Consider the following 57,671-nt stretch of genomic DNA (forward strand, 5'->3'; position numbering starts at 1 on the left):
GTAGCGCACTTGTTTTGGGTACAAGGGGTCGCAGGTTCAAATCCTGTCTCACCGACCATCTCTCTTTACTATTCAAGTAAATTTTATACAAAGAAAGCCGCAGACCCCTTGTCAGGGGGAGCAGTTCAGCACATTGTCGGGAACAATGTGCAACAGCGCTTTAGTGCTGGCCCGCAGGGCGTAGGACAGGAGTCCGCAGTCAATCCTGTCTCACCGACCATCTCTCTAAATTTTTCATTTAACCAACGTTAAAGCACTTGTAAGCGCCTTGCTTGCCTCCGCTTTGCTTCCTTTAAGTGCCCGAAAATCACCAATTATATCTGCCTATTCAGGGCGAAAACAGAAAGCGCCGATTTGTGCTCGACTCTGATGTTATCAAACTGTATACTACTGCGTCTTTTTAAGGCAGCGCGTAGATTATAGCGCGATGAAACGACCTCTTACCTGAGTTTTAATCACTGTTATCAGTGGCGGGCGAGAGGCTGGAAAATAAAGCGTATTAGGCGCAAAGTTGAGGTAATACAATGCAAGTTTCAGTCGAGACGACTCAGGGTTTAGAACGCCGTCTTACTATTACTGTTCCTGCTGAGTCAGTAGATAACGCCGTTAAATCGCGTTTACAGCAATTAGCGAAAACTCAGCGTATTAACGGTTTCCGTCCAGGTAAAGTACCAGTAAGCGTAATCAAGAAACGTTACGGACAAGCGGTTCGTCAGGAAGTGGCTGGCGACGTTATGCAACAAAACTTCTATCAGGCTATCGTGCAGGAAAAAATCAATCCTGCTGGCATGCCTTCATTTGAACTGACTAAAGATCAGGACGGTGAAGACCTGGAATTTGTTGCCAAGTTTGAAGTCTACCCAGAAGTAGAAGTAAAAGGCGTAGACGACATCGAAATCGAAAAAACAGTTGTTGAGATTGCCGATGAAGATCTGGATAACATGTTAGAAACTCTGCAAAAGCAGCACGGCGAGTGGAAAGAAGTTAAGCGTAAAGCACGTAAAGATGACCGCATGGTTATCGACTTCGTAGGTACCATCGACGGTGAAGAGTTTGACGGCGGTAAAGCAGAAGACTTTACGCTGGAACTGGGTAAAGATCGCATGATCCCAGGCTTTGAAAAGCCACTGGTTGGTGCGAAGAAAGGTGAAGAAGTTATCGTTGACGTAACTTTCCCTGAAGATTACCACGCTGAAGCGCTGAAAGGTAAAGAAGCTCAATTCACCGTTAACGTGAAGAAAGTTGAAGGCCTGACACTGCCTAAGGTAGATGAAGAGTTTGCTAAACTGTTCGGTATTGAAGACGGTGACGTTGAAGCACTTAAAGCAGAAGTACGCAAGAACATGGAGCGTGAATTAGGCCAGACGCTTAAGACACAGCTTAAAGAAGAAGTGATTGCCAAGCTGCTTGAGAAAAACGAACTCGACCTGCCAGCAGCACTGGTTGATCAGGAAGTTAACGCACTGCGTGAACAGGCTAAACAGCGTTTCAGCCAACAGGGCGGTGGTCAAAACCTGCCAGACCTGCCAGCTGATCTGTTTAAAGACAATGCACAGCGTCGCGTAAGCATCGGTCTGCTGCTGGGTGAAATCATCAAGCAAAACGACCTGAAAGCTGACCAGGAAAAAGTAGACAGCCTGATCGAAACCATGGCTTCTGCGTATGAAGATCCACAAGAAGTTGTTGATTACTACAAAAATAATCAGGAACTGATGCAACAAATGCAAAATGTTGCACTCGAAGAACAAGCGATCGAGTGGGTTGTTGGTCAGGCTAAAGTCACCGAAGTGAACAAGCCGTTTGACGAGGTTATGAACAAACAGGGGTAATTTTGCACTCCCAGATTGACTTAACCTACACGCAACTGTTTAAATGCTCGGTCTAGTCCGAGCATTTTTATTTCTGTAAGTACTTAAGGTAACCGCATAATGCAAAGCCCGTTAGATCCAATGAATGCACTGGTCCCCATGGTTGTTGAACAAACCGCGAAAGGGGAGCGTTCTTACGATATCTATTCTCGTCTGCTCAAAGAAAACGTCATTTTTCTGGTGGGTCAGGTTGAGGACCACATGGCCAACCTTATCGTGGCACAAATGTTATTCCTGGAAGCTGAAAATCCGGAAAAAGACATTTTCCTTTATATCAATTCTCCTGGTGGTTCTGTTACTGCGGGTATGGCAATTTACGACACCATGAAATTTATCAAACCTGATGTCAGCACTGTGTGCGTTGGTCAGGCTGCAAGCATGGGTGCGTTCCTGTTGTCAGGTGGTGCTAAGGGTAAACGTTACTGTCTGCCGAATGCGCGGGTAATGATTCACCAGCCTTTAGGCGGTTTCCAGGGTCAGGCATCTGATTTTGAAATCCATGCCCGTGAAATCCTCAGCATCAAAGAAAAACTCAACCGACTGATGGCTGAGCATACCGGACAAGACTACGAAACCGTGGCTCGCGACACCGATCGCGACAACTTCTTAAGTGCAAGTGAAGCCAAAGAGTATGGTTTAATAGACCAGGTTTTAACAAACCGAACTGACGCATCCGCCACTAAGTAGTATAGTTATATAAGCCCGGCACTGGTTTTTGTGTTTGCCGGGCAGTCTAGAGGCAAGAATTTATGAGCGATAAACAAGGCAGCGATAGCGATAACAAACTTCTGTATTGCTCGTTTTGTGGCAAAAGTCAGCACGAGGTCAGAAAACTGATTGCAGGTCCTTCTGTATTCATTTGTGATGAGTGTGTTGAGCTTTGTAATGACATTATTCGCGAAGAAATTAAAGATATTTCACCGAATAAGCAAAATCAAAACGCGTTACCGAAACCACAGGAAATTCACGAGCATCTGAATGACTATGTGATCGGTCAGGACCACGCCAAAAAGGTGTTATCGGTCGCGGTATACAACCACTATAAACGTCTGCGTAACGGCGATGTGCATGATGGTGTAGAACTGGGCAAGAGTAATATACTGCTGATTGGCCCTACTGGTAGCGGTAAAACGTTACTGGCAGAGACCCTGGCACGACTGCTGGATGTTCCTTTCACTATGGCAGATGCCACCACTCTGACCGAAGCCGGTTATGTGGGTGAGGATGTTGAAAACATCATTCAGAAGCTGTTACAGAAATGCGATTACGATGTAGAGAAAGCCCAGCGCGGTATTGTGTACATCGATGAAATCGACAAGATCAGTCGTAAGTCTGACAATCCGTCCATCACCCGCGACGTATCTGGTGAAGGTGTGCAGCAGGCACTGCTGAAACTGATTGAAGGTACGGTTGCCTCCGTGCCTCCTCAGGGCGGACGTAAGCACCCACAGCAAGAGTTTTTGCAGGTAGATACCTCTAAGATCCTGTTTATCTGTGGCGGCGCGTTTGCTGGTCTGGATAAGGTCATTGAACAACGTTCTGCGCAAGGCAGTGGTATGGGCTTTGGCGCAGAAGTGAAATCCAAAGAGAACAAACAGGCAGTGTCGCAACTGTTCAAGCAGGTAGAACCGGAAGATCTGGTGAAGTACGGTCTGATCCCAGAGTTTATCGGCCGTTTACCGGTTGTGACCAGCCTGGAAGAGCTCAACGAAGAAGCGCTGATTCAGATTCTGAAGGAACCGAAGAACGCCATCACCAAACAGTATGGCGCTTTGTTCGCAATCGAAGATACTGAACTGGAGTTCCGCGAAGACGCTCTGTTTGCTATTGCAAAGAAAGCGATGCAGCGTAAAACCGGTGCCCGAGGCCTGCGTTCCATCGTAGAAGCCGTATTGCTTGAAACCATGTACGAGCTACCGTCCATGGACAACGTGTCCAAGGTGGTTATCGATGAAACGGTCATCCGCGGAGAATCGAAACCCATCCTGATTTACGACAACGCTGATAAAAAAGCGGCAAGTGAATAAGAAAAATGCAAAAGGCCCTAATTAAAGGGCCTTTTTTGTATCAATTATTCAATGTTTTGCGCTATCTTGGAATAAGATTTAGTAAAACAATGACAGACTGATTGAACTTTGTCTGCCTATCCCCATATAAACACTCATTAATAGAAAAAGTTAGAGAAGAAGTATGACGTCAGAGCGAGTAAATCGCATTGAAATTCCTGTACTGGCCTTACGGGACGTGGTTGTGTACCCCCATATGGTCATACCTTTATTTGTTGGACGAGAAAAATCCATTCGTTGCCTGGAAGCGGCTATGGACAGCGACAAACAGATCTTTCTGGTTGCGCAAAAAGATGCAGGGATCGATGAACCCGATACCAATGATATTTATTCTGTAGGCACCATCGCCACCATTCTGCAGTTGCTTAAGCTACCCGACGGTACGGTTAAAGTACTGGTAGAAGGTAATGTGCGCGGCGAAATCGCAGAATACAACCAAACTGAGCCTTATTTTATTGCGGGCATTAACCGCACCACTGACGAAGACCTGCCTGAAAGTGAACAGGAAGTGTTGATACGTTCGGCGGTTTCGCAATTCGAAGGCTATGTGAAACTAAATAAGAAGATTCCACCTGAAGTCCTCACTTCATTAAATGGGATCGACGATGCTGCTCGTCTGGCCGACACCATGGCAGCGCACATGCCGCTTAAGCTCGTCGAAAAACAGAAAGTGCTGGAGATGAAAGGCGTTAACGAGCGTCTTGAGTATCTTATGGCACTGATGGAAGGCGAGATTGACCTACTCCAGGTTGAAAAGAAAATCCGTACCCGGGTTAAAAAGCAAATGGAGAAGTCCCAGCGTGAGTATTATCTCAACGAGCAAATGAAAGCCATTCAGAAAGAACTGGGTGAGCTGGATGATGCGCCGGATGAGTTTGAAGCGCTGAGCAAGAAAATTGAAGAAGCGAAAATGCCTGCTGAAGCAGAAGAAAAAGCGAAAGCTGAACTTCAGAAGCTGAAAATGATGTCACCGATGTCAGCGGAAGCTACCGTAGTGCGCAGTTATATTGATTGGTTAACCAGCGTACCATGGCACAAGCGCTCGGCTGTGAAGAAAAACCTTGCTAAAGCAGATGAGATTCTGGATGCAGACCATTATGGTCTGGAAAAGGTGAAAGAACGGATTATTGAGTATTTGGCCGTTCAACAACGCGTCCGTAAACTGAAAGGTCCAATCCTTTGCCTGGTGGGACCACCAGGTGTAGGTAAAACCTCTTTAGGCCAGTCTATTGCTAAAGCAACCGGACGGAAATATGTACGCATGGCGCTCGGCGGCGTGCGTGATGAAGCTGAAATTCGTGGTCACCGTCGTACTTATATCGGTTCTTTACCCGGTAAACTGATTCAGAAAATGGCCAAGGTTGAGGTGAAGAATCCGCTGTTCTTGCTTGATGAAATCGACAAGATGTCGTCAGACATGCGCGGCGACCCGGCCTCTGCACTGCTCGAAGTGCTCGATCCGGAACAAAACAGCAGCTTCAGCGACCATTATCTTGAAGTGGATTACGACCTGTCAGACGTGATGTTTGTTGCTACATCAAACAGCATGAATATTCCGGGGCCGTTACTGGACCGGATGGAAGTCATTCGTCTGTCCGGTTACACCGAAGATGAAAAACTGAATATTGCTACGCGCCATTTGATTAGTAAACAAATGGAAAGAAACGGCCTGAAGAAAAATGAATTGGAAATTGATGATTCTGCCATTATTGGCATGATTCGTTACTACACTCGCGAAGCAGGCGTACGCTCACTTGAGCGTGAAATTTCCAAGGTATGCCGTAAAGCGGTAAAAGATATTCTGCTGAACAAAGCCACCAAGAAAGTTGTGGTCAACCAGAACAACCTGAAAGATTACCTTGGCGTGCAGCGCTTCGATTACGGCAAAGCCGACAAGAACAATCAGATTGGCCAGGTTACAGGCCTTGCCTGGACTCAGGTTGGCGGCGACCTGTTAACCATCGAAACCACTTCGGTTCCGGGTAAAGGTAAAATGACCTCTACCGGTTCATTAGGTGATGTAATGCAGGAGTCCATTCACGCCGCCATGACCGTGGTGCGTTCCCGTGCAGAGAAATTGCGTATCAACAGTGATTTCTACGAGAAACGCGACATCCATGTGCACGTGCCGGAAGGAGCGACACCTAAAGATGGTCCGAGTGCGGGTATTGCTATGTGTACTGCGCTGGTATCGTCGTTAACCGGTAATCCGGTGAAATGTGAAGTGGCGATGACCGGTGAAATCACCCTGCGTGGTGAAGTACTGGCCATTGGCGGCTTAAAAGAAAAACTTCTGGCGGCTCACCGTGGCGGCATCAAAACCGTTGTGATTCCAAAGGAAAACGAACGTGATTTGGAAGAAATTCCGGATAACGTAAAACAAGATCTGGACATTCATCCGGTACAGTGGATTGACGAGGTTCTGGATATTGCGTTGCAAGAACCGGTTGAAAGTTTTAAACCGGTTGCACTGGACGGCGAATAAATCATCAGTAAACACCGCTGAAGCGCGCGCCAATGCTGCGTAGCAGCGGTTTTATTGGACCTTTTGGTTAATTTTTATCCATATGGTGTGGCAAAAGCCGTTTTTTTTAACTTTAGGGGCTTCAAAGTCCCAAAAGTTGTGTTACCTTAACTGCTGTATTCGCTTGAAGCCTTGTCACTAAAGGGATGGCAGCGATTCAACAATAAGTTAAAAAATTGTAAAGTGAAGCTTGATGTTAATCTTCAAGCTTGCTATAACGTCTGAGCAATGAACTGATTATTGTTTTGCGGACGAGAGCATAATAACAAACGAAGGGGATCTAATTGTGAACAAGTCTCAACTCATCGACAAAATCGCTGCTGGTGCAGATATTTCTAAAGCTGCCGCTGGCCGTGCACTGGATGCTTTCACTGACGCGGTAACAGACGCGCTGAAAGAAGGCGACCAGGTAGCTCTGGTTGGTTTCGGCACTTTCTCTGTAAGAGAGCGCTCTGCACGCAGTGGTCGTAATCCTCAAACTGGTGAGACTATCGAAATTGCTGCGGCTAAAGTACCTTCTTTCAAAGCTGGTAAAGCACTGAAAGACGCTTGTAACTAAGCATTAGATATTTTTTGAAAAGGCGATGGTTTACCATCGCCTTTTTTATTGCTGTAAGCAAAGGAATGCCTCTTCAGCATTCTATCGGGGTAAGTATTAAGCTATAATCCCCGCTTATTTGTTCCGCCGGCCCCCGACTGTATTACGGGTAGCTACCGGCTGGAAGAGTTGTAATGCAACGGAGTTAAAATCGAGTCATGCTAGAAAGGATCAGAGAAGGTTCTCAAGGCCCATGGGCGATGGCGATTATTGCCCTGATCGTATTGAGTTTTGTATTTGCTGGGGTTAGCAGCTATGTGTCTTCATCAGGCAGCTCTGCCGCCGCTGAAGTTAACGGTGAGCCAATCAGCCAGCAGGATGTTGAACGCGCCTATCAGGCACAACGTGCCCGTTTGGAAGCGCAGTTTGGTGAAGGGATCAGCGCCTTATTCAGCGATGAAAACTATCTGCGTGATTTCCGCATGAACGTGCTGGATCGCCTGATTGCCGACACATTAATTGAACAGAAAGCTAAAGAGCTGGGCATGCGGGTATCAGATAAGCAAATCCGTGATGCTATTACTGCGATGCCTGAGTTTCAGACCGAAGGTAGCTTCGACAATGAACGCTATTTAATGCTGTTGCGTCAAAATGGTTTCCAGCCCAGTGACTTCCGCGATTATATGCGCCAGCAAATGACCCGCGAGCAACTGTCTCGTGCAGTGCAGGCCAGTGATTTCAGCTTGCCAGAAGAAGTGAACTTAGCCCATCGCTTGCAGGGCCAGACGCGTAATGCCGATTATCTGATTGTAGATTCTGCGCCCTTTGCTGCATCAGTTGAACTGAGCGATGAAGAGGTTCAGGCATTTTATGACGAAAATATCTCGCGCTTTGACACCCAGGAAAAAGTTAACCTGGCCTATGTAACGCTGGCGGTAGAAGACCTCAAAGCTGACGTATCTGTTAGCGAAGAGGAAATCGAGCAGGAATACCAGGACAACATCGCGTTGTATAAAACGACTGAAGAGCGCCGTGTATCGCACATCCTGATCGAGTTTGGTGATGACAAAGGCGCGGCTAAAGAAAAAGCCGAGTCACTGTTAGCCGAAGTTGAGCAAGGTGCCGATTTTGCCGAGCTGGCCGAAGCTAATTCTGCCGATACGTTTTCTGCTGAGAATGGTGGTGACCTTGATTTTATTACTGCCGGAATGATGGATCCGTCGTTCGACGAAGCCGCTTTTGCTATCAGTAACGTTGGTGAAACCTCTGAGGTTATCGAAACTGAATTTGGTTACCACATTATCAAGCTCACCGATATGAAGCCGGTAGAAACTACTCCGCTGGCAGAAGTACGCGACGAGATTGAAGCGCAACTGCTTACCGACAAAGCTACCGATGAATTCTTTGCTCTGCAATCAGAAATGGCTAACCTGGCGTTTGAAGTGCCGGATACCCTTGAAGACGTTGCTGGTGCAGTGAATGGTAAAATTAAGGAAACCGGTTTAGTCACCGCTTCAGCGGTACCCGCGGCGCTTAATGTCCCAGCCGTAACCAGCAAAATGTTCGATCCGGACTTTATTGCCGAAGGGCTGAACAGTGATGTTATTGAGCTAAGCAATGACAAAGTAGTAGTCATCCGCGTAGTAGGTCATGAGCCACAGCGTACTCAGGCACTGGATGAAGTCAGAACACAAATTCTCGCGCAACTGCGCGCCCGTAAAGCGCAGGAAGCAGCAGCAGAGTGGGCTGACAACGTAGTAGAGCAGGTACAGGCTGGCGAGTCACCTGAACTGACTATTGGTGATGTCACCCTGGAATGGCAAAGTAAAGAAGCCATTGCTCGTAACAGCACCGAGCTACCACGTAATCTGGTAGACACCGTGTTTACCCTGAGTACTGAAGAGGGTAACAACCTCGAAGTGGCTAAGCTGGGTTCAGGTGATGTTGGTGTAGTACGCCTGACGGCAGTGAACATGCCTGAAGCGCTGGGTGAAGAAGAATTAGACAGCCTTAAACAGCAGCTGATGACCAATTACAGCCAGGCTAACTACCAGAGTTTTGTGGATTCATTACGCTCAGCAGCTGATGTAACGGTTAATCTCTAAACCTTACGCTTGTTCAGATAAACATAAAAAGCAGGTCTCAGACCTGCTTTTTATGTTTAGCTGAAAACCCGGTGTTAGTGAGTGACAAAGTACATAAAGGTGAAAAAGACGGCGATGACCGAAGAGATCACCAGAATATACTTAAACCCCTGTTTGCCGTCAGCCACACTGTAATTGTTAGCCTTTAAATACCCAAACCACAAGACGCTCAGGATAAGAGGGATTAAGACAATAATTTTTAGCATAATGATGTTATCCGCTAAACAAACCTAAAATCGATACGTTAAGTGTTTCGTGATGGACCAATAATATCAAGCACTAATCCAGGATTAACCTATTCAGGCGCGTTGCTTCAGGCCAAATGCAAGCCGTAACCAGGTAGTCGGCCGAATCAAAAAATAACACAGGCCGGCGGTGAGGGTAAAAGCCAACACCAGTACACTCAATGATTTTAGCGTAATACCGGCATCCCACTGAACGATATAGTAAGCAAGCACCACTATGACCGTCTGATGCAAAATATAAAACGGGTAGATTAACTCGTTAGCCTGGCGCAACCAGGCCGGGGAGTTATTCAGGTAGTGTCCGGCATAACCCAGCAAAACCAGCATGCCTGCCCAGGAGAGTAACGCTGTTAATGCCCACCAGATTTGCCATCTGACGGCAAGTGAGCCAATAGAGCTGAAGTCACCCAGGTAGTAGATATAGAACACCAGGCTGCTGACTATAAACCCATAAAGATTAACTCGACGATGGCGGGCGACAGACTGCCAGATTGCCTGGCGGGACATAAACAGCATTCCCGTGATAAAAAATACCAGATAGAAAACCGACACCGACAGGTTTTCAATCGCCCCGTCCTGTTCGGGATAATAGAGTTTTAAAAAACACCTTACAGATACGAGTACCACGCCAGACAGCATAAGACCAAATGGGCGATGCGACAGCTTTTCAAAGGTCTCTAGCAGCGATTGGCCGGGAGATGTATCCAGAGCCTTATTTAAAGGGATCGCCAGGAGCATAAATATGATCAGGAACTCTATAAACCACAGGTGCTTGTTATCGAATATCAGCAATCGCTGTTGGTAGGCGTCGAGCAGTGAAGCATACTGCTCCGGGGCTTCAAAATAAGCCTGAGGGGGCGTAATAAACATCATTGCCAGCAATAGGGGCAGTAACAGCCTTTTTGACTTGCTCAGCAAAAATGCCTTACTGCTGATGCGGTTGAGCAGAATCACGCTGCCGGCACCGGCTATCAAAAACAAGACCGGTAACCGAAGCTGCTCAAAATAAACCATGATATCGTCGAGTAACTTGCTCGACTCGCTATTCATAATATGCCAGTTATCGCCATTGAACGGCATGAACACGTGGTGCATAAATACCGCGACAATCAGTATCACGCGAAGCCAGTCGAGCTCTGCATAACGTTGAGGGGTCACTTCCATGAATACCGGATCCTGTATATAGAGGTCAAAGGGTTGAAACCTCTATGCTATCTAAATTTCGGCTGTTTATTCGTTGGATGTATGTAAGTAATTGTAAATATTTATTTATTCTGCTTCCTGGTAGGCTGTGTTTAACCAGCTTATGAGCTCATCGTCAATCTGCTCTGGTGTCGTAATACGCACTCTGAAAGGCGTCATTTTACCTGGCGGCAGCTTCTCCAGCCTGCTGCTTTCACTTAATGAGCGACTGTTTATGCCTATTTCCACTGCCGTTTTGGTGGCAGGGCCAATCATGGCAAATTGTTTACTTCTGCGGTAGCTGATGTAAGTTTTCTTGGGCGCGGTTTTAAAAGAACCAAGAGTATTCAGCGCTTCCAGCAATGCTTCATGGATAGGACGCAAGTGCGCTTTGTTACCCGAATAGATGAGGTCCATTGGCGGCGTTTCAGTGTCGCCTGGGTTTGCCGCCTGTTTAGCCATGTGCGCAATGAGGTTGGCATTGCCATGGCCCAACCCTAAATCGGCCTTGAGCATTTTTACCACATCGGTGTGTTTGGTCAGGCCGCTACTATTCACCAGCATAATTAATTCACTGAGTGATTTTCCGGTAGCTGTTTCAATGTTCTGGATCTGCGTTGCCTGAGCCTGCTCCATGCTTGCCATATTATTAAACCCTCTAAGTTGGCTTGAATGGTTACTATAGCAAGGCCGTTGGTTTTTGCGTAATGCCAGATATCAGAAGGGAAGGGCCAACGGTTTTGCTAGTAGCATTGGCCCTTAGGAAGATAAGTTAAGCCGTTTTATCGAGCTGATGGCACTGAATATAACGCTTGCGTTTCTTTGGTAATAACTTGTCGGTGTCAACCACCACCAGGCCATCCACACAGTCGCAGAAGTCCGGGTCGATGTTGAAGTCCAGGAAGGCTACGCCGTCGTGCTCGCAGACTTCGGTATATTGCTTATACAGGGTGGGTACGTTCACTCCCATATTGGCCAGCAGATGTTTAAGCTGGGTGAACTCTTTCTTGTAGTCCTCGCCTTTAAATTCAGTCAGCGTATCGGTGGGCAGAGAAAAGGGGATCTTTGCCTCGGCCTCGCCAAACCTGGCCGGAAAGTGGGTAGCATAAAACTGCACAATAAGCTGCTTGGCTGGCTGCGGGTAATTATCGCTCAGACTCACCGGTCCGAACAGGTAGCGATAATGTGGGTAGCGGGTTAAAAACGCGCCAATGCCGAACCAAAGGTAGTCGAGACTGCGCTTACCCCAGTAACGAGGCTGTACAAAGCTGCGGCCAAGCTCCAGGCCCTGTTCAAACAGCTGCGGGTTATGTTGAGCGTAATCAAACAGGGTGGCTGAGTATAACCCGGTTGGATGGTCGGGCTTACTCAGAATTCGCGCATCACCAAACCGGTAGGCACCCACAATTTCCAAATCGTTTTCATCCCACAGGATAAGGTGATAATAGTGATTATCGTACTTATCGATATCACGACGGTGCAGGGTGCCTTCACCCACAGCGCGAAAGGCAATTTCACGCAGTCTGCCAATTTCACGCATGATCACCGAGCTGCCCTGATGCAGATATAAATAGATATGCTTGCCATCAGACGTCTCGCCTAAGTGTTCACACTGGCGTATAGCACGGGAGAGCTCCTTGCGGTCTTCAGGCATGGCAATGGCCGCCTGAGTTGCAAAAATACCCTTACGGTTAGTACCAACACGGTATAAATGACGTTTAAACAGTTTTACCTGATCGGGCACTGAAATACTCAGTGACTGGTAACTGGAAAAAGGGATCAGCTCACCAATACGCATTGGTAGTGATTTGCGCCGCTGTTTAAACATCTCCTTCACCAGCAGCGCGGTAGCCAGTGGTTTATACACCATGGACACACCATAAAATAACGGCGAGTTCTTGGCATCAATAAAGATCGGCAGGATCGGCGCTTTGGCTTGTTTGGCGATGCGCAAAAAGCCGCTGTGCCAGTGGGTATCGCGTACACCCTGAGGTCTGAGTCTGGAGACTTCGCCGGCAGGAAAGATTAATACTGCGCCGTCGCCGGCCAGGTGCTCATGAATGGCGGCAAGGTGCTCTTTGCGGGTGCCGCCCTGCATGTTATTAACCGGCAGCAGCATATCCCGCAGGGGCTCAATGGCCATTAGCATCTGGTTGGCTACTACCTTTAAATCGCGGCGGATTTCGGAGATCAGTTTGATTAACGCCAGACCATCAATGGAGCCAATCGGGTGATTAGCAATGATCACCACGCGGCCCTCACTGGGGATGCGTTCCCGTTCGGTGTCCCGCACTGAGGTGCTGACATTAAAATATTCCAGTACCTGCTCGACAAAATCGATGTCGTGGTAGTGAGGGTAGGTCCGTCCGAAGTCTGCGATTTCCCTTTCGTGCAGCAAATGACGCAGTGCAAAGCGCAGGGGTTTGCTTAGCAGGCTGTGCTTGGCGACCTGCGGATAGTACTCATTGAGCAATTCATCAACAGTAAACATATTCAGTACACTTCAGGTTATTTCGCCACACGATAGCAACCGATTGTGACGATATGCTCACAGTTGTATTGCAGTTCCTTTACAGATACGCCCGCCAGTATCAGGCTGCTCTGCCGGTTTTTACAAAGTCTGCCAGTACCGACACATTACCGGAGTGCTTGAGATATTCGTTAAAGTGAATCAGTGAGAGCTCACCACTATTGTCTTCTACCAGTGCCGAGCAGTTCTCTATCCAGTCGCCATCATTGATGTAATGGATACCATTTACCATTAATGATTCAGGGTGGTGAATATGGCCACAGATAATCCCATCGAGGCCTCTTTCTGCGGCGTGGCGACAACCTGCTGCACGGTAGCGTTCAATAGCTTTATTGGCGCCCTTGATGTGCTTTTTAATGTATCCGGCCAGCGACCAGTAGTGATTGTTACGCCAAGCTCTGAAACGGTTATACCAGCGATTTAAAAATAACAGTAAGTCGTAACCTTTATCGCCTATCCAGGCGTGGAATTTGCCCAGTGTGACATCTGCATCAAACTGATCACCGTGCAACACCAGATAGCGCTTACCATTGGCTGTGGTATGCACCAGTTCACGCTCAATAGCGATGTCACCAAAGGCCATGCCTGAGTATTTTTGAATGGGTGCATCGTGGTTGCCCGGTAAATACACCACGCGGGTGCCACTGTTGCTCATTTGCATGAGTTTGTGCATGACCTGATTGTGAGTATCCGGCCACCGAAACTGCTTTTCCATTTGCCACATATCAACGATGTCGCCCACCAGATATAAGGTGTCCACCGAAATACTATGTAAAAACTCAAGCAGGAATTCTGCCTTACAGTCTTTATTACCAAGGTGAATATCGGATAACCATACAGCTTTATAGTGGAGTTTTGCCATCACATTTTCCCGGCCAATCGCAACTGGTAAAGTGATTTGCACTTTACTGATGCGGCTTGACAGTTAGGTGACGGAGCTTTGACTATTCGATGACGAGTTGTTGAAGGTTAAATGACAGGCATAAAAAAAGCGCCGAAGGCGCTTTTTTAAACTAAACGTCAGTGGGCGATTAGCCCAGCGCTTTAATTTGCGCAGCCAGACGGCTCTTATGACGTGCAGCTTTGTTCTTGTGAATCAAACCTTTAGAAGCCATTCTGTCAAGAATTGGAGTTGCAGCAGACAGTGCAGCCTGGGCACCTTCTTTATCACCAGAGGCGATAGCCGCTACTACTTTTTTAATACTTGTACGAGTCATGGAGCGACGGCTGGCATTATGCTGGCGACGCTTTTCGGCTTGAATTGCACGTTTCTTAGCAGACTTAATGTTAGCCAAGGTGTAACTCCCAAAAAAATTCATGTCAAAAACGAGGGTGCGGATTGTGCCTAGCTATCGGCTAATTGTCAAACAATTTATCGCAGCTAAACGTAACTTTCTTCCGCATTGCGCTTAGTATACCTGAGTAGGCCCCCCGGGCTCCAGTAAATATTCGCTGACATCGGTCGTTGACGCAGGTCAATAGCTTGTCTGCACAACCGGCGATAATGGTCTACAGTAATCGGAGTAAACCGAGAGTAGAACGGTAAGTCTCTGAAATGACGTCTAATAACTAACAGGAGTAGGTGAATGTTAACCGTTGCCGATATTATGACCTGCCCGGTAATGCAATTGCATGAAGGGAATACCTTACACGATGCCCACTATATCACCCGTCATCGCGGCATTCGTCATTTACCCGTGGTAAACAAAGACACGCAAAAAATAATTGGCGTGGTCACGCAAAAAAGCCTGATAGCCAAAGTCATGAGTCTGATGGTGCTGTACGGTAACGAGGCACTGGAGCAGCATGAGAAGCAAACCAATATCATGGAAGTGGCAGTGTGTGATTTTGATACCGTGAAAACCGAGGAAACTATCCAGGAGGTCGCGCCTTTCTTTTTACGCAATAAACACGGCTGTTTACCTGTAGTGGACGACGACAACCATGTTATAGGTATCGTTACCTCAACGGATTTCGTTAACCTGTCGATGATGCTGATTGATAAACTGGAGCGATTAGAAAGCTAAATCCCTGTTATCCACAATTATTCATTGATTTCATTGTGGTTACATAAGGTACAATAACGGCACAAAGTCGATTGGGGTGTCAGCAGGGCACCGAAAGGGAAGTGTGTGTCGAAGAAATTAATTAAGTCAGGCCTGATTGTCAGTACGATGACACTTCTTTCCCGGGTGCTGGGGTTAGTCCGGGATGTGGTGATTGCCCGCCTGATGGGGGCAGAAGCCGCTGCGGATGTATTCTTTTTTGCCAATAAGATCCCTAACTTCCTGCGTCGCCTCTTTGCCGAAGGAGCGTTTGCCCAGGCCTTTATTCCGGTATTAACGGAAGTCCATGCCGAACAAGACGAACAAAAGCTCAAACAGTTTGTCGCCCATGTATCGGGTACTCTTGGTGCAATAGTATTTGTGACTGCGCTGATAGGCGTGATCATTTCACCGATGATTACCGCCATGTTCGGTGCCGGCTGGTTTATTGATTATCTTAATGACAAACCAGACGGCGCAAAATTTGAGCTGGCCAGCGCCATGCTCAAAATCACCTTTCCGTATATTGCATTTATATCACTGACCGGCTTATCCGGCGCAATCTTAAATACCCTCAATAAGTTTGCGGTGGCGGCCTTTACACCGGTACTGCTGAACATTTGTATTATTGCCTGTGCTTATTTGCTTGCTCCAGCCATGAGTGAGCCAGCTTTTGCGCTGGCCTGGGGCGTCTTTATTGGTGGTATTGTACAGCTGGGTTTTCAGCTACCGTTTCTGTTTCGCGCCGGCTTATTAGTTAAACCTAAGTGGGGCTGGCGCGATCCGGGCGTGGTAAAAGTCAGAACGCTGATGATCCCGGCGTTATTTGGGGTGTCTGTAGGGCAGATAAACCTGCTGCTCGATACGTTTATCGCCAGCTTTCTGGTAACCGGGTCGATAAGCTGGTTGTACTATTCCGACCGTTTATTAGAGTTTCCGCTGGGGTTATTTGGTATTGCCATTGCCACCGTCATCTTGCCTACACTGTCGCGCAATCATGTGGGTAAGGATGAGTTGGGGTTTTCCGGCAACATGGACTGGGCGGTACGCATGGTGAGCTTACTGGGGATCCCGGCAGCCGCGGGCCTGGGATTTCTGGCAGAACCCATACTCTCGGTGATATTTCAGCGTGGTGCTTTTACGGCCGAAACCGCGCGTATGGCCTCGTACAGTTTAATGGCCTATGCGTTTGGCCTGCTGAGCTTTATGCTGGTTAAGGTGCTCGCTCCCGGCTATTACTCGCGCCAGGATACTAAAACTCCGGTGAAAATAGGGATCTGGTGTATGGCGGCCAACATGCTGTTTAACCTGATTTTTGCTATTCCGTATGGTTATATTGGCCTGGCGATAGCCACCAGTTTGTCAGCCACGCTAAATGCCGCTTTGTTGTATATCGGTTTAAGCCGGCAAAAAGTCTATGTTGTGAGCCGCCTGACTCTGGGGTTTGTGGCTCGCGTAATGTTTTCCACCTGCGCCATGGTCGCCGCCATTTTGTGGATGCAGCAGGGCGTCGACTTTACCGGACTGGTCTTGCGCGACAAAATTGTGTCCCTCACGTTAACCATTTTGCTGGCCGTTGCCGTGTTTGGTGGTTGCCTGTTTAGTTTTGGTATTCGCGTGCGTCATTTCAAATCCAAGGCCTTTTAGCGATTGGTATTGCTGGCCGGGTAGTTTATAATCGCCGGCTTTGTAGCATATTCATCTCAACAAAAAGGTTGCTGTAAAACGTGGAGCTAATCCGGGGCCTTAACAATTTAAAAGATCATCATCACGGCTGTGTACTGACCATCGGAAAATTTGATGGTGTTCATCTGGGACATCAGGCTGTGCTGGCCAATGTTATTGAACAAGCCCGCAGGCTGTCTTTGCCTGCCACGGTGATGGTGTTTGAACCGCATCCGGAAGAAGTTTTTACGCCGGATACGGCGCCTGCCCGAATCAGCCCGCTGGCCGAAAAATATCAGCTACTTAAAGCGCAGGGGGTAGACCGCCTGCTGTGCGTACGTTTCAATGCTCAATTTGCTGCTCAGTCGCCGGATGAATTTATAGAGCATCTGCTGGTCGACAAACTGGGAGTGAAATTTCTGGTGGTGGGCGATGATTTTCGCTTTGGTAAAGGCCGTCAGGGCGATTTTGCCCGACTTGAACAGGCCGGGCAGCAATTCGATTTTGAGGTGGTCAGCACCCAAAGTTACCGCATGGAAGATTGCCGGATAAGCTCTACTGCCGTTCGCGAAGCACTGGCCGAGGGGAATTTTAGCCTGGCTCACACTATGCTTGGCCGTTCGTTTTTTATCTCCGGTCGGGTGATCCACGGCGAGAAAAAAGGGCGCACGATAGGTTTTCCTACCGCCAATGTGCTGCTTAACCGTTGTCAGACTCCCATTACCGGCGTGTTCGCGGTAAAACTGAATATCGACGGGACGCTCTACACCGGTGTGGCCAATATAGGCTCAAGACCCACGGTAAACGGCCAGCGCAAGCAACTGGAAGTGCATATTTTTGACTTTACCGGTTCCATTTATGGTCAGCACATTACGGTAGTTCCGGTGGCCAGAATCAGAGATGAAAAGCGCTTCAGCAGCCTTGACGCACTTCGCGAGCAAATAGCCCTCGATGTTGCCAAAGCTAAACAAATTTTAACGAATAACGACGACCTGGTGCAGGTCTGAACCCGGGATAACTCCCGATAACGTGGACGGATAGAACAATAGCTATGAGTGATTACAAAGCCACATTGAATTTGCCGGAAACCGCCTTCCCAATGCGAGGGAACCTGGCGCAACGCGAACCACAAATGTTGAAAAGCTGGGAAAAAGACGGCTTGTATCAGCAGATTCGCCAGGCCAAAGCCGGTAAAACGCCTTTTGTATTGCATGACGGCCCTCCTTACGCCAACGGAAATATTCACATTGGCCACGCGGTTAACAAAATCCTCAAAGATATTATTGTTAAGTCCAAAACCTTAGCTGATTTTGATGCGCCTTATGTTCCTGGTTGGGATTGCCACGGTCTGCCTATCGAACTGATGGTAGAAAAGAAAGTCGGCAAGCCGGGTAAGAAGGTCACTGCAGCAGAGTTTCGTCAGAAATGCCGTGATTATGCGCAAAAGCAAATCGACGGTCAGATGACAGACTTTAAACGTCTGGGCATTCTGGGTGAGTGGGCGAAGCCCTACAAAACCATGGATTTTGATTCAGAGGCGAATATTGTTCGCGCGCTGGGCAAAATCATCGACGCCGGCCATCTGGAGAAAGGCTTTAAGCCGGTTCACTGGTGTACCGACTGTGGTTCAGCATTAGCCGAAGCCGAAGTTGAATACAAAGACAAAATGTCACCGGCCATCGACGTTAAATTCCCGCTGGCAGATGTTGATACGTTTGCCTCTGCGTTTGGCCTGAGCAGCGATGAGCTGACTGCGCATAAAGCCGGCGTAGTGATCTGGACTACCACACCATGGACTTTACCAGCCAACCTGGCGGTAAGCTTACATCCGGAGTTAGAATATTCACTGGTTGAATTTGGCGACGATGCCCAGTGGCTGATGCTGGCGACTGACCTGGTAGAAAGCTGCATGCAGCGCTATGGCGTTGAAGAATACAAGACCGTGGCTACCTGTTTAGGTCAGGCACTGGATAAAGCTAAATTACAGCATCCGTTCCTCGATAAAACATCATTAATCGTATTGGGTGATCACGTCACTACCGATGCGGGTACTGGTTGTGTTCATACCGCGCCAGCTCATGGTGTGGACGACTTTAACGTATGTAAGCACTATGATATCGAGGTATATAACCCGGTAGGTAACAACGGTGTTTACCTTGAAAACACGCCACTGTTTGCCGGTATGCACGTATTTAAAGCCAATCAGCCAATTATCGATACCCTGGCTGAAAGTGGCAACCTGGTGCTGAATGTTAACTTTGAACACAGCTACCCCCATTGCTGGCGCCACAAAACGCCGATTATCTTCCGCGCCACGCCACAGTGGTTCATCAGTATGGACAAACTGGGTCTGCGCGAGCAGTCACTGGAACAAATCCGCAGCACTGAGTGGATCCCGGAATGGGGTGAAAACCGCATTACCAAGATGGTAGAAGGCCGTCCTGACTGGTGTATTTCACGTCAGCGTACCTGGGGTGTGCCGATCCCGTTGTATATCCACAAAGTCAGCGGCGAGTTACACCCGGAAACGGCCAGCCTGATAGAAAAGGTGGCGGCAGAAATTGAGAAAACCGGCATTCAGGCCTGGTGGGATATCGATGATGCTGCACTGTTAGGCAGTGATGCCGACCAGTACGATAAAGTTACCGATACACTAGACGTCTGGTTTGACTCTGGTGTTACCCACTTCTTCGTGGTGGACTGCCGTGACGATATCCCGGCTAAAGCCGATTTATATCTGGAAGGGTCCGATCAGCATCGCGGCTGGTTTATGTCGTCACTGATGACCTCTACCGCTATGCATGGTCATGCGCCGTACCGTCAGGTTCTTACCCACGGCTTTACGGTTGACGCTCAGGGCAAGAAAATGTCCAAGTCACTGGGTAACGTGGTAGCGCCGCAGGAAGTCACCAACAAGCTGGGTGCCGATATTCTGCGCCTGTGGGTAGCTTCAACAGACTACCGTGGTGAAATTGCGGTATCTGATGAAATCCTTAAGCGCGCGGCCGACAACTATCGTCGTCTGCGTAATACTGCCCGCTTCTTACTGGCTAACCTCAATGGCTTTAACCCTGAAACTGATGCAGTACCAGAAGCCGAGATGGTTGCACTGGATCGCTGGGTCGTATCACGGGCTAAGCAATTGCAGGCCGAAATCATCGCCGATTACGAAAAATATGACATGCTGCTGGTATCCCAGAAACTGTCGCACTTCTGCTCTATAGAGCTGGGCAGTTTCTATCTGGATATCATCAAGGATCGCCAGTACACCGCAAAAGCCGACAGCGTTGCACGTCGTTCATGCCAGACTGCGCTGTATCACATTGTTGAGGCACTGGTACGCTGGATGGCGCCAATCACCAGCTTTACGGCGCAGGAAATTTGGCAGGAACTGCCAGGCGACAGAGCGAAATTTGTGTTCACCGAGACCTGGTACCAGGGCTTTAATGACTTTGGTCAGGATGACACCTTTAACGACGCTTACTGGAAACAGGTAATGGTGGTTAAAGACGCAGTTAACCAGGCGCTGGAACAGGCGCGTAAAGCACAGCTGCTGGGTGGCTCACTGGAAGCCTCTGTAACCCTGTATGCCGACGATACGCTTAAGGAGCAACTGGAGCTACTGGCCGACGAACTGCGCTTCGTATTGCTTACCTCTGGTGTGGAAGTGGCGGCAATGGCTGATAAACCGGCGGATGCCACCGCAACCGAACTGGAAGGGCTGTTTGTAAGCGTAGCGAAAAGCAGCGGTGAGAAGTGTGCGCGTTGCTGGCACGTACGTGACGATGTAGGCTCTCACAGTGAACACCCTGAGCTTTGCGGCCGCTGCGTAACTAACGTGGATGGTGACGGAGAAACGCGCCACTATGCCTAAGTTTATTAGCGAAAGCGGCCTGCGCTTTTTATGGATAAGCGTTATCACGGTAGTGCTGGATCTATGGAGTAAGTACGCCGTGATGGACAGCATGGCATTGTATGAGTCAGTCCAGCTGGCGCCGTTTTTCAACTTTACTTATGTGCATAATTACGGTGCTGCATTCAGCTTTCTGCACGACTCAGGCGGCTGGCAGCGCTGGTTTTTTACTGCCATTGCAGTAGCCGTTTGTAGCGTGATCCTGTGGTGGCTCAAGCAAACGCCTAAACAACAAAAGCTGCTGCCGGTAGCCTTTAGTTTTATTCTGGGCGGCGCACTGGGTAACGTGTACGACCGGATTGTGCACGGTTATGTCATCGATTTTCTGGATTTCTACGTAAATGACTGGCACTGGCCGGCATTTAACCTGGCCGACAGCGCTATCTTTATTGGCGCTGCCCTGCTTATCTGGGACATGCTAACCAGCAAAGAAGACAACACATCAACCAGTAGCGCAAACTAACCTTAACGTAGAGAGAGTGACCGTGAGCGAAACATCAAAAGTGATTGGCGATAAAAGCCAGGTCATCATGCATTTTGACCTTAAACTGGCCGACGGTTCAGCCGCCGACAGTACCCGGGTAAATAAAAAGCCAGCCAAGCTGGTAATGGGCGATGGCAGCTTAACGCCGAACTTTGAAGCCTGTTTATTAGGGCTGTCAGCTGGCGATAAAAAATCCTTTGAGCTGGCTCCTGAAGACGCTTTTGGTCAGCCTAACCCGGACAACGTGCACCACATGGATAAAAGCCGTTTTGCCGCCGATATGACCCTGGAAGAAGGTATGATCATGGCCTTTGCCCAACCCGATGGCAGTGAAGTGCCGGGGATCATTCGCAGCATCGCCGGTACCTCCGTAACGGTGGATTTTAATCATCCGCTGGCTGGACAAACTGTGATCTTTGATGTTGAAATCATCGATGTTATCAACGCTTAGACTTGAGTAAGGGCGTACCATGCAAATTCATTTAGCTAATCCCCGTGGCTTTTGTGCAGGTGTAGACCGCGCAATTACCATTGTTGAACGGGCGCTGGAAATTTTTCAGCCACCTATCTATGTTCGCCACGAAGTGGTGCATAACAAGTTTGTGGTAGATGGGCTGAAAGAGCGCGGTGCTATTTTTGTGGATGAGCTCGATGAAGTACCAGACGATAACATCGTCATTTTTTCTGCCCACGGCGTCTCGCAGGCCGTGCGTAAAGAAGCTGAACGTCGTGGCCTGAAAGTATTCGACGCCACCTGTCCGCTGGTTACCAAGGTTCACCTTGAAGTCACCCGCGCCAGTCGCCGGGGCACCGAATGTATTTTGATTGGTCATGCCGGGCATCCGGAAGTTGAAGGCACTATGGGACAGTATGATAATCCTGAAGGCGGCATCTACCTGGTTGAGTCCAGTGACGATGTACAAACGCTGGAAGTGAAAAATCCCAATGCCCTTTATTACTGCAGTCAGACGACCTTGTCGGTAGATGATACTGCAGAAGTCATCGACGCCTTGCGTGAACGTTTCCCGGCCATTGAAGGGCCGCGTAAAGACGATATTTGTTATGCCACGCAAAACCGCCAGGATGCTGTACGCGAGCTAGCTCAGGATTGCCAGGTGTTGCTGGTAGTGGGCGCGCAAAACAGCTCTAACTCAAATCGTCTGCGCGAGCTGGCGGGCAAAATGGGGGCACAGGCGCATCTGATAGCCGATGAAAACTGTATTCAGCGCGAATGGCTCGATGGTGTTGAGCATATCGGCGTTACTGCTGGTGCGTCAGCACCTGAGATACTGGTTAAACGGGTCATCCAGCGTTTACTCGACTGGGGAGCTGTGAAAGCCAGTGAACGAAGCGGTCGAGAAGAGAGCATTGAGTTTGCCGTTCCCAAAGAACTGCGGGTTAAACAGGTAAGTTAAAACAACTCCTTTTCTTATGCTCGCAGCAGCATCTTGTCTGCGAGCAATTCCCCTTAAACCGTGTTACCAGCAATTCGCTGGTGTGCGATTCATTGATTCGTCGAGTGTCAGGGTTGTGCAACCCGTATCATTAGTCTGACTTCCTTTCGCCGTGGCGGTAAGCGTAAACGTGGTGGCACTAACGTTACTTACACTGAAAGTGTAAAAATCCGAAGCCGGAATTCCGATATCCGCTGCAGCGCCGTAGGTAATGTTTTGCAGCCTGTAGTTTTCCTGGCTCATATGCATTTGCATCAGTGCTGTCTGAGCATCTCCCCGTCTGGATTCCCTTACCTGCCCCTGATACGCCGGCACAGCAATCGCAGCCAGAATACCCATTATCACAACGGCAATCATCAGCTCTATTAGTGTAAAACCTTTCACATTTTTTATTGCTTGCATTGTGCTCATATACCCATTAATTGAATCAAATACCCTGCGACATACCTTTCAGGTCTAAAATAACATGAGTCAGAAGGCGCTGAGTTCGGATTGTTATGCTATTAGTTTACTCAATAATCTGAAAAGTAACGTTATAAATTTTATTAAAAGGTATGTTATGTATTCACCGAGGTACCAACAAGGGTTGTCACTGATAGAAGTGTTAATCGTTGTCGCCATTATAAGTGTAGTACTAACGGTTACGGCGCCTTCCGTTGTTTCTGTACAAAAGCAAATGGCGGTAAAAGGCGCTGTTGAGAATACTTATTTCCTTCTGCAACTGGCTAAAAGCAGCGCCATCAGGCAAAGCTCCGATATGCTGGTTGATGCCGATGTCACGTCGACAAAATGGTGTGTTGGGGTAACTGATACCGCCAACTGTGATTGTGCTGTGGTCAATAGCTGTACGGTAGATGGCCGTGAGCAGGTCGTCAGATCAGCAGACTTTAAACAAATCGTGATGCAGAATCTTACTTTCGATGCCAATAACCAGGTGGTGTTTGATGGCGTGCGTGGCATGGCTCCTCAGGGAGCCGCGTTGGTGGAGTTTAGCGATGAAGCTAACCATAGCGTCAGAATGAATATTGCTGCCACCGGGCGTGTTTCGATGTGCAATGTGAAAGGTGATATTGGGAGTTATCCGGCGTGTTAAACGGTAAGCGACAGTCTGGCTATACCTTAATTGAAATCATGATTGCCATGGTGCTGGCTATCGGCTCGTTGGCGGCGGTGTCGTCGCTGGTGGGTTACGGTATTGGCGTTAACGGCAACCTCATCAACAGCGCCCGGCTGAATGAAGAGCTGGGCAACGTTTACTCTCTGGTGATTAGTGATTTAAGACGGACCGGGTATTCTGGCAGTACCGTGGCAATGGTAACCGATCCGGAAGCTAATCCGTCGCCATTTAACAGTTCTATTTCGGTGAGCGAATTTCCAGGGGAAGCCGCAAACAGCTGTATTGTGTTTGCTTATGACAGTAACGACAACGGCGTACTGGATAACGCAGCACCGGATGAAAATTTTGGTTATCGCCTGCGCGACGGCACAGTTGAGATAAGGCGCAATGGCGCTGCATGCATCGACACGGGCTGGGAGGATTTAACCGACACCGATGTGATTGATGTAACGACCTTAAGCTTTACGATTAATCAGGTGGTGGATAATGGCATTACCACCACATCAATCACGGTTGTGCTGAATGGCGAACTGGCAAGCAATGACAGTTTTTCCCGGGAGTACCGAACGGTATTGGTAGTGAGAAATTATGATAGCTAAACGTCTTCAACCACACAAACAACGAGGCGCCGTTATTCTTACAGCGGTTATTCTGCTGCTTACGCTTGCTACGCTGGTAACACTTTATACCGGCCGGGTTAAGTCCTTCGAAAATCAAATTACGCTGAATACGCAAAACCGCGCAGTTGCCTTTAATACGGCCGAAGCTGGCCTGATGAAAGCGCTGGGCGTACTAAGCGAGAATCCACGCTGGGATGGCGCTCAGTTTACCGAAAACTTGCCAGGGCTGGGCAGCTATACCGTCGGGGGCGTGTGGCAGGTGATCACTCGTGAGTCCACTACCATGCGATTAATTACCCTGCAATCAAACGGCACCTCACCAGATGGTTTGTCTACCGTCGCAGTGCAGGAGCAGGCGCTGCTATATTCGGTTATCGCTAACCCGCCTGATGTGCCATTGATTGTTGCCGGTGGTCTGGATGTGGGAGGTAACTTTGAAGTGGTGGCCAACCCTAATGGTGGCGGTGAGGGGGTGCCTTTGTCTATCTGGACCGATCTGGATGTGGATATGAATAATGGTAGTGGCACTACCTGTGGCCTGCAAGAGTTTACTAATGGCAGTTGCAGTAGCGATCCTTATTCTGAAAAAGGATTCCAGGATCTCGATATCCTCGATAATGATCCCGACTTTCCGGATGACCTGCTGGAATATATTTTTAACGTACCGGAAACTGAATGGGCCTCATTACGTGCCGATGCCGATCAGCTGTTAAACAGTTGTGCAACGCTGGGAGCAGCGTCGATGGGCCTGATATGGGTAGATGGTACCTGTCACATTAACTCCGGCACTATAGTGGGTAGCTCAGCGGACCCGGTTATCTTAATAGTTACCGATGGCGATCTGACCATGAACGGTGGCGCCCAGATCAATGGCATGGTGTTCTCATTTCGTAAACCCACCACAGTAGCGGATTTTGAAATAAATATGATTGGTGGTGCCCGGGTTAATGGCGTGGTGGCATCCAATCATCCCGTTGGTCATGCCAACGGGACGTATAATTCGGTTTATGACACGGATGTGCTGGACCAGTTACAACAACATGACGCCTTTCAGCGCGTCGCCAGGGTCCCCGGCAGTTGGCGGGACTTTTAGGAGGTCGTATGCATACGCGTGGTTTTTCTCTTATTGAAGTAATGATCGCATCACTGATTATCATGCTGGGCGTGACAGGGTTTGTAACCCTGCAGTCTGCTTATATGCGCAGCGATGCTGATACCAACTTGCGCCAGGTGGCTCTGCAACTGGCTCAGGAGAAATTTGACGATCTCCGCCAGTTCGAAGTCGTAGAAACAACTGCAGGCGTAAGCGCCTACAATGACATTGCCAACAATGCCGGCGGCGCTATTGCCTCGGGGCCGGTGGATGTCACTATTGGCTCTGACGGTAAATCTTACCAGTTTGTTCGCAGCTGGACGGTGGCCGACCAGTATTTTGTTGATACATCAGGCGATGGCGTAGAAGATACCTGGATGGACGCGGCAACACTTGGCGCGCTCGGTTTGGGAGTGCCTGTTACGCCGGCGCAAAAACAGGTCACAGTGACGGTTGGCTGGGCTGATATTGATGGCAATAACCTGACCGTTGCAATGGATGGCAACTTTGCGCCAGTGACTGCCGGGCGCAGTTTTCAGGCTTCCAATGAAACCGATAATGCCAAGGTTCAACCTGAAGTCGCCTATACACCGGGACTTGCCCCGGATGTTATTTCTTACGACCTTGGCAACAATGAAAGCATTGAGACCAGTAAGCCGGTTCCGGATATTTCTAACAAAGGCGCCAATAATGTGGTGCAGTTTGAAACCATTCGCTACGAGAGTAATGCCCAAATCAGTGAAAAGCTCGAACAAGAGGATTTTCTATCCGTTAACTGTAGTTGCAAACTGGCCGGAACAGGCACAGGTTATACGCCGGCTATGACCGTGCTTGATGGCGGTGAAATGGTGGTTGAGCGCGGCTCTAAAGTGACCAAAGATGTTGGCGTAGTAGCCGATAGTAAACAGCCGGCTCTCTGTGATGTCTGCTGTCGGGATCATCACGATACATCCAGTATGGTCAGCAATGAAAATTATTACCGTGCTGAAGGCGGGCTGCCGCATAAACATTATAGCTATCAGGGGGGCGGTTCATTTACTCTGGCCAGCAGTGTGGGTGATGTATACAACGAAGCCTGCCGCTTTAAACGTATCGACGGGTTTTACGAACTTTATCCCGATTGGCAACTCATCGATATCATTGAGTTTGAAAGTACTTACCTCAATACCACTACTGCGCTGGATGGCTACCGCGCCTATACGGAAGGCGTTATTGCCAGTGAAATTAACGGCAGTTTACCGCCGTCTAAACCTATCGATCGCGATATAAAGGTTCCTGCAGGGGGCTATCAGCTGATTGCCCGGGGGATTTACCTTGACCGAATGACTACCTCGCATCTGAATGCCGTAAAAGCCAAACTAGCTGCCAATGACCCAGACTGGAAAGCGATTGTGCCGTTCTATGACGTTAATCTGACTTTGTTATCTGGTTGGCAGTCGGATAATGCGCCGATCGCAACCGTCACCAATGAGCCCGTACAGACAGTTATTGATCCGGCAAATAATTATTACGGAACATACAGTCGCGGCCGGGCTGAAGCGTTAAGTGATGGTATTGCGAATATTGCCGTTTCGGCTTATGCAAATAATGCTGGCATTACCGGAACTGACCCGGTTTCTCCCGCTGAGTACTCGGCTCAGCTAACTGATAACTCACTGCAGGTTGAAGTAAATAGTAAAGCCAGTACGGAGAAATTCTTTGGTCTTATCGGTAACATTAGTTGTTTGATTACCCAGGCAGGGGTAACTAAAAGCTGTGAAACCAATAATAGTAAAAAAGCCGAATATGTTGACCTGAGTTCTATTGTTATGACGATTACGCCAGACAGGTTCGTGTGCCCAATTACGGTTCCGAAGGGCAACTCAACACCGTTCTTCAGTTGTGCAAATGTTTCTGAAAACTGGGTCGGTACCATTCAGTTTCAGATCTCTAAACCCGGGTATAGTGTGAGCTATAAAATGCAACAGCCGGATGGCAGTGTGATTAATACCAACACTATCAACCTGACTACAGGTTTGGATGCAACCTCGAACCAGGAGTACAACCTGATCATTGAGTTATTTGATTAACAGCGGCCCCGCTCAGCACATCTTGTACGGATGTACTGGCTGGGTGAGGGCACAGATCCTGACCCGGCCGGTGTTGCTGACAATCACTTTGTAGGACTCAAGAGTATTAGTGAGTGTAAGAGCGCCGGCATAGCCCTGAGCAAGACCGCGGGGCGCAGCAAAGCGTGACTGATTATTGTGGGTAAAGCTAGAGCCAGACAATAAAGCAAAACGATACTGCTGATAGGAAATGACCTTTTCCACGCCTTCAACCGTGCAGCTGTTTACGACCTGGCAGTCACAGTCAGGCTGATCGGTAATGCCCATACACCACTGATTGCCGGTAACCATATCCACAACTACTGTTTGCTGGCGGGTAACCGCGAGGCTGCGCGCCCCCTGCATCTGAAAATAAACCGACTGAATAGCCCCTTTTAATTCAATATTTTTAATCATATTGCCAAAGCCATGTAGCCCCTGACTGGCAATAATGGCGATGATCGCAACCACTATCAGCAATTGCGAAAGTGAAAAACCTCGAACCTTTACCCTCATTGTTCAATCCTTTACATTACCGGTCTGAAAAATCAGTGTAGCGGGTGAGTCACTCCGCATAAGCTGGCCATAAGCATGTAATTTGACAGATTTTTTCTGCGTTTGGTCGAAGGTTATTCTCTCCTATACCTGATACACCGCGCAGCTAACCATAAACATCAGAAATACGCTTCTCAATTGGGTAACATGGAGTATTAAGCAGGAGGCATGAATGAGTAAGGCGCAGCGAACGCATTACAGTTTGGGCAAGGAAACCGGAGTCGGCATGGTCGAAATTCTGGTGAGTCTGTTTGTGCTTACCATTGGCTTGCTGGGCGTGGCATCCCTGCAGTTTACCGGCACTTTTAACAACGTCCTGGCTGCCAGTCGCAGCCAGGCTGAACTGGTTGCCCGTTATGTCTCTGAACAGTTGGTCAGTGCAGCACAACCTGCTCAGGCTGATCTGATGGGCTTTGCCTCGGCAATGGAGCGCCACTATGCTACTACATTCAGTTATGCCGGCGCCGCCTCTGGTGGCAGTGATACCGGAGCACCAGCTGTGTTTGCAGCGCATTCGCCCTCTACCGAGCCAGCCGGTAAGAAAAAGTACACCCTGACTATTCATGCAGTCAGTGCTGATGGCAGTAGCTATGAGTTACGGGCAGTACCGGTTAGTGGCAGTCCGCAGGCGGGGGATGGGACTTTATATTACTTTAGTGATGGGCGCAAAGCCTGGGATCAGAACAGTGATGGCAGTATTGGCGGCAGCGAATATTGCTGGTCCTGTTAAGCGGGTTTAACTGCAGGATAACGCAGCGCCGGCGTGGTTTTCATTAACGCCGTCGTCATCCGAGTCCTGAGCGATGGCAATTTTACCGTAGCCATTGATAATCAGGCCAACCGCTTTATCGGCTTTACTGGTGTCATCGCAAATCGTGAACGTTGTGGTGACATTAGCGCCGCCTCTGACGTCAAACACAAGTGCTTTGGACGTAGCGTCAATCTTAACGCTGCCATGCAGCTTTTCGGTGGAGCTCAGCAGGGTTTCGTTGGTGTCCCGTTCACCGTCGCCGTCCACGTCATAAAAAGCCATACTTGGGTAAGTCCAGTTGCTGATACAGTTCGTATAATCCTGTGAAGGGCATACTACAACTTCGGTTTGTTCTTCCATGGCTTTAAAGCGGGCGAGGCGGGTCAGTGCGCTTAGTTCATTGATTTCTTTGGTCAGTATAGAATGGTTAATGAATCCACGGGCGCCAGGCACAACCACGCCGGCAATGATACTTAGCACGGCAACGGTTATCATGAGTTCGATCAGCGTATAGCCTGAGTGGCGCATAGAAAACATCTTCATACTGTTGATTCTGCGAATAGTTTATCGTACAACCGGGGGAATTGTTTATGAAATTAAACACCTTGGTATTGGTTAACCGACTAACTGTCTGCAGCGCTTCAGTTGGCTGAACGGATAGTGCGTAATGCCTGCTGACAACATGGCGTCTTTTAACGTAGACTGTAAACAAGTTATAGAGAACTCTGGATTATCTAATGGATAAACAAGCGGTTATTGAGGAAATGAAAGTACTGCCAACAATTGATGTGGCGTACGAAGTTACCCGACGGGTTGGATTTATTAAGCAACAGCTCAAGCAGTCGGGCATGAATGCCCTGGTGCTAGGCATCAGCGGCGGCATAGACTCCTGTACTCTGGGGCGACTGGCTCAGCTGGCTATCGATGAGCTCAATCAGGAACATCATGAAAAGTACCAGTTTGTAGCGGTACGTTTGCCCTATAATGTTCAGGCTGACGAAGAAGATGCCCAGGCGTCGATCGATTTTATTAAACCGACTCAGTCAATCGCTGTTAACGTGCAGCCCGGAGCAGATGCTATCCACCAGGAAACCTGTTCGGCATTAACCGCGGCGGGTTTGTTACCAGCCGATGAGAGCAAACAGGACTTTGTCAAAGGTAATGTTAAAGCCCGTACCCGTATGGTCATTCAGTATGAAATTGCTGGTATGGTTGATGGCCTGGTGCTGGGTACCGACCATTCTGCTGAAAATATTACCGGCTTTTATACCAAGTACGGTGATGGAGCCTGTGATTTAGCCCCGCTGTTTGGCTTAAGTAAACGGCAGGTTCGGCAGGTCGCTGAGCATCTGGGCGCACCGGCAAAAATTATTCATAAGGCGCCAACCGCCGATCTGGAAACCCTGTCGCCACAGAAAGCCGACGAGCAGGCATTAGGGCTGACTTACGACCAGATTGATGATTTTCTCGAAAATAAACCGGTTGCAGCGGAAGTATCTGAAAAGTTACTGTATATTTATAAACGTACACAACATAAACGTGTACCCATTCCTACTATTTACGATGAGTAAACGACGATGAAAAAAATTGAAGCAATCGTTAAGCCGTTTAAACTCGATGACGTTAGAGAAGCGCTTGCCGATGTGGGTATTGCCGGCATGACGGTAACCGAAGTGAAAGGCTTTGGGCGTCAGAAAGGCCATACCGAGCTGTACCGGGGAGCTGAATACCAGGTCGACTTTTTACCAAAAGTGAAAATCGAAATCGTACTTGATGATGAGCGGGTAGAGCTGGCCGTAGAAACTATTCTGAAGTCGGCTAAAACCGGCAAAATTGGTGACGGTAAAATCTTTATCTATTCTGTAGAAGAGGCGATTCGTATCCGTACCTCTGAACAGGGCGACGAAGCGATATAATCCCGCGCGGTTAATTATCAACAAAAAAAGGAGTGCTATAGCACTCCTTTTTGCTTTATCCCTTTCAGGCTATGGGCGATGCTTAGTGATTGCAGCCGCCTTTGCCGTGAACATGGCCGTGGGCCAGCTCATCTTCAGTGGGCTCACGAACATCGAGAACCTCCACTTCAAAAGACAGGGCGATACCCGCCAGCGGATGGTTGCCGTCGATAATCACTTCGTCATCGGTTTTCTCAATCACAATAACTGACTGCTCACCGGCATCGGTGGTAGCGCGAAACTGCATGCCAGGCTCTACTTCCATGCCTTCAAACATTGAAGCCGGCACAGCCTGCACCAGGTGATCAAGACGTTCACCATAAGCTTTTTCCGGAGCAACGGTAACATCAAACTTTTCACCGGCGGCCTTACCCTGCAGGGCCTCTTCAAGACCACTGATTAAAAAACGACTGCCAAGCAGTGCGGATAATGGCTCTCCACCGGTGGATGAATCAAGCTCGGTACCATCTTCGGTGCTTACGGTGTAGTGCAGGGTTACTACACTGTTTTGCGAAATCTGCATAATCTCTGCCTTTTCGGAGGTTGTAAAAAATAAAAATATACGCCGTGCGCCTTATTTAGAGCGTATACGGCAAGTCACAATGAATCAACTCCAATGCCGGATTAGTTGACAGTCTGAAGCTATCCTCGGGGGTGGTGTCATTATTAACCACGGCCAGTATCCAGGTTTCCTCACCCAGTACCGCCGCGCGCAGGATGGAGCCGCCTGAGCGCCAGTGCTCGCCAGCCTGTTTTTCCAGTTTGGCGGTGGCAATCTCATCACAGGCCCCGGCCAACTTAAATATCATTGCTGCCCGCTTGTTTCTGCCCAGATAACGGGTGCGGGCTACTACTTCCTGGCCCATATAGCAGCCCTTGTTAAAGTCGATAGCATCCAGCGCCTGCAGGTTCATCATTTGAGGAACGTACTGGTTAATCTGTTCTTCGCTGGTCAGTGCGGGGATACCGCTGGCAATATCCAGTGCTGTGGCTGCCGTTTCCTCAAAGAGAGGTAAATCAGCATCGCTCACTGCCTGTAAGAATGCCGGCGAAGCGTCTTTCTTCAGCGCAAGCAGAACGGTATCAGCGGGATAATCCAGAGTGATACAGAAGCCTGAATCAGACTCGACCATGGCCATCGGGCTATCAGGTAACGCAGCGAAATTGCCTGCCAGTAACGCGGTGGATTGCTTACCCTTTAGCAGGTAAAAATCAAAAGTTTCCGTTTCGGAAGCGATTTCAATCTTTGAAAATACGCCGTATTTTTTTAGTTCCTCCACCGAGGCGGCCACTGCGGTAGCGCCAGCAATCAGATAAAGTGCTGCGGCGCCATTGGCCACCAGACTCACACTCCAGCTTTTGCCTTTAAAGTCACAGTGTGCGCTGCGGCGCACGGTTGCGTCAGCCATCTTATTGATATCAATGGTTAACTGACTGTGCAAAAAGGTTTTGGCATCATCGCCACTGACACTCGCACAGGCCATCGACGGCAAAGCCACGACTAAATTATCGGGAAAAGCATCCAGTTTAGGAGGGAGTGGGGAGTACGATTGCATAGTGATATTGACGCCTGATGTTGTGATTAACCTGCTGGAGTATATGAGGGGGAACATATAGAAGATCAAGGGGGCTGATGATTGTTGTTGTGAACGTGGCCGAGCTCCTGTTAAAGGCCCGTCAATAGTCAGCTGAATGCGAGCCAGGGCTGCCCCCCCGGGTAAATGGAAGAGCAACCTTTGCATGGGCAAGAGACACCTTCTGGCCAGTATCAACCTGGATCTAACCATGATATATTTACCGCCATGACTATTTCACACAATCAACCGGTTATGTTTACTGCGAAACGTTATGCACGATTGAAATGGGCTTGCCGCCGCGGCATGCTGGAACTTGACGTACTGTTACTGCCATTTGTTGAAGAAGCGTTTAACGATCTGTCTGAACAGGATAAGGAAACCTTTGAACGGTTGCTGACCTGTGACGACCCGGATCTGTTCGCCTGGATTATGGGCCATCAGACCTGTCAGGATCCAGAACTGGCCAGGATGGTCGATACGATTGTTAGCCGGGTCAAAGTATAGCGTTATTCTGCAACCGCCCGTGCGCCAGTCAATTTATCGAATGATGCTGGCCAGTGTGGCAGTTGCGATTATCCTGATGCTAACGCCTGCTTTCTGGTGGGCAGTGCTAATCGGGTGTATCAGTTTGTGCCTGGCAATGGTCTGGCCGCTGAATGTTGAATCTCATCCACAGACCTGGATTGTTGATGAGGCCGGCGAAGGGTATACGGTTATTAGCGGTTGTCAGGATAACGCTGGTAACTGGCAAATCAGCCCGCGCTCAAAGCTGCTTCCCGGTGCATTGTATCTGGTGCGCTATTTTAAGCAGTCGCAGCGGTTTGAAACCTGCTGGCTTTTTCCCTGGCAGGTTCAGGATAAAGATTACCGCCGACTCGCCAGGATTGTGTTTAGGCAAGGACAACTCTGAATGTTTGGACTTTATTTGCAGGCTGGGTTTAAAAAAGCCGCTGATATTACGCCGTCTTCACTGGAAGGCCTGCAACGCGCCCCGGTGTTATGGCAGACCTTCTTACCCAGCGCCCGTCACTATAAAAAATACTGTAAGTTAGTTGGCTGGGAAAACTCCGCCCGGATGCACCCGTTTTACTGGCAGGTGCGCGGACTTTCATTGCAACTACGCTTGCTGGCTCACGCAAAAAGCCCCTTCAAATTGCTCGGATTGGTGCATTTGCAGAATCGCGTAGAAGAGTATGCTGAATGCCGCACCGATATTCCCTGTGAGCTGGTGGCCCGGTTTGGTACTGTTTATCAGCATCGCCGGGGATTGGCCGTAGAAGTCACCGTTACCGGCAACCAGCGCGGTCAGCGGGTATACAGTGCAACCGGCACATACCTGATGCAAACCTCACTGAAGCCTGGCCCGTTACCTGCCTACGAGAGTGATATTGCCGGGCCGGGTGAAACCTCACCAAAGACTGCCGAGTTAGCATTCAGTGCTGCAATGGTGCGCCGCTATGCGAAAGTGTCTGGCGATGTTAATCCAATTCATTTAAGTACACTGACAGCCAGATTATTTGGTTTTAAACGGGCGATAGTGCATGGCATGTACAGCGGTGCTAAGGCTGTCTCTGTGTTGGAACAGCAGGCAGAGTTAAATGGCAAAGCGGTACGGTTAGCATTTAAGCGGCCGATGTTTGTGCCAGCCAAAGCCTTATTGTTCAGCGAACAAGACGACGAGACTACCCATTTTTCGCTGGTCTCTGGCGACCGGGAGCAGGCCGAAACCTACTTCACCGGCCAGATTGGCTGACAACACCACTCACTGCTTTTAGTGCTCGAAACTGGTCAAATCACCCGGTTGTGGTGAGGTATTAGACGGCATGGGCGTCAAAATAGATGGCGTTGCTTGCTCTGCCCGTTCAGGATAATCCTGGTTGTAGTGCAGCCCGCGACTTTCCTGACGCTGCATAGCGCAACGCACGATCAGTTCTGCTACTGTCACCAGATTACGTAGCTCCAGCAGGTTATTACTGACCCGGAAGTTCGAGTAATAATCACTGATTTCCTGCTCCAGCAATTTAATCCGGCGAATTGCTCGTTCCAGCCGTTTGGTAGTGCGCACGATACCAACGTAGTCCCACATAAACAGGCGTAGCTCATGCCAGTTATGCTGAATAATAACCTCTTCGTCAGAGTCGCTGACCTTACTTTCATCCCAGGGCAGGATTGGCTCTTCAGCCGGCGTTTCATCCAGTCGGGAAAGAATATGCTCAGCCGCTGAGCGGGCAAAAACGATGCACTCCAGCAGCGAGTTAGACGCCATCCGGTTGGCACCGTGTAAGCCGGTGTAGGCGACTTCGCCAATCGCATAGACATTATCCAGATCGGTACGCGCATTTAAATCGGTCATCACGCCGCCACAACTGTAATGCGCCGCCGGAACTACCGGAATGGCCTCGCGGGTAATATCTATGCCCAGCGAGCGGCATTTACGATAAATATTCGGGAAGTGCTTCACAATGAAGTCGGCAGGTTTATGACTAATGTCCAGATACATACAGTCAGCGCCCAGTCGTTTCATTTCATAGTCGATAGCCCGGGCAACAATATCCCGCGGAGCGAGGTCTTTGCGCTCGTCGAATTTTTCCATAAACGGCGTGCCATCGGCGTGAACCAGGCGGGCTCCTTCGCCACGCAGTGCTTCGGTAATCAGGAAGTTGCGCGCCTGCGGGTGGAATAAGCAGGTAGGGTGGAACTGGTTAAATTCCATGTTAGCGACTCGGCAACCCGCCCGCCACGCCATGGCAATTCCATCACCGCTGGCAATATCCGGATTCGAGGTGTACTGGTAAACCTTGCTGGCACCACCGGTAGCCAGGGTGATAAACCGGCTGCGGATTACTTCAACTTGTTCCCGTTTACGGTTCCATACATACACGCCCTTGCAGCGGTCAGGGTTTTCCTGGCTTTTGATCATATCGATGGCGTTATAACGCTCAAAAATATGAATGTTGGGGTGCTGGGATACCGCTTCGTTAAGGGTGATTTGCAGCGCTTCGCCAGTCGCATCGGCGGCATGCAGGATGCGGCGGAAGCTATGCCCACCCTCACGGGTAAGGTGATAGCGGTTTTCGCCGTTATCTGCCTGCTCCTGGTCGAAGGGCACGCCATGTTCGATTAACCACTCCATGGCGCTCTTGGCATTTTGCGCGGTAAATCGTACCACGTCTTCATCGCAAAGATAGGCGCCTGCTTCCAGGGTATCCTGTACATGGGATTCAATGGAGTCGCGTTCGTCAAACACCGCCGCAATACCGCCCTGAGCGTAACGGGTTGAACCTTCGTTACAGTCACTCTTACTAAGCAGGATAATGCGACAATCATTGGCCAGTGATAAGGCCAGGCTCATGCCTGCCGCGCCAGAACCGATAATTAAAACATCACAACTGTGCTCAACGTTTGCGTCAGCAGGTTGCTCCGGTGTTACAGATGAAGAAGCGTTTGAATTCATGTAATGTAAGGGTCACAATGCGTGATTTTCGGAAAGTCTAATAAAACTCGGCGCAAACGTAAAAGAATAAACGCCTTTAAGGCAACTATTTTACCGATATTTTGGGTGTTTAGCTTGAGAAATGAAAAAAAGATCACATTCTTTGCGAACTTTTTAAAATACGCGAAGTCTACTCAATTGCTTGCATGAGCTATTTGGGAATTAGTCGGTAGGAGAAATGGCTCGAATGAGCGAGCAAATAACTGATCAACAGTTGGTTGAACGTGTTCAGCAAGGCGATAAGAACGCGTTTAATCTGCTGGTAACGCGCTATCAGCATAAAGTGATGCACTTGGTTTCGCGCTATGTGAAAAACACCGGTGATGTGGCAGACGTCACGCAGGATGCGTTTATTAAAGCGTATCGTGCGTTACCTAACTTTAGGGGCGACAGCGCATTTTACACCTGGTTATATCGTATAGCTGTGAACAGCGCCAAAAATTATTTGGTTGCTATCGGGCGTAAACCGCCTGCCAGTGATGTCGATGCTGAAGAAGCGGACTATTATGATGGCAGTGATGCACTGAAGGAGCATTCATCTCCTGAGCGTAGCGTCCTGTCAGACGAATTAGAGGCGACTTTGTTTCGCGCGATGGAAAAATTGCCTGACGACTTACGTATGGCAATCACCTTGCGTGAAATTGAGGGGCTGAGTTACGAAGAAATTGCAAATGTAATGGCCTGTCCTGTAGGAACGGTGCGTTCCAGGATATTCAGAGCACGGGAAGCTATTGATAAGGTTATTCAACCATTACTGGAAACCTGATATTGAGCTTTAGGGCCGGGATCAGGTACAGTAGATTTTGACAAGGTTGCCTTATAACGATGAAAAGTAATCAAGGCGTAACCAGGAAAAGTACTTTATGACGCAGCAACACGAAAAATTATCGGCTTTTATGGACGGCGAACTCGATGACAACGGGTTTGTTGACAGCATTAAAAACGATAGTGAATCACTGGCAAAATGGCGTAGCTACCATGTTATTCGTAGCGGTTTACGTAAAGAAGCCTCAGTGATGCCGGAATTTGATATTACTGCCCAGGTTGCAGCCGCGCTTGAGCAGGAACCAACAGTGTTGGCGCCGAAGTCTAAATGGAAATCACTGCCAGTGGTAAACAAGGTAGTGCCATTACTTCGTCAGTCAGGGCAGCTGGCCGTTGCGGCCTCAGTGGCTGCTGCTGTGATTCTGGGTGTTCAGCAGGTTAATCAACAACCTGCTGCGGAAGAACCATTCACGACTTTCCAGACTCCGGTAATACCTGGTATGCCACAGGCTGGTATGGCACCAGTTAGTCTTGAACAAAGTAACATTTTGCCAAATAATCGTGCTGGCGATTCGGATGCGCTGTTACAGAAGCGTCGACAGATAAACGCATTGCTTGCCGATCACGAACAGCAACTGAAACTCAAGCAGGCAGAAGAACAATCTCAGCAGGCCGCGGAATCTGAACCTAATCAGCCTTAATTACTATGCAAGCATTCTTTGATGTAAAGCAACGCACTGCCAGGGCAGTGCGTTTGTTGTTTCTAACTACCCTAATTTCTGCTACGCCAGCAGTAATACACGCTCAGGAAGACTCGCAACGCGAGCCTGAACGGATAACCGAACCAAATCTGGCTCTCGCCGAAGTTCCACGTCAAAACCTGAGCGGTTTAGAGTGGCTGGAGCGCTTAGCCCAAATCAACCGCACCTCCAATTTTGAGGTATCGTTTGTGCTGACCAGAGCCGGTCAGGAAATGACCCCGTATCTGTGGCGTCATGCAGTGCTGGAAGATGGTCTGGAAGCTGAGCAACTCAATCTGCAAAACGGACCGGGTCAGGAAATGATCCGTCTTGGCAATGTGGTCAGCGTGTTCGAACCAGACGTGCAGCCCTACAGCATATACGCCAGTGCTATCAGTGGACCGTTGCCCAGCGATTTATTGTACAACCCTACGGCGCTGACCGACGCTTACCAGTTTATTACTATCGGCCGCACCCGGGTTTCCGGCCGGGCTGCCCAGCAGTTACGTATCGTTAGTCGCGACAACAAGCGCTATAATTATCAGGTGTGGCTAGACGAAGAAACCGGCATGCTGTTAAAGCTGGATATGGTGGATTTACAGGGCTCATTGCTGGAGCAAATTCAGGTTACAGCAGTTAATGTGAGTGAGCAGCCGTCGCCGTATTTTTCCCGAATCAACCCACAAGCGTTACCTGGTGCGGTAGCCATGACCCCAAAACCCCGTCAACATCAGTGGGAAGTGAAATTTCTACCAGTGGGAATGGAAGAAATCAAACGCGAAACCCGGCGACTGGCCATGACCGGTCAGGTGGTAGAATACAAACTGTTCAGTGATGGCATGGTAGACGTGTCGGTTTATGTGCAACCTGCCCAGGATTCTCTTGATTCTGACGTAGTGCTGCGCCATTCAACCAATACATTTTTGTCGTTAACCAATGGCCAGGTGCAAATAACTATCATTGGTAAAGTTCCCCCGCAAACCGCCTACGAAATCGCCCATTCCATCGGTGCAGCCGGAGAGTAAAGTGATTACCGAGACAGCGACGGTTATTGGTGTTGAAGACGACTTAATTACGGTTAGCGCATCGGTGAAGACTGGCTGCAGTCAGTGTCAGGTAAGTGACGATTGCGGCACCAGCGCAGTAGCCAAAGCGTTTACACCACGCCAGCAAACGCTGACTATGCGCAGTCCATTGCCGGTTAAGCCAGGCGATCTGGTGGTGATCGGCATCCCTGAACAAAAGGTCTTGCTGGCTTCATGGCTGGTTTATATCGTGCCCCTGGTTACTCTGATTGGTGGCGTGATTGGCTTAAATCAACTAACAAACTGGCATGAACTGGCCGTCTTCGGCGCCGCTATCCTGTTATCAGCCGGCAGCGTAAAACTGGTCGCACGGTATCTGGCCCGGGCCAGAAATGCCCGCTTTGAGCCGGTTATTGTCAGTCGGGTCAACGACAAAGCGCAGGCGGTTTAGCCTGGGCGACTTGTTGTTTGCCGGTAGCGGCGACGATTTGTTGCTGTGATATTCGCTTTTAGCGCAATAAGTAGGTAAAATCCGCACCCTTGAAGGTGTCTGGCTGAACACGTCATTGTAATCGTTTATCACCCGCCAGACGTTTAAACGTAACAATTTGCAGGTAATTTCCAAGCATTATGCAGCATAAGCACATTCGCAACTTCTCTATTATTGCGCACATTGATCATGGTAAGTCGACATTATCAGACCGGTTAATCCAACATTGTGGTGGATTAACTGAACGTGAAATGGCAGCACAGGTTCTGGACTCCATGGATCTGGAAAGAGAGCGGGGAATTACCATTAAAGCGCAGAGCGTAACGCTCGATTATAAAGCCCGTGATGGTGAAACTTACCAGCTTAATTTCATTGATACGCCGGGACACGTAGATTTTAGCTATGAGGTTTCGCGCTCACTGGCGGCCTGTGAAGGGGCGCTGCTGGTGGTTGATGCCGGACAGGGCGTTGAAGCTCAGACTGTAGCCAACTGCTATACCGCTATCGATATGGACATGGAAGTGGTGCCGATCCTGAATAAAATCGACTTACCGCAGGCTGAGCCTGAGCGGGTAGCCGAAGAAATTGAAGACATCATTGGCATCGATGCCGTGGAAGCCGTGCGTTGCTCAGCAAAAACCGGTATCGGCATTGAAGATGTGCTGGAAGTGATTGTTAAGCAGATCCCGCCGCCGGAAGGCGCCATTGATGCACCGCTGAAAGCGCTGATCGTTGACTCCTGGTTTGATAATTACCAGGGGGTTGTGTCACTGGTGCGCATCGTTGAAGGTGAGCTGCACGTTAAAGACAAGATTCAGATCATGTCAAACGGGCAGGTGCACCAAGCAGACAAAATTGGTGTATTTACTCCTAAGCCGCTGGAACGTAAAGTGCTGCGAGCCGGTGAGGTAGGGTTTATTATTGCCGGAATTAAAGAAATTCATGGTGCGCCGGTGGGCGATACCATTACCACCGCCAAGGCGCCTGCCGAGAAGATGTTACCGGGCTTTAAAAAGGTTAAGCCGCAGGTTTATGCCGGCTTGTTCCCGGTTAGCTCTGACGACTACGAAGATTTTCGTGATGCGCTGGCTAAGCTGAGCCTTAACGATGCCTCACTGTTTTACGAACCAGAAAGTTCTGCGGCTCTGGGCTTCGGTTTCCGCGTTGGCTTCCTTGGTATGCTGCATATGGAAATTATCCAGGAACGTCTTGAGCGTGAATACGACCTCGACCTCATCACCACGGCGCCAACCGTAAACTACGAAGTGCTGCAAACAGATGGCACTGTTATGCAGGTGGATAACCCGTCCAAGTTACCGGCGGTTAACGATATCGAAGAGATTCGTGAGCCCATCGTGGAAGCTAATATCCTGGTACCACAGGAATACCTCGGCAGTGTAATCACACTGTGCGTTGAAAAGCGCGGTAATCAGGTCAACATGAGTTATCACGGCAAACAGGTTGCGGTAACCTACGAATTGCCAATGGCAGAGGTCGTGCTGGACTTCTTTGACCGCTTAAAGTCGACCAGCCGCGGGTTTGCCTCGCTGGATTATAACTTTAAGAAGTTTGTCTGCTCAGACATGGTTCGTCTGGATATTCTGATTAACGGTGAACGGGTCGATGCGCTGGCAGTAATTACCCACCGTGACAATGCGCAGTACCGGGGGCGTGACCTGGTGGAAAAACTGCGTGAGCTGATCCCGCGTCAGATGTTTGATATTGCTATCCAGGCCGCCATTGGTAACCATATTATTGCCCGAAGCACAGTGAAACAGTTACGTAAAAACGTTATTGCCAAATGTTATGGCGGTGACGTAAGCCGTAAGAAGAAACTGCTGCAGAAGCAAAAGGAAGGTAAGAAACGGATGAAGCAGGTGGGTAATGTGGAACTTCCACAGGACGCATTCCTTGCAGTACTTAAGGTATCTAAGTAATGGCGAATTATTTTTCTCTCTTGTTGGTAGTGCTGACCCTGGGGTCGGGATTAATCTGGTTAATAGACGCTCTTGCGTTTGCGCCGAAAAGAAAGGCCCGCGGTGTGGCGCTCTCCGGGAACGGTGAGTCGGCGTTACCGCCTGAGGAAAAATTGCCATATATCGTGGATACGGCGCAGCAGATTTTCCCGGTCATCGCCTTTGTACTGGTGTTACGGTCATTTCTGTATGAACCGTTTCAGATCCCATCAGGTTCCATGATGCCAACCCTGTTGGTAGGTGATTTCATTCTGGTGGAAAAATACGCCTATGGCTTAAAAGACCCGGTATTCCGTCACAAGTTTATTGAAACCGGCGCGCCTGAGCGTGGCGATGTAGTGGTATTTAAGTATCCGGAAGAGCCTTCAGTTGATTACATCAAGCGGGTAGTGGGCATGCCCGGTGATACGGTAATTTATCGCGATAAGCAGATATTCATTAAACCTGCCTGCGATAGCGGCCAGAATTGTGCCGAATTTAAGGCAATGCCCCAGGAATTTGTCAGCAGTGGTGACTTTGTTCAAAACCTCGCCCCGCTTAAACGTATCAGCGAAACGCTCGGTGACGTGAAACACGAAATTCTGCAACATCCGGTTTCAGAAGCGCATCCTTCCAATTTCTATACCCAGCCGGGTACCAAAATGAATGAATGGATCGTGCCGGAAAATCAGTACTTCGTGCTCGGCGATAACCGCGATAACAGCCGCGACAGCCGCTACTGGGGCTTTGTGCCGGATGAAAATCTGGTAGGTAAAGCCGTCGCTATCTGGATCAGCTTTGAGTTTGATCGTGCGCCTGACAGCTGGTTACCTTCATGGGTACCATCAGGCGTTCGCTTTAGCCGGGTAGGTGGCATTCAATAATGATCGGAATCGATCGCTATGCCAGATTATCACAGCGTCTGGGCTACCAGTTTAGTAATGTTGAGTTACTCCAGCAGGCGCTGACTCACCGTAGCGCAGCTAAGCAGCACAATGAACGCCTGGAGTTTCTGGGCGATGCCGTACTGGGGATGGTAGTGGCACAGGCGCTGTTTAAACGCTTTCCAACCGTGCCTGAGGGCAAATTAACCCGCATGCGTTCAACGCTGGTGAAAGGCGATACGCTGGCTGAACTTGGCCGTGAGGCCGACGTTGGCGAACTATTAAAGCTGGGGCCGGGCGAACTTAAAAGTGGCGGTCATCGACGCAGTTCGATTATTGCCGATGCCATGGAAGCCATCCTCGGAGCCATCTATCTTGAAGCTGGCCTGGATACCACTGCAGAAGTCATTTTACGCTTGTGGCAAAGCCGCATCGATAAGCTCGATCCAAACGAACACCCTAAAGACGCTAAAACCCGTCTGCAGGAGTTTTTACAGTCCCGTAAGCTGCCGTTACCGGTTTATGAAGTGGTAGATATCAGCGGCAAGGATCATGACCAGACCTTCGTAGTGCACTGCCAGATAGAATCGCTGGGCAAGCCTATGAAAGGTACGGGCACCAGTCGGCGGAAAGCCGAACAACAAGCCGCACGGAACGCGCTGGAGAAATTAGACAATGACTGACCAGCAGTTGCCAGACATCCCTGAACCCACTACCCGCTGCGGCCTGGTGGCCATTGTTGGCAGGCCTAACGTGGGCAAATCCACGCTGTTAAACCGATTGCTCGGGCAAAAGGTAAGCATTACCTCCCGTAAGCCACAAACCACGCGTCACCGGATTTTAGGTATCGATACCGAAGCGGATTGTCAGACAGTGTATGTGGACACACCGGGCTTACACAGCGAAGAAAAGCGCGCTATCAACCGATTAATGAACCGCGCGGCGACCAGCTCGCTGGGCGAGGTGAGCCTTATCCTGTTTGTGGTGGAAGGTACCCGCTGGACCAGCGATGATGAGCTGGTGCTGAGCCGGGTGCAGCAATCCGGACTGCCGGCTATTCTGGTAGTAAACAAACAGGACAAAGTGGCCGATCCTGAAGCGCTGATTGCGCATTTACAGGTGTTGGCGCAAAAGCATCAATTTGAGGAAATCATCCCGCTTAGTGCCAAACAGGGCAAACAGGTTGAGGTGCTGCGTGAGTTAGTTCGTCAGCGCCAGCCGGTCAGCGAGTTTTACTTCCCGGAAGACTATATTACCGACCGCTCTAGCCGCTTTATGGCAGCTGAAATCATTCGCGAGAAACTAATGCGTTACACTGGTGACGAGTTGCCCTATTCAACCACGGTTGAAATTGAGCAGTTTAAGCTGGGTGAAAACGGCGTGTATCGAATTAACGGTCTGATCCTGGTTGAGCGTGAAACTCAAAAACGCATGGTGATCGGAAAAGGCGGTAAACACTTAAAAACCATAGGTGAACAGGCGCGACTTGATATGGAGCGGTTGTTCGACAATAAGGTTTTCCTTGAGCTGTGGGTGAAAGTGAAATCCGGTTGGGCCGACGATGAACGCGCACTGCGTTCGTTAGGCTATGGTGAAGATTAATTAAGCAGGTGGTGAGTATGAGTATCGCTGATATGCGTCGTCAGTACAGTCAGGGGCATTTAACCGATAATGATTTAACTGACCATCCGGTAGACCTGTTTAAACAGTGGCTGGGCGCGGCAATAGATGCGGGGATCCCCGATCCTACTGCGATGACGGTAGCAACCGTAGATGCCGAAGGCCAGCCCTCCCAGCGCATTGTGTTACTCAAAGACTACGACCACGAAGGGTTTGTGTTTTATACCAACCTGGGCAGTCGCAAAGCCAAAGAACTCAATGATAATCCACGTATTTCGTTGCACTTTCCCTGGTTTTTCATGGAGCGTCAGGTGCGCATCTGTGGCACCGCACAAAAGCTCACTACGGCGCAAAATGCCAAATACTTTTTATCCCGGCCGAAAGATTCACAGCTGGCGGCCTGGGCGTCCCAGCAGAGCCAGCCAATCTCCAGCCGCGAGCTGCTGATGACACAGTTTCATCAGATGAAAGAAAAGTTTGCTAAGAAGGAAACCCCGCTGCCGGATTTCTGGGGCGGCTTCAAAGTGATGCCCCATCAAATCGAATTCTGGCAGGGCGGTGAAGACCGTCTGCACGACCGCTTCGAGTATACTAAGCAGGCTGATAACAGCTGGACAACCCAGCGCTTAATGCCTTAGTTTGACCGTTACCCATGATTGATTCGCACTGCCATCTGGATCTCCCTGAGTTTGAACCAGACTGGCAGGACGTGCTGAGCAGTGCCGTTAGCAAAGGCGTTGAGCGAATATTAATTCCCGGCACAACGGTATCAGGCTGGCAGCGCCAGCAAGACATGGCGGCCGACAACGCCCAACTGGATGTGGCGTTTGGCCTGCATCCTTATTTCTTCCCCGATGAGCCTGATAACGCGCTGGCGGCTCTGCGAGAACAGCTGCAAACCACCACGATAAAGCCTGTAGCTATTGGCGAAATTGGTGTCGACGGCGCCATAGACACGCCGATAGAGGCCCAGCAGGCTTTATTTGAAGCTCAGCTCGAGATGGCCAGCGAACAGTCTCTGCCGGTCATTTTGCATCATCGCCGCTCTCATCATTTATTACTTGAATCTATTAAACGCAGCCGCTTTACACAGGGCGGTGTCATCCACGCGTTTTCCGGTAGTGAACAGGTTGCCAGGCAATATATTGATGCAGGATTTAAGTTAGGGGTCGGTGGCACCATTACCTATTCGCGGGCACAGAAAACCCGGCAAACCGTGGCAAATATTCCATTACAGCATTTGTTACTGGAAACGGATGCGCCGGATATGCCTATGTCCGGCCGGCAGGGGGCGCGCAATGAGCCGCAGTTTATTGGTGAGGTGGTTGCTGCCCTGGCTGAGTTGCATGGCATAACACCAGAGGTGGTAACAGAACAGACTACGGCCAATTACTTTGCCTTATTTGGCTCCCGCACCCAATGTAAATAAGCAAGTACCTTATCATTCTCTTTTATTGGTACGAAAAAGCTGGTACGTAGTGGCTCTTCCCGTATCAGTTGTGGCAATAACGTGGTAACGCCCTGTTGTGCGATACGTTCGCCGGAGGCTGAGAATACCGCGGCACGAAGAATGTTGTCATCCTCGGCCATACTGGCCAGAACCCGGTTAATTTCGGCCTGGTTTAATGCTGCGACTGCCGGGCGAATAAGTCTCTGGTAGTGACGCCCCAGAGGATCCTCAGTTGGCGATGACTCATTCATCTGGCTGGTTATAGCAACCATCACTGCGATAAACAAACCCGTTATCAGTAAGGTCAGCAGAATAAGCCGGTGGGCGGTTGAGAACGTAATACGACGCAATGCAAAGCCTTTTTTAAGATTAAAAATGTGCAACTTAGTCTAACTATGCATTTCCCAAACGCGGCGTATCCGTTAGGATCGGACTATTAGCTAACTCAAGTGATGAGAACTCGCCCTTTGGAATTAACAACGCTTAGTACAGAACAATTGACCAGCGCAGCCTTTCTTTCAGCTACGTTGGCAGAATATCAGAATCTTCGCTGGGATCAATCGTGCACCGGACTCGCTGTAGAGGCCCATGCCCAATCTGCTCAGCAACTTATCGTTAGCGGTCAGTCATTAACGCTGGAACAGCTGGCTATGATAGTTCAACACCTGGCACCCGCGGTGAAGCTTGGAAGCTTCAGGCTGCACCCTCACAGTGCCCTGATTGGCGGCACTGCAATTAGCTTTGATGTTGAATCGGTCGATGCTACAACACAGACGCTGCATGATCTGCTCGATGGCGCCGCCAAGGCGTGTCACTGTGAAGTGGCATTGCGTGGCAACACGCCGCTGTTAACCCAGCCGGGCCTGTTGGTTATGGATATGGATTCTACGGTTATCCAAATTGAGTGTATTGATGAAATAGCTAAGCTCGCTGGCCTCGGTGAACAGGTTGCTGCGGTAACCGAAAAAGCCATGCGTGGTGAGCTTGATTTTGCTGAAAGTCTGCGTTCCCGGGTAGGTTGCCTGGATGGTGTGGAAGTGAGTCAGCTCAAACAGATCCGCGACAGCATTCCGTTAATGCCCGGACTGCAAAACTTACTGCATGTGCTGCAGCAGCATGGCTGGAAAATTGCCATTGCCTCCGGAGGCTTTACCTACTTTGCCGGGTATCTGGAGAATCGCTTAGGGCTTGATGCATCAAGAGCTAATGTGCTCGAAGCCGAAGACGGCAAACTCACTGGCCGGGTCGTAGGCGGTATAGTAGATGCCCAGGTTAAGGCTGAGACTGTCGAGGAGCTGGCCGGCCGCTGGGATATCCCGATGACCCAGACAGTTGCCATGGGGGATGGTGCTAATGATCTTAAAATGATGGGTGTGGCGGCATTAGGTGTGGCTTTTGAAGCCAAGCCGGTAGTCAATGCCCAGGCCGACGTAGCAATCCGTTACTCTGGTCTGGACGCGCTGTTAACCTATTTACAATAGGCTAAACGGCCTAGCTTTTCAGTAGCGCCTTGATGCCGCCAGGCTCAATGGCGTGCTGACTGGGCGTTTTGTGATTTTCGGCAATGCGGTGCTCATCGAAACCAAACCGCAATAGTACCTGGTCTGTAATATCCACTGCGTGCACGCAGGCACTGATACTCCACAAGCGTTCTTCGAGCTCTTTGGCCCGGTGAATCGCGTAAACCCCAATGTAATTGATTTCCGACTGCAGCATTTCCAGATCGGGCTTACCTGTTACCGTTACTGTAATTGCCATAGCAATAAACTGGCCTGTGGTCAGCGCATTTTCTATAAACTGCTGGCGCGACTCCTCGGAGCTGAAACGATGCTCGTAGCGGGCGTCGATGGCATCGGCCGGTTCTTTCTCTGCTGGCCGGAAGGCGACGAACAGCTCACGGGTAACGGGTGAATGTTCGGTTTTTACCTGTTTTATTGATTGCTGTATGAAAGGGGCATCCAACGCGCGGTCGCGGAAGAATACCTCAAGGTTCATTTTACGCTGTTCGGCAAAATGACCAAACAGGGTTTTCAGGCGAGGATTGGCGGCATCGCCTAAAACCCCTACCTGAGGTAAATAGCGCCCGCCCACCTTAGACAACACAAAAGCCAGGGTAGAAGGGGTCTTGGCATTTATACAGCGTAAAGCATGGCCAATGCCCGGGATTTCTTCTTCATCAGGATAGGTTTTCAGTGACGATTTATTGCTCTTTATCAGTTCTGCAAAGAAGCGGCGTGCAGGCAGACCATCCTCGCCGGCAACCGAACGTAAATGCAACACATTCTTATCACCACTGATGTGAACCACCCGATAATGCAAGTCGCTGACATCAAACTTACTGGTCAGCTCCTGTAACTTGGGCAGGCTGACCAGCACCCGCATATTCAGGTCGCCGTGATACTCGCCGTCGATTTCTATGCGCAGGCCGTTAATTGAAATATCTTCACTGATGCCATTGATGGTTTGCCCTCTGGCCAGTACCTGCACGGCTGTACGTAACAGATACCGGGTTTCCATGCGCTGTTCCTGGAACTTATAGCGGAAAGCCTTAATTTCTCCGGGCGGGCGATTGCGGGCATGACCAAATAATTTCAATGCTTTCAACTGAGCGCGGTCAATTTTAACCTGACTGAACTGTAACTGCTCGCGATCAGAGGTAATATCGGTTATCTGTACCGCGTAGGCCAGATTTTGTAACCGTGCCATCAGGCGAGGAGCCGGTTTGGCATTCTGGCGTTTTACCTTGGTGCCTACATCATCGGGCAGTGACAGCGGCGCGTAAGCATCTTTGGGTGAAACTTTTACGATACCGACCTTAAATACCCGCCAGCTTACTTTTCTGGCACCAAAGCCAATAAATAACTCACTCAGAGCCGGGTGGCGGGCCAGTTCATCACTGGAAGCGGAATAAAAATAGATTTTGCCGTTCTGAATATGGTTAAAGCAGTAAACATACAGCGCCGGGGCTTCATGTTTACTCTGAATCAACTGTTTTAGTCGGTCTGCGGTGAGCAGATAACCAAGGCGTAACTCGTCTTCCTCGTCGTTCCAGTAGCTCAGAATATGGCGGTTTAAATCATTGGCCATGGCAAACCGAGCTCGCGCCCTGCCTTCCTTTACTTCGATAAACACCGGCAGTGTAGGACTACTGGGCGAGAAGTATTGCTCGCAGGACTTATTAATAATGGCGTCTATGGTGTTATCCATATTCACCTTGTAACGCCGTTTATTGCCATGAATAAACTTGTCGATGAACTGGTCGAAATGGCCGTTAGGGGCGTCCTGCAGACGTTTCATCTGCAGAAACTGGAATTCTTTTTTGCGGGAAATGCTGACTACCTGATATTTGATAGCCATTTTTTTATCCAGCGAGTATTCGGTTTCAAGGCCCCGGAAATACACACCGATTTTTTCACCGGGCTTAAAGAGTTGCTCTTTGGAGAGCTTTATTTTCATGCCCTTGGTGGATATGTCGACGCTGGTTGCCCGCAGGCTGTTGTTGGTTTCGGTGAACACTTCCAGCGCCACGGCGAAGTTCATTCGCTCTTCGTTGCGCTTAGCATAGCTCAATAGGTTGATGTTAGGCACATCAAACTGCGAGATGCTGTTGTTGGTTTTTTCCGGTATTTCGACGTCTTGTTCATTTCGGGCTTCAGCTTTTTCGCGAATGACCCGAAAATTGTTTTCCGTGGCCAGCACCGTTTCATAAACACCAAAACAGTATAAGCCGAACATCCGCACCTGTTGTTCGAACACCTCAATGGCCACGTCGTCCAGGTAATGCTTGATACCATCGTATTCGTATAGCCGACACTCGCCGTCTACCTGGCCGCGCAAATCGATAGCTCGCATGCAGGGCCGCGCCAGTCGTTTTACTTCCATTTTTATCAAAAAGCGCTTTTCTTTAGGAACATGGGAAGCAACCTGCTGAAGTACCTGATTGAACTCAGGTTCTTTCACCATGGGTTTAAGCTGTTCTATTATCTGCGCGTACTGCGATAAATCCTGATTCATGCGAGGTTTTGCTGTGTCCCTGACGGCTTTTTAGTATATTAACGACTTATCGGCAAAATAACTGACTACATTAACGTGGAGGTAATTCTGCTGTTCCCTAAGTGATGAGTTCTGTAAACAGATGCGCATCCTTGTTAACGAAATCATAATACTTATATTTGCAGAAACCAATTGATTTATGGCGAAACGAAAAACAGCTTTTGTATGTTCTGATTGCGGGGCGGAATTTCCGCGCTGGCAGGGGCAGTGCAGCGAGTGCAAAGCATGGAACACGATCTCCGAATTTGTCGTCAGTCCGGCAAAATCCACAGCGAAAGGAAACTTTGCCGGCTACGCGGGTCAGACGCACAGTCAAATCCAGACCCTGAATGAAATTAACGTAGAGGATTTACCCCGTTTTAGCTCCGGACTGAAAGAGCTCGACCGGGTGCTGGGCGGCGGTATTGTTCCCGGGTCAGCCATTTTAATAGGTGGTTCACCGGGCGCCGGTAAAAGTACGCTGTTGCTGCAGGTTATGTGTCAGCAAGCCAGTACTAAGTCTGCGCTTTATGTAACCGGCGAAGAATCGCTTCAACAGGTAGCCATGCGCGCCCGGCGCTTAGGTCTGCCCGATGACAAGCTAATGATGCTGGCTGAAACCAATGTTGAGATGATTTGCGATCTGGCGTTAAAGCAAAAACCGCAAATCATGGTTATCGACTCCATTCAGGTGATGCATGTCTCTGATGTTCAGTCGGCACCGGGCAGTGTGTCGCAGGTGAGGGAAAGTGCGGCCTATCTGACCCGCTTTGCCAAGCAGCATCACATTGCCATGTTTATTGTTGGCCATGTCACCAAAGACGGCAGTCTGGCGGGGCCCAAGGTCCTTGAGCATTGTATTGACTGCTCGATGATGCTCGAAGGAGAGAGTGACGGCAGGTTCAGGACGCTGCGCAGTCATAAGAACCGTTTTGGTGCAGTTAATGAACTGGGCGTGTTTGGTATGACAGACAAAGGGGTAAAAGAAGTCGGGAACCCCTCAGCGATATTTCTTAGTCGCAGCGACAGTCAGGCCCCCGGCTCAGTGGTGATGGTCATCTGGGAAGGCACCCGGCCGCTGCTGGTTGAAATTCAGGCGCTGGTTGATTATTCGCAGCTCAATAATCCACGCCGCGTGACTGTGGGCCTTGAGCAAAACCGGTTAGCCATGTTGTTGGCGGTAATGCATCGCCACGGCAATGTGCAGATGAACGATCAGGATGTGTTTGTTAACGTGGTGGGTGGAGTAAAGGTCAGTGAAACAGCCGCCGATCTGGCGTTACTAGTGGCCATGATATCCAGTTTCCGTAACCGCGCTTTACCCCGGGAACTGATAGTCTTCGGTGAGGTAGGACTGGCTGGCGAAATTCGCCCGGTCCCCAATGGCAGTGAACGGTTGAGTGAGGCGGTTAAACACGGCTTTAAGCGGGCTATTGTGCCCAAGGCTAATGCGCCGAAAAATAAAATCGCGGGCTTAACTGTAATCCCGGTAACCAAACTGAGTGATGCGCTGGAGGCGCTCGACGCTTAGTTTGAAGGCAGCGAAGCGGTGATCTTGTCGACCAGGGTTTCAAGCTCAGTGGCGTCAAGATCGTCCTGACCGCTGTTCAACAGCAACAAGCGCCGCAGTAAGCCCAGGTCGTCTACTGAAATATGCGTAATGCGGAGTCCGGCTTCGCTTGACTCGCTGTTGTCCGGCGCTTGCTCCAGGCGGATTATTTCGCCGCTGAGGGATATGGGCGGGCTGTCTTCATTCGCTTTAAAGTTTAGCCCGACCTTGTCTGCAGCAGGCAAATTCACCCCTGCTGGCAGCCGGGCTACTCTCAGCCCCTGCAACGATACATCCACCACTTCTACCTCAATAGCATCACCTTGTCCGGTAATAAGCTGCCCTGACAAATGAATGCCAACCCGTTGAAAATGGCGTTTTTCTTGTTGCATGGGAGAACTGATTCCTCTAAAGACAAACTGGCTACGCACCCTTGTTTTAGTGTAGTGCATAGCCGGAGGTTTGGCCGGTTTACTTACTGATTCGCTTGTATTTCAACCGGTGTGGTTCAACCACATCCTGACCAAAGTTAGCTTTTAACCAGCTTTCATAGTCGTTGTAGTTACCTTCATAGAAGTTAATTTTGCCTTCGTCCCGGTAATCAAGAATATGCGTAGCAACACGGTCAAGGAACCAACGATCGTGCGAGATAACCATGGCGCAGCCCGGGAACTCAAGCAGAGCGTTTTCCAGTGCACGCAGGGTTTCTACGTCCAAATCGTTGGTCGGTTCATCGAGCAGCAGTACGTTGCCGCCAGCTTTTAACAGCTTGGCGAGATGCACCCGGTTACGTTCACCGCCGGATAAATCTTTGATGAATTTTTGCTGGTCGGTACCTTTGAAGTTAAAGCGGCTGCAATAAGCGCGGCTGTTCAGTTCAAAGTTGCCAATGCGCACGATGTCCTGACCGTCAGATAACTCCTGCCACACAGTGTTGTTGCCATCCATGTGGTCACGGAACTGCTCAACACTGGCAATTTTTACTGTATCACCAATGGTAATTGAGCCTGAGTCGGGTTGTTCCTTGTCGGTAAGCATTCTGAACAGCGTTGATTTACCAGCGCCGTTAGGGCCGATAATGCCAACGATAGCACCCTTAGGTACGGTAAACGTCATGTCGTCGATAAGTACGCGATCACCGTAAGACTTTTTCAGGTGCTCAACTTCGATAACCTTGTCACCTAAGCGTTCACCCGGCGGAATGAACAACTCGTTGGTTTCGTTACGTTTCTGGTAATCACCGCTTGATAGTTCTTCAAACCGTGACATACGCGCCTTGCTCTTTGCCTGACGACCTTTGGGGTTTGTGCGTACCCACTCAAGTTCCTGTTTGATAGACTTCTGACGCGCGTTTTCAGTACGCTCTTCCTGCTCCAGACGGGCCTCTTTTTGCTCCAGCCAACTGGAGTAGTTACCTTCCCATGGAATACCGTGACCACGGTCGAGTTCCAGGATCCAGCCTGCTACATTGTCAAGGAAATAGCGATCGTGGGTAATGGCCACTACGGTGCCTTCATAGTCGTGCAGGAAGCGTTCTAACCAGGCCACGGATTCGGCATCCAGGTGGTTAGTCGGTTCATCGAGCAGCAGCATGTCGGGCTTTTCCAGCAGCAGTCGACACAGTGCTACACGGCGGCGCTCACCACCAGACAGCTTGCTGACGTCGGCATCCCACGGCGGCAGACGCAGTGCATCGGCGGCGCGTTCCAGCGCGTTTTCAAGATTATGCCCGTCTTTGGTCTGAATAATGGCTTCCAGCTCGCCTTGTTCTTTAGCGAGGGCATCAAAGTCGGCATCTGGATCGGCATAAGCGGCATACACCTCGTCGAGGCGTTTCAGCGCATGGGCAACATCTGCCACGGCTTCTTCGATATTGCCGCGCACATCTTTGGTTTCGTCCAGTTGGGGTTCCTGGGGCAGGTAACCAATATTGATGCCGGGCTGGGCACGGGCTTCACCTTCAATCTCGGTATCAACACCGGCCATAATGCGCAGCAGCGTGGATTTACCGGCGCCGTTTAAGCCCAGTACGCCAATTTTTGCGCCGGGGAAAAAACTCAGTGAAATGTCTTTTAGAATCTGACGATTGGGTGGCACAATCTTGCCCACCCGGTGCATGGTATATACGTATTGTGACATGCTTGGTCCTGGCTTTTTAGAAAGTCGCTATTGTAATCAAAGACGCAGCCACTTGGTAGGCGTCTGCGGCTTATAGGTTAGTACAAAGTGGTATTTTTTAAATCACGTGTGAGCCAACCGGTGTTTTTTTTTGTAAACTACCTCAATCGGAAACAGGTTTAATGTCCGGCAGGCTTGATTGCCGCTATTCATCGACTGTCGGGTATGCCTAGAATTAACTAAGGAATTTTCATGCCAGCACAACCTCAAACGCTGTCTTTGGCTCAACTTGCTGAGCAGGTTGGTGGCGATGTCCATGGCGACGGCTCAGTTATGCTCTGTGGCGTCAGCACTCTGAGCAGTGCAACATCTTCCCAAATTTCATTTTTAACTAACGGCAAGTATCGTTCTCAACTGCAGTCGACTGAGGCTGGTGCCGTTATTTTGCATCCCAACGAAGCGGAGAACTGTCCGCTGCCCGGCTTATTGCATAACAATCCCCATGCCGCCTTTGCGCGCATTGCGCAAATCTTTGACACCACACCTGGTGTGGCGGTAGGCCAGCATAAAACAGCCGTGGTGGCCGACTCGGCCAAACTGGGCGACAACGTAGCCCTTGGCCCTTATTGTGTTATCGAAGATGACGTAGTGCTGGGCGATAATGTGGTGATTGGCGCACACACGGTGATTAGCCGTGGCTCGCACATTGGCAACGGTTCGGTCATTCATCCTAATGTTACCGTGTACCATGGTGCTCGTATCGGTCAGCGGGTACGTATTCACAGCCAGACAGTGATTGGCGCTGACGGCTTTGGCTATGCCAACGATGCCGGGACCTGGTTACCTATTCCGCAAACCGGCTCGGTCGTCATCGGCGATGACAGTCAGATTGGTGCCTCCAGTACTATCGACCGCGGAGCCCTGGACGATACCATTATCGGTAAGAATGTAATCATCGATAATCAGGTACAAATCGGTCATAACTGTATTATTGGTGATCACAGCTGTATTTGTGGTGCGACCGGCATCGCCGGCAGTGCGACCATTGGCAAGTACGTAATTATTGCGGGTGGTTGCGGCATAGGTGGTCACCTGACAATTTGCGACAAGGTGCAAATCACCGGTTACACCATGGTTATCAGCGACATCAAAGAGCCAGGTGTTTATTCATCTGGTCAACCGGCGATGACCAATCGCGAATGGCGCAAAAATGCGGTGCGTAACCGCCAGTTAGAGCAACTTTTTGACCGTGTGAAACAGCTGGAAAAGAACGGCTGACGCTTACAATAAAATGGCCTGTCATACTTTCTTTGCATGGCAGGCAAGGGCGTCTGAGCAAGCCGAGCCCGCATAGTGTAACCCGCCGTTGACAGCCACTTTGTGCTATTACTGTTCGGATTTGTCATAAATCAGCCACAAAGCAGTATACATAGCACGTAAAATGACTAGAATATGCGTCTCTGATTTTACGCGACCCCAAAACGCAGTAAGGAGCCTTCATGTTACCGCGCCAAATGAACATTGCCGATTTTGATCCGGAATTAGCCGCAGCGATTGATAAAGAGAATCAACGCCAGGAACACCACATTGAGCTAATTGCCTCTGAAAACTATTGCAGCCCTCGAGTAATGGAGGCCCAGGGGTCGCAGTTAACCAATAAATACGCTGAAGGTTATCCTGGTAAGCGTTACTACGGTGGCTGTGAGCACGTAGATATCGTTGAAGACTTAGCCATTGAGCGTGCCAAGCAGCTGTTTGGTGCCGAATACGCTAACGTTCAGCCACACTCTGGCTCGCAGGCAAACTCTGCCGTGTTTATGGCGTTGCTTAACGCCGGTGATACCGTACTGGGTATGAGCCTGTCTGAAGGCGGTCACTTAACCCACGGCGCCAGCGTTAACTTCTCTGGTAAAACCTACAATGCAGTGCAGTACGGTTTAAACGAAGAAACCGGCGAAATTGACTACGACCAGGTTGAAGCGCTGGCTGAAGAGCATAAGCCAAAAATGATCATTGGTGGTTTTTCTGCTTACTCTGGCATTGTTGACTGGCAACGTTTCCGCGCTATTGCCGATAAAGTAGGTGCCTTCCTGCTGGTGGACATGGCTCACGTAGCGGGTCTGGTTGCTGCCGGGGTATATCCTAACCCACTACCACATGCACACGTAGTGACTACCACAACGCATAAAACCTTAGCGGGTCCGCGCGGTGGTCTGATCCTGTCTGCCTGTGGTGATGAAACCATTTACAAAAAGCTTAACAGCTCAGTATTCCCGGGTAACCAGGGCGGCCCGCTGTGCCACGTTATTGCTGCAAAAGCCGTTGCGTTTAAAGAAGCACTGCAGCCAGACTTTAAAGCTTATCAACAGCAGGTTGTTACCAATGCTAAAGCGATGGTAAGCGTGATGCAGGAACGCGGTTATAAAATCGTTTCTAACGGTACCGACAACCACCTGTTCCTGTTAGACCTGATTGATAAAGATATTACCGGTAAAGATGCCGATGCAGCCCTTGGCCGTGCTAACATTACCGTTAACAAGAACTCGGTACCGAATGATCCACGTTCACCGTTTGTGACCAGTGGTCTGCGTATCGGTACACCAGCGATTACCCGTCGTGGTTTTGGCGAAAACGAAGCCAAACAGGTAGCCAGCTGGATTTGTGACGTTCTGGATAATATGGGCGACGAGAGCGTGGTTGAACGCGTTCAGCAAGAAGTGGTTGAGCTGTGCTCACGCTTCCCGGTATACGCCTAATCCAGGGAATAACGGCTCAGTAGTTACTGGCTGAGCCGGTTACTAAGCAGGAGCGTTTATGCATTGTCCCTTTTGTTCTGCCGAAGAAACCAAGGTTATTGATTCCAGGTTAGTCGCTGAAGGACATCAGGTGCGCCGGCGCCGGGAATGCGCTGAATGTCATGAACGCTTTACCACTTTTGAGAGCGCCGAGCTGGTTATGCCGCGAGTAATAAAACGCGACGGCACCCGGGAGCCTTTCAATGAAGACAAGCTGCGCGCAGGGCTGCAACGGGCATTGGAAAAACGCCCGGTAAGCACTGAAAAAATCGAGCAGTGTGTGCTGCAACTCAAATCAACATTGCGGGCAACCGGCGAGCGGGAAGTCGAAAGCGAATTGTTGGGCAATCTCATTATGAATGCCTTAAAGGAGCTGGACAAAGTGGCTTACGTTCGTTTTGCCTCGGTGTATCGTTCTTTTGAAGATATTAAAGAGTTTGGTGAAGAGATAGCCAGACTGGGGGATTAAATCCCATGCAACGCCTCAATCCCAGCCCCGCCATCGATGAATACTGGATGGCAAAAGCCATTCAACTGGCAGCAAAAGGGCGCTTTACCACCTCTCCCAATCCCCGTGTTGGCTGCGTTATCGTTAAAGATGAAATCTGCATTGGCCAGGGTTATCACATTCAGGCCGGTACGCCTCATGCCGAAGTGCATGCGCTGGTTGCCGCAGGTGACAATGCCCGTGACGCTACTGCCTATGTCACCCTTGAACCTTGTAGTCATACTGGTCGAACCCCGCCGTGCGCTGATGCGCTGATAAAAGCCGGGGTTGCAAGGGTGGTAGTGGGGATGACCGATCCTAACCCGCAGGTAAGCGGCAGTGGCATTGAGCGAATCAAAGCTGCCGGTATTGAAGTGACTCAGGATGTTTGTACTGAGCAGGCCAGGGCACTCAATCCGGGTTTTATTAAGCGGATGCAACAGGGCTTGCCCTGGGTAAGAGTTAAATTAGGTGTCAGCCTGGATGGTAAAATAGCGCTGGCTAACGGCGCGAGCAAGTGGATCACCGGGCCGGCGTCGCGACGAGATGTACAGCGACTGCGGGCGCAAAGCTGCGCGATTATTACCGGCAGTGGTACGGTGATTGCCGATAACCCGAGTATGCTGGTGCGGCCGGAGCAGGCCGAGTTCGACAATTATCCGGTTTCCGCGGTACGTCAACCGCTGCGGGTGGTGATTGATTCGCAGGAAAGGCTTACGCCAAACTGGCTGATGTTTAACGATGGCCATCCGGTGCTGCTGGTGAACCAGCATTTTCGGGGGGGCTTTAGTCAGGACGTTGAGCAATGTCAGTTACCGTTATCCGCAGCAGGAAAAATTGATTTACATCTGCTGCTCGCTGAGCTGGCTGAGCGCGGCATTAACGAAGTGCTGGTGGAATCCGGTGCTGGCCTGGCCGGGGCCTTTATGGCCAACGGGCTGGTGGATGAGCTGATCGTTTATCAGGCGCCGAAGCTGCTTGGCGACAAAGGCGTATCGATGCTCAATCTGCCGGATTATGCCCGGGTAAGTGAGGCGCCGGACTTGAAATTGACCGATATCAGACATATAGCAGAAGACATCCGGTTGACCTATCAATTAGCCGTCGACAAGTCATAATAAAGTACACGAGAAGACATTATGTTCACTGGAATTATTGAAGCGCTCGGAACCATCGAATCCATGGTCGACCAGGGAGAGTCCATTCGTCTTAAAGTTGGCGTGGGCAAGCTGGATATGTCCGATGTGGCATTGGGAGACAGCATTGCTACCAATGGCGTTTGTCTTACCGTTGTTGATTACAGCCCGCATCATTATAGTGCGGACGTTTCTGCCGAGACTATCCGCCTGACCGGCTTTGCCCAGTATAAACCGGGCACCCAGGTGAATCTGGAGAAAGCCATGCAGGTAAGCTCGCGCTTCGGCGGGCATATTGTCTCCGGCCACGTTGACGGTGTGGGTGAAGTGTCCCGCATTATTCAACACAGCGATTATGTGGAAATCTGGATCGACGCGCCGGACGATCTGGCCAAATATATTGCCCATAAGGGCAGTATCACGGTTGATGGCGTGAGCCTTACCGTAAACAAAGTGAACGGCAGCGAGTTTATGCTATGGATCATTCCCCATACGCTGCAGGAGACGGTGCTGGGCACTTATAAAACCGGTACAAGAGTGAATTTGGAAGTGGACGTTATCGCCCGCTATCTGGAGCGACTGATGCTGGGCGACAAAGCCGCCAGCAAAAAAAATGACATCAGTCTGGAATTTCTCGCCGAACACGGCTATCTAAAAAAATAACCCTACAAGACTTAAAATTTATGGCACTTAATAGCACCGCTGAAATAATCGAAGAT

58 protein-coding genes (1 of these 58 only partly in view) are annotated in these 57,671 nt (G+C 49.7%); 42 read left to right on the forward strand and 16 right to left on the reverse strand.

Features of this window, described 5'->3' with window-relative positions:
• From D9T21_RS22850 to D9T21_RS08185, 7 genes are all read left to right on the forward strand, one after another.
• Nucleotides 1-252, forward strand: a 252-nt coding sequence (locus D9T21_RS22850) for a hypothetical protein (protein WP_206427247.1), incomplete at its 5' end; no start/stop codon positions are given.
• A 272-nt stretch (nt 253-524) separates the two neighbouring features.
• Nucleotides 525-1,829, forward strand: a complete 1,305-nt coding sequence (gene tig, locus D9T21_RS08160; protein WP_123324526.1) for a trigger factor — start codon at nt 525-527, stop codon at nt 1,827-1,829.
• A 96-nt stretch (nt 1,830-1,925) separates the two neighbouring features.
• Nucleotides 1,926-2,555, forward strand: a complete 630-nt coding sequence (gene clpP, locus D9T21_RS08165; RefSeq protein ID WP_123324527.1) for an ATP-dependent Clp endopeptidase proteolytic subunit ClpP — start codon at nt 1,926-1,928, stop codon at nt 2,553-2,555.
• Between the two features lie 62 nt (nt 2,556-2,617).
• Nucleotides 2,618-3,895, forward strand: coding sequence for an ATP-dependent protease ATP-binding subunit ClpX (gene clpX / locus D9T21_RS08170; protein WP_123324528.1), 1,278 nt, complete (start codon nt 2,618-2,620; stop codon nt 3,893-3,895).
• A gap of 163 nt (nt 3,896-4,058) precedes the next feature.
• A complete protein-coding gene (gene lon / locus D9T21_RS08175) occupies nt 4,059-6,419 on the forward strand; it encodes an endopeptidase La (RefSeq protein ID WP_123324529.1) in 2,361 nt (786 codons plus the stop codon).
• A 325-nt stretch (nt 6,420-6,744) separates the two neighbouring features.
• Nucleotides 6,745-7,017, forward strand: coding sequence for a nucleoid-associated protein HU-beta (gene hupB, locus D9T21_RS08180; RefSeq protein ID WP_073323035.1), 273 nt, complete (start codon nt 6,745-6,747; stop codon nt 7,015-7,017).
• Nucleotides 7,018-7,214: 197 nt separating this feature from the next.
• The gene (locus D9T21_RS08185; protein ID WP_123324530.1) at nt 7,215-9,101 is read left to right on the forward strand and encodes a SurA N-terminal domain-containing protein; all 1,887 of its coding nucleotides are present in this window, start codon (nt 7,215-7,217) and stop codon (nt 9,099-9,101) included.
• 74 nt (nt 9,102-9,175) lie between these two features.
• Here the strand turns inward: D9T21_RS08185 and D9T21_RS22700 are convergent, their stop codons facing one another.
• The 6 genes from D9T21_RS22700 to rpsT form a co-directional block, all read right to left on the reverse strand.
• Nucleotides 9,176-9,346, reverse strand: coding sequence for a hypothetical protein (locus D9T21_RS22700; RefSeq protein WP_164464615.1), 171 nt, complete (start codon nt 9,344-9,346; stop codon nt 9,176-9,178).
• 93 nt (nt 9,347-9,439) lie between these two features.
• Entirely contained in the window at nt 9,440-10,549 is a 1,110-nt protein-coding gene (locus tag D9T21_RS08190; RefSeq protein ID WP_123324531.1) for an acyltransferase family protein, read from the reverse strand.
• A 105-nt stretch (nt 10,550-10,654) separates the two neighbouring features.
• The gene (locus D9T21_RS08195; protein WP_123324532.1) at nt 10,655-11,212 is read right to left on the reverse strand and encodes a DUF5655 domain-containing protein; all 558 of its coding nucleotides are present in this window, start codon (nt 11,210-11,212) and stop codon (nt 10,655-10,657) included.
• 127 nt (nt 11,213-11,339) lie between these two features.
• Nucleotides 11,340-13,058, reverse strand: a complete 1,719-nt coding sequence (olsF, locus tag D9T21_RS08200; RefSeq protein WP_123324533.1) for a bifunctional ornithine lipid synthase OlsF — start codon at nt 13,056-13,058, stop codon at nt 11,340-11,342.
• A gap of 100 nt (nt 13,059-13,158) precedes the next feature.
• On the reverse strand, nt 13,159-13,959 hold the full coding sequence (locus tag D9T21_RS08205; protein WP_123324594.1) for a UDP-2,3-diacylglucosamine diphosphatase: 801 nt from the start codon (nt 13,957-13,959) through the stop codon (nt 13,159-13,161).
• Nucleotides 13,960-14,128: 169 nt separating this feature from the next.
• Nucleotides 14,129-14,392, reverse strand: coding sequence for a 30S ribosomal protein S20 (gene rpsT, locus D9T21_RS08210; RefSeq protein ID WP_105935667.1), 264 nt, complete (start codon nt 14,390-14,392; stop codon nt 14,129-14,131).
• A gap of 291 nt (nt 14,393-14,683) precedes the next feature.
• On the opposite strand from rpsT, the gene D9T21_RS08215 reads away from it, so the two are divergent.
• From D9T21_RS08215 to ispH, 7 genes are all read left to right on the forward strand, one after another.
• Nucleotides 14,684-15,124: a CBS domain-containing protein gene (locus D9T21_RS08215; protein WP_123324534.1), complete on the forward strand. Its 441-nt coding sequence runs from the start codon at nt 14,684-14,686 to the stop codon at nt 15,122-15,124.
• 105 nt (nt 15,125-15,229) lie between these two features.
• Complete coding sequence (gene murJ / locus D9T21_RS08220) at nt 15,230-16,789, forward strand: murein biosynthesis integral membrane protein MurJ (protein WP_123324535.1); 1,560 nt, start codon at nt 15,230-15,232, stop codon at nt 16,787-16,789.
• A gap of 80 nt (nt 16,790-16,869) precedes the next feature.
• Nucleotides 16,870-17,814, forward strand: coding sequence for a bifunctional riboflavin kinase/FAD synthetase (gene ribF / locus D9T21_RS08225; protein ID WP_123324536.1), 945 nt, complete (start codon nt 16,870-16,872; stop codon nt 17,812-17,814).
• A 44-nt stretch (nt 17,815-17,858) separates the two neighbouring features.
• Nucleotides 17,859-20,681: an isoleucine--tRNA ligase gene (gene ileS / locus D9T21_RS08230; RefSeq protein ID WP_123324537.1), complete on the forward strand. Its 2,823-nt coding sequence runs from the start codon at nt 17,859-17,861 to the stop codon at nt 20,679-20,681.
• Nucleotides 20,674-21,183, forward strand: a complete 510-nt coding sequence (gene lspA, locus D9T21_RS08235; RefSeq protein WP_123324538.1) for a signal peptidase II — start codon at nt 20,674-20,676, stop codon at nt 21,181-21,183. The genes ileS and lspA overlap by 8 nt, the downstream gene beginning before the upstream one ends.
• A gap of 22 nt (nt 21,184-21,205) precedes the next feature.
• Complete coding sequence (fkpB, locus tag D9T21_RS08240) at nt 21,206-21,655, forward strand: FKBP-type peptidyl-prolyl cis-trans isomerase (RefSeq protein ID WP_123324595.1); 450 nt, start codon at nt 21,206-21,208, stop codon at nt 21,653-21,655.
• Between the two features lie 19 nt (nt 21,656-21,674).
• Nucleotides 21,675-22,619, forward strand: coding sequence for a 4-hydroxy-3-methylbut-2-enyl diphosphate reductase (gene ispH, locus D9T21_RS08245; RefSeq protein ID WP_123324539.1), 945 nt, complete (start codon nt 21,675-21,677; stop codon nt 22,617-22,619).
• 63 nt (nt 22,620-22,682) lie between these two features.
• On the opposite strand, the gene D9T21_RS23115 is transcribed toward ispH, so the two are convergent.
• Nucleotides 22,683-23,060, reverse strand: a complete 378-nt coding sequence (locus D9T21_RS23115) for a type IV pilin protein (RefSeq protein WP_123324596.1) — start codon at nt 23,058-23,060, stop codon at nt 22,683-22,685.
• Nucleotides 23,061-23,217: 157 nt separating this feature from the next.
• Here D9T21_RS23115 and D9T21_RS08255 point away from each other — a divergent pair, with 157 nt between their 5' ends.
• Genes D9T21_RS08255 through D9T21_RS08270 form a run of 4 tightly spaced genes read left to right on the forward strand, consistent with a single transcriptional unit; the run spans nt 23,218 to nt 27,557 of the window.
• The gene (locus tag D9T21_RS08255; RefSeq protein WP_164464623.1) at nt 23,218-23,751 is read left to right on the forward strand and encodes a GspH/FimT family pseudopilin; all 534 of its coding nucleotides are present in this window, start codon (nt 23,218-23,220) and stop codon (nt 23,749-23,751) included.
• Entirely contained in the window at nt 23,745-24,374 is a 630-nt protein-coding gene (locus D9T21_RS08260; RefSeq protein ID WP_123324541.1) for a prepilin-type N-terminal cleavage/methylation domain-containing protein, read from the forward strand. The genes D9T21_RS08255 and D9T21_RS08260 overlap by 7 nt, the downstream gene beginning before the upstream one ends.
• Complete coding sequence (locus D9T21_RS08265; protein ID WP_123324542.1) at nt 24,364-25,488, forward strand: PilX N-terminal domain-containing pilus assembly protein; 1,125 nt, start codon at nt 24,364-24,366, stop codon at nt 25,486-25,488. The genes D9T21_RS08260 and D9T21_RS08265 overlap by 11 nt, the downstream gene beginning before the upstream one ends.
• Before the next feature lie 8 nt (nt 25,489-25,496).
• Entirely contained in the window at nt 25,497-27,557 is a 2,061-nt protein-coding gene (locus D9T21_RS08270) for a prepilin-type N-terminal cleavage/methylation domain-containing protein (protein ID WP_123324543.1), read from the forward strand.
• Between the two features lie 12 nt (nt 27,558-27,569).
• Here the strand turns inward: D9T21_RS08270 and D9T21_RS08275 are convergent, their stop codons facing one another.
• The gene (locus D9T21_RS08275; protein ID WP_123324544.1) at nt 27,570-28,091 is read right to left on the reverse strand and encodes a GspH/FimT family pseudopilin; all 522 of its coding nucleotides are present in this window, start codon (nt 28,089-28,091) and stop codon (nt 27,570-27,572) included.
• Nucleotides 28,092-28,302: 211 nt separating this feature from the next.
• Between D9T21_RS08275 and D9T21_RS08280 the strand changes: the two genes are divergently transcribed.
• A complete protein-coding gene (locus D9T21_RS08280; RefSeq protein ID WP_241155665.1) occupies nt 28,303-28,860 on the forward strand; it encodes a type IV pilin protein in 558 nt (185 codons plus the stop codon).
• A gap of 6 nt (nt 28,861-28,866) precedes the next feature.
• Here D9T21_RS08280 and D9T21_RS08285 read toward each other — a convergent pair whose 3' ends face one another.
• Nucleotides 28,867-29,424, reverse strand: coding sequence for a GspH/FimT family pseudopilin (locus D9T21_RS08285; protein WP_123324545.1), 558 nt, complete (start codon nt 29,422-29,424; stop codon nt 28,867-28,869).
• A 194-nt stretch (nt 29,425-29,618) separates the two neighbouring features.
• On the opposite strand from D9T21_RS08285, the gene nadE reads away from it, so the two are divergent.
• Nucleotides 29,619-30,452: an ammonia-dependent NAD(+) synthetase gene (nadE, locus tag D9T21_RS08290; protein WP_123324546.1), complete on the forward strand. Its 834-nt coding sequence runs from the start codon at nt 29,619-29,621 to the stop codon at nt 30,450-30,452.
• Between the two features lie 6 nt (nt 30,453-30,458).
• Nucleotides 30,459-30,797 carry a P-II family nitrogen regulator gene (locus tag D9T21_RS08295; protein WP_105935614.1) on the forward strand — a complete coding sequence of 113 codons (339 nt, stop codon included), beginning with the start codon at nt 30,459-30,461 and terminating at the stop codon, nt 30,795-30,797.
• Nucleotides 30,798-30,879: 82 nt separating this feature from the next.
• Here D9T21_RS08295 and D9T21_RS08300 read toward each other — a convergent pair whose 3' ends face one another.
• The gene (locus D9T21_RS08300; RefSeq protein WP_105935615.1) at nt 30,880-31,359 is read right to left on the reverse strand and encodes an FKBP-type peptidyl-prolyl cis-trans isomerase; all 480 of its coding nucleotides are present in this window, start codon (nt 31,357-31,359) and stop codon (nt 30,880-30,882) included.
• Between the two features lie 55 nt (nt 31,360-31,414).
• Nucleotides 31,415-32,392: a CAF17-like 4Fe-4S cluster assembly/insertion protein YgfZ gene (gene ygfZ, locus D9T21_RS08305; protein WP_164464617.1), complete on the reverse strand. Its 978-nt coding sequence runs from the start codon at nt 32,390-32,392 to the stop codon at nt 31,415-31,417.
• A 273-nt stretch (nt 32,393-32,665) separates the two neighbouring features.
• Between ygfZ and D9T21_RS08310 the strand changes: the two genes are divergently transcribed.
• From D9T21_RS08310 to D9T21_RS08320, 3 genes are read left to right on the forward strand one after another with little or no spacing between them, the layout of a single operon-like run.
• Nucleotides 32,666-32,917 (forward strand): FAD assembly factor SdhE, encoded by a 252-nt coding sequence (locus tag D9T21_RS08310; protein WP_105935669.1) that lies wholly within the window; start codon nt 32,666-32,668, stop codon nt 32,915-32,917.
• Nucleotides 32,918-32,936: 19 nt separating this feature from the next.
• The gene (locus D9T21_RS08315; protein WP_164464618.1) at nt 32,937-33,323 is read left to right on the forward strand and encodes a protein YgfX; all 387 of its coding nucleotides are present in this window, start codon (nt 32,937-32,939) and stop codon (nt 33,321-33,323) included.
• Nucleotides 33,324-34,166, forward strand: a complete 843-nt coding sequence (locus tag D9T21_RS08320; protein ID WP_123324549.1) for a MaoC family dehydratase — start codon at nt 33,324-33,326, stop codon at nt 34,164-34,166.
• 18 nt (nt 34,167-34,184) lie between these two features.
• Here the strand turns inward: D9T21_RS08320 and nadB are convergent, their stop codons facing one another.
• Nucleotides 34,185-35,867 carry an L-aspartate oxidase gene (nadB, locus tag D9T21_RS08325; RefSeq protein WP_123324550.1) on the reverse strand — a complete coding sequence of 561 codons (1,683 nt, stop codon included), beginning with the start codon at nt 35,865-35,867 and terminating at the stop codon, nt 34,185-34,187.
• 226 nt (nt 35,868-36,093) lie between these two features.
• Here nadB and rpoE point away from each other — a divergent pair, with 226 nt between their 5' ends.
• The 10 genes from rpoE to D9T21_RS08375 all read left to right on the forward strand — a co-directional run bounded on the left by rpoE (nt 36,094) and on the right by D9T21_RS08375 (nt 44,814).
• Nucleotides 36,094-36,672 carry an RNA polymerase sigma factor RpoE gene (gene rpoE, locus D9T21_RS08330; RefSeq protein ID WP_105935620.1) on the forward strand — a complete coding sequence of 193 codons (579 nt, stop codon included), beginning with the start codon at nt 36,094-36,096 and terminating at the stop codon, nt 36,670-36,672.
• Between the two features lie 97 nt (nt 36,673-36,769).
• Nucleotides 36,770-37,372 (forward strand): sigma-E factor negative regulatory protein, encoded by a 603-nt coding sequence (locus D9T21_RS08335; protein WP_123324551.1) that lies wholly within the window; start codon nt 36,770-36,772, stop codon nt 37,370-37,372.
• Between the two features lie 5 nt (nt 37,373-37,377).
• On the forward strand, nt 37,378-38,436 hold the full coding sequence (locus D9T21_RS08340) for a MucB/RseB C-terminal domain-containing protein (protein WP_123324552.1): 1,059 nt from the start codon (nt 37,378-37,380) through the stop codon (nt 38,434-38,436).
• 1 nt (nt 38,437) lies between these two features.
• Nucleotides 38,438-38,887 carry a SoxR reducing system RseC family protein gene (locus tag D9T21_RS08345; protein WP_164464619.1) on the forward strand — a complete coding sequence of 150 codons (450 nt, stop codon included), beginning with the start codon at nt 38,438-38,440 and terminating at the stop codon, nt 38,885-38,887.
• A 179-nt stretch (nt 38,888-39,066) separates the two neighbouring features.
• Nucleotides 39,067-40,863 (forward strand): translation elongation factor 4, encoded by a 1,797-nt coding sequence (gene lepA, locus D9T21_RS08350; protein ID WP_123324554.1) that lies wholly within the window; start codon nt 39,067-39,069, stop codon nt 40,861-40,863.
• Nucleotides 40,863-41,765, forward strand: a complete 903-nt coding sequence (gene lepB / locus D9T21_RS08355) for a signal peptidase I (RefSeq protein ID WP_123324555.1) — start codon at nt 40,863-40,865, stop codon at nt 41,763-41,765. Before lepA ends, lepB begins: the two co-directional genes overlap by 1 nt.
• On the forward strand, nt 41,765-42,448 hold the full coding sequence (gene rnc / locus D9T21_RS08360) for a ribonuclease III (protein WP_105935626.1): 684 nt from the start codon (nt 41,765-41,767) through the stop codon (nt 42,446-42,448). Before lepB ends, rnc begins: the two co-directional genes overlap by 1 nt.
• Nucleotides 42,441-43,367, forward strand: coding sequence for a GTPase Era (era, locus tag D9T21_RS08365; protein ID WP_123324556.1), 927 nt, complete (start codon nt 42,441-42,443; stop codon nt 43,365-43,367). The genes rnc and era overlap by 8 nt, the downstream gene beginning before the upstream one ends.
• Before the next feature lie 17 nt (nt 43,368-43,384).
• A complete protein-coding gene (gene pdxH, locus D9T21_RS08370) occupies nt 43,385-44,023 on the forward strand; it encodes a pyridoxamine 5'-phosphate oxidase (protein WP_123324557.1) in 639 nt (212 codons plus the stop codon).
• 14 nt (nt 44,024-44,037) lie between these two features.
• On the forward strand, nt 44,038-44,814 hold the full coding sequence (locus D9T21_RS08375) for a TatD family hydrolase (protein WP_123324558.1): 777 nt from the start codon (nt 44,038-44,040) through the stop codon (nt 44,812-44,814).
• Here the strand turns inward: D9T21_RS08375 and D9T21_RS08380 are convergent.
• Nucleotides 44,775-45,185 carry a hypothetical protein gene (locus D9T21_RS08380; protein ID WP_164464620.1) on the reverse strand — a complete coding sequence of 137 codons (411 nt, stop codon included), beginning with the start codon at nt 45,183-45,185 and terminating at the stop codon, nt 44,775-44,777. The genes D9T21_RS08375 and D9T21_RS08380 overlap by 40 nt on opposite strands.
• A 117-nt stretch (nt 45,186-45,302) precedes the next feature.
• Between D9T21_RS08380 and serB the strand changes: the two genes are divergently transcribed.
• A complete protein-coding gene (gene serB / locus D9T21_RS08385; RefSeq protein WP_241155666.1) occupies nt 45,303-46,316 on the forward strand; it encodes a phosphoserine phosphatase SerB in 1,014 nt (337 codons plus the stop codon).
• 10 nt (nt 46,317-46,326) lie between these two features.
• Here the strand turns inward: serB and D9T21_RS08390 are convergent, their stop codons facing one another.
• Nucleotides 46,327-48,849, reverse strand: coding sequence for a PilZ domain-containing protein (locus D9T21_RS08390; protein ID WP_123324561.1), 2,523 nt, complete (start codon nt 48,847-48,849; stop codon nt 46,327-46,329).
• A gap of 178 nt (nt 48,850-49,027) precedes the next feature.
• On the opposite strand from D9T21_RS08390, the gene radA reads away from it, so the two are divergent.
• A complete protein-coding gene (gene radA / locus D9T21_RS08395) occupies nt 49,028-50,398 on the forward strand; it encodes a DNA repair protein RadA (protein WP_123324562.1) in 1,371 nt (456 codons plus the stop codon).
• On the opposite strand, the gene D9T21_RS08400 is transcribed toward radA, so the two are convergent.
• Entirely contained in the window at nt 50,395-50,808 is a 414-nt protein-coding gene (locus tag D9T21_RS08400; RefSeq protein ID WP_164464621.1) for a PilZ domain-containing protein, read from the reverse strand. The genes radA and D9T21_RS08400 overlap by 4 nt on opposite strands.
• Nucleotides 50,809-50,887: 79 nt before the next feature.
• Nucleotides 50,888-52,555: an energy-dependent translational throttle protein EttA gene (gene ettA, locus D9T21_RS08405; RefSeq protein WP_123324564.1), complete on the reverse strand. Its 1,668-nt coding sequence runs from the start codon at nt 52,553-52,555 to the stop codon at nt 50,888-50,890.
• 231 nt (nt 52,556-52,786) lie between these two features.
• Here ettA and lpxD point away from each other — a divergent pair, with 231 nt between their 5' ends.
• The 6 genes from lpxD to ribBA form a co-directional block, all read left to right on the forward strand.
• Nucleotides 52,787-53,812 carry a UDP-3-O-(3-hydroxymyristoyl)glucosamine N-acyltransferase gene (lpxD, locus tag D9T21_RS08410; protein WP_123324565.1) on the forward strand — a complete coding sequence of 342 codons (1,026 nt, stop codon included), beginning with the start codon at nt 52,787-52,789 and terminating at the stop codon, nt 53,810-53,812.
• Between the two features lie 221 nt (nt 53,813-54,033).
• The gene (gene glyA, locus D9T21_RS08415; RefSeq protein WP_123324566.1) at nt 54,034-55,290 is read left to right on the forward strand and encodes a serine hydroxymethyltransferase; all 1,257 of its coding nucleotides are present in this window, start codon (nt 54,034-54,036) and stop codon (nt 55,288-55,290) included.
• Between the two features lie 58 nt (nt 55,291-55,348).
• Entirely contained in the window at nt 55,349-55,798 is a 450-nt protein-coding gene (gene nrdR / locus D9T21_RS08420) for a transcriptional regulator NrdR (RefSeq protein ID WP_123324567.1), read from the forward strand.
• A 5-nt stretch (nt 55,799-55,803) separates the two neighbouring features.
• A complete protein-coding gene (ribD, locus tag D9T21_RS08425) occupies nt 55,804-56,934 on the forward strand; it encodes a bifunctional diaminohydroxyphosphoribosylaminopyrimidine deaminase/5-amino-6-(5-phosphoribosylamino)uracil reductase RibD (protein WP_123324568.1) in 1,131 nt (376 codons plus the stop codon).
• 21 nt (nt 56,935-56,955) lie between these two features.
• Nucleotides 56,956-57,615, forward strand: a complete 660-nt coding sequence (locus D9T21_RS08430; RefSeq protein ID WP_123324569.1) for a riboflavin synthase — start codon at nt 56,956-56,958, stop codon at nt 57,613-57,615.
• Between the two features lie 20 nt (nt 57,616-57,635).
• Nucleotides 57,636-57,671 carry the 5' end (the start) of a bifunctional 3,4-dihydroxy-2-butanone-4-phosphate synthase/GTP cyclohydrolase II gene (gene ribBA / locus D9T21_RS08435; protein WP_123324570.1) on the forward strand. 1,065 nt of this gene lie beyond the right edge of the window, so the window shows 36 of its 1,101 coding nt (coding positions 1-36); its start codon is at nt 57,636-57,638; its stop codon lies off the right edge, out of view.

It is taken from the genome of Marisediminitalea oceani, assembly GCF_003731635.1.
Lineage (GTDB): Bacteria > Pseudomonadota > Gammaproteobacteria > Enterobacterales > Alteromonadaceae > Alteromonas > Alteromonas oceani.

Bases quoted from the DNA above. Each gene is read 5' to 3' on its own strand.
- tig (WP_123324526.1), top strand. From the start codon at position 525: ATGCAAGTTTCAGTCGAGACGACTCAGGGTTTAGAACGCCGTCTTACT.
- clpX (WP_123324528.1), top strand. From the start codon at position 2,618: ATGAGCGATAAACAAGGCAGCGATAGCGATAACAAACTTCTGTATTGC.
- lon (WP_123324529.1), top strand. From the start codon at position 4,059: ATGACGTCAGAGCGAGTAAATCGCATTGAAATTCCTGTACTGGCCTTA.
- D9T21_RS08185 (WP_123324530.1), top strand. From the start codon at position 7,215: ATGCTAGAAAGGATCAGAGAAGGTTCTCAAGGCCCATGGGCGATGGCG.
- D9T21_RS22700 (WP_164464615.1), bottom strand. From the start codon at position 9,346: ATGCTAAAAATTATTGTCTTAATCCCTCTTATCCTGAGCGTCTTGTGG.
- D9T21_RS08190 (WP_123324531.1), bottom strand. From the start codon at position 10,549: ATGGAAGTGACCCCTCAACGTTATGCAGAGCTCGACTGGCTTCGCGTG.
- D9T21_RS08195 (WP_123324532.1), bottom strand. From the start codon at position 11,212: ATGGCAAGCATGGAGCAGGCTCAGGCAACGCAGATCCAGAACATTGAA.
- olsF (WP_123324533.1), bottom strand. From the start codon at position 13,058: ATGTTTACTGTTGATGAATTGCTCAATGAGTACTATCCGCAGGTCGCC.
- D9T21_RS08205 (WP_123324594.1), bottom strand. From the start codon at position 13,959: ATGGCAAAACTCCACTATAAAGCTGTATGGTTATCCGATATTCACCTT.
- D9T21_RS08215 (WP_123324534.1), top strand. From the start codon at position 14,684: ATGTTAACCGTTGCCGATATTATGACCTGCCCGGTAATGCAATTGCAT.
- ileS (WP_123324537.1), top strand. From the start codon at position 17,859: ATGAGTGATTACAAAGCCACATTGAATTTGCCGGAAACCGCCTTCCCA.
- lspA (WP_123324538.1), top strand. From the start codon at position 20,674: ATGCCTAAGTTTATTAGCGAAAGCGGCCTGCGCTTTTTATGGATAAGC.
- ispH (WP_123324539.1), top strand. From the start codon at position 21,675: ATGCAAATTCATTTAGCTAATCCCCGTGGCTTTTGTGCAGGTGTAGAC.
- D9T21_RS23115 (WP_123324596.1), bottom strand. From the start codon at position 23,060: ATGCAAGCAATAAAAAATGTGAAAGGTTTTACACTAATAGAGCTGATG.
- D9T21_RS08255 (WP_164464623.1), top strand. From the start codon at position 23,218: ATGTATTCACCGAGGTACCAACAAGGGTTGTCACTGATAGAAGTGTTA.
- D9T21_RS08265 (WP_123324542.1), top strand. From the start codon at position 24,364: ATGATAGCTAAACGTCTTCAACCACACAAACAACGAGGCGCCGTTATT.
- D9T21_RS08270 (WP_123324543.1), top strand. From the start codon at position 25,497: ATGCATACGCGTGGTTTTTCTCTTATTGAAGTAATGATCGCATCACTG.
- D9T21_RS08275 (WP_123324544.1), bottom strand. From the start codon at position 28,091: ATGAGGGTAAAGGTTCGAGGTTTTTCACTTTCGCAATTGCTGATAGTG.
- D9T21_RS08280 (WP_241155665.1), top strand. From the start codon at position 28,303: ATGAGTAAGGCGCAGCGAACGCATTACAGTTTGGGCAAGGAAACCGGA.
- D9T21_RS08285 (WP_123324545.1), bottom strand. From the start codon at position 29,424: ATGAAGATGTTTTCTATGCGCCACTCAGGCTATACGCTGATCGAACTC.
- nadE (WP_123324546.1), top strand. From the start codon at position 29,619: ATGGATAAACAAGCGGTTATTGAGGAAATGAAAGTACTGCCAACAATT.
- D9T21_RS08295 (WP_105935614.1), top strand. From the start codon at position 30,459: ATGAAAAAAATTGAAGCAATCGTTAAGCCGTTTAAACTCGATGACGTT.
- D9T21_RS08300 (WP_105935615.1), bottom strand. From the start codon at position 31,359: ATGCAGATTTCGCAAAACAGTGTAGTAACCCTGCACTACACCGTAAGC.
- ygfZ (WP_164464617.1), bottom strand. From the start codon at position 32,392: ATGCAATCGTACTCCCCACTCCCTCCTAAACTGGATGCTTTTCCCGAT.
- D9T21_RS08310 (WP_105935669.1), top strand. From the start codon at position 32,666: ATGTTTACTGCGAAACGTTATGCACGATTGAAATGGGCTTGCCGCCGC.
- D9T21_RS08320 (WP_123324549.1), top strand. From the start codon at position 33,324: ATGTTTGGACTTTATTTGCAGGCTGGGTTTAAAAAAGCCGCTGATATT.
- nadB (WP_123324550.1), bottom strand. From the start codon at position 35,867: ATGAATTCAAACGCTTCTTCATCTGTAACACCGGAGCAACCTGCTGAC.
- rpoE (WP_105935620.1), top strand. From the start codon at position 36,094: ATGAGCGAGCAAATAACTGATCAACAGTTGGTTGAACGTGTTCAGCAA.
- D9T21_RS08335 (WP_123324551.1), top strand. From the start codon at position 36,770: ATGACGCAGCAACACGAAAAATTATCGGCTTTTATGGACGGCGAACTC.
- D9T21_RS08340 (WP_123324552.1), top strand. From the start codon at position 37,378: ATGCAAGCATTCTTTGATGTAAAGCAACGCACTGCCAGGGCAGTGCGT.
- lepA (WP_123324554.1), top strand. From the start codon at position 39,067: ATGCAGCATAAGCACATTCGCAACTTCTCTATTATTGCGCACATTGAT.
- lepB (WP_123324555.1), top strand. From the start codon at position 40,863: ATGGCGAATTATTTTTCTCTCTTGTTGGTAGTGCTGACCCTGGGGTCG.
- rnc (WP_105935626.1), top strand. From the start codon at position 41,765: ATGATCGGAATCGATCGCTATGCCAGATTATCACAGCGTCTGGGCTAC.
- era (WP_123324556.1), top strand. From the start codon at position 42,441: ATGACTGACCAGCAGTTGCCAGACATCCCTGAACCCACTACCCGCTGC.
- pdxH (WP_123324557.1), top strand. From the start codon at position 43,385: ATGAGTATCGCTGATATGCGTCGTCAGTACAGTCAGGGGCATTTAACC.
- D9T21_RS08375 (WP_123324558.1), top strand. From the start codon at position 44,038: ATGATTGATTCGCACTGCCATCTGGATCTCCCTGAGTTTGAACCAGAC.
- D9T21_RS08390 (WP_123324561.1), bottom strand. From the start codon at position 48,849: ATGAATCAGGATTTATCGCAGTACGCGCAGATAATAGAACAGCTTAAA.
- radA (WP_123324562.1), top strand. From the start codon at position 49,028: ATGGCGAAACGAAAAACAGCTTTTGTATGTTCTGATTGCGGGGCGGAA.
- D9T21_RS08400 (WP_164464621.1), bottom strand. From the start codon at position 50,808: ATGCAACAAGAAAAACGCCATTTTCAACGGGTTGGCATTCATTTGTCA.
- ettA (WP_123324564.1), bottom strand. From the start codon at position 52,555: ATGTCACAATACGTATATACCATGCACCGGGTGGGCAAGATTGTGCCA.
- lpxD (WP_123324565.1), top strand. From the start codon at position 52,787: ATGCCAGCACAACCTCAAACGCTGTCTTTGGCTCAACTTGCTGAGCAG.
- glyA (WP_123324566.1), top strand. From the start codon at position 54,034: ATGTTACCGCGCCAAATGAACATTGCCGATTTTGATCCGGAATTAGCC.
- nrdR (WP_123324567.1), top strand. From the start codon at position 55,349: ATGCATTGTCCCTTTTGTTCTGCCGAAGAAACCAAGGTTATTGATTCC.
- ribD (WP_123324568.1), top strand. From the start codon at position 55,804: ATGCAACGCCTCAATCCCAGCCCCGCCATCGATGAATACTGGATGGCA.
- D9T21_RS08430 (WP_123324569.1), top strand. From the start codon at position 56,956: ATGTTCACTGGAATTATTGAAGCGCTCGGAACCATCGAATCCATGGTC.